Consider the following 44,807-nt stretch of genomic DNA (forward strand, 5'->3'; position numbering starts at 1 on the left):
ATGTCATCGTCCAGCCGCGTCGCTGGCGGCTATTCGGAAACCCGGCTCGCGGCCGACCATTTCCGGGTGACATTCGTCGGCAACAGCTTCACATCGCGCGAGAGGGTCGAGGCATCACTGCTTTACCGCGCCGCCGAACTGACGCTGCAAGAAGGTTACACCTGGTTCCTGATCGAAGACCGCGAGGTCGAACACCAGGTCCAGCGTGATCTGCGCCCCGATCCGCTTTACCGCCCGTGGTTCTACGATAACTACGGCTACTGGCGGCCCTATTGGCGGTACTATGGTCCGGGCATCGGCTGGCGCACATGGGACCCCTATTTCGGCGATCCCTTCTGGGCTGACCGGCTGGACGACCGGACAATCGAACGCTTCGAGGTGTCAGCCGAAATCAGGATGGATCGAGGCCCGCTGCCGACGGGCAACCGCAAAGCTTTCGACGCCCGCGAGGTGATCACGCGGATCGGACCGCAACTCCGGGACGGCGGTTGAGAGCCGGGCAGTTGCCGCGCTGCCTGTTGCAGCGCGCGACTGTGCCTGAATCTGTTGAGGCGAGGTGGGGGCCACAACCAAACCCGCCGGCGAAGTCCGGCGTGCCGCTTGGCTGTGGCTAGCACCATCTTTCCCAAGTCATTGAAAAGATGGTGGGCGCGACAGGGATTGAACCTGTGACCCCACCCGTGTGAAGGGTGGGAAAGCGGACAAATTCGACTTTCCTCGGACAATAAAATCGTGTAAAAACAGTCAATGGCGTTCGATGGTGTCCGCCCATGTTTTTCATACTTTTTTCATAAGTTTTGGAGGTGCCGAAAATGGCCGATCTCAGCCGCATCGGGGAGCGCGAGAAGCTGAAGCCGCGGAGCGGCAATGAACCGCACTGGCACCGCCTGCGGCAAAGAGTCTATCTTGGCTACCGCCCCTCGCGGAAGAAGGCGGGCGGCACGTGGTTTGCCCGGTTCTATGATGCCGAGGGCAACCGCAATGCCCGCAAGCGGCTAGGCGACTATGGCACCCTGTCAGGACATGACGTGTTCAAGCAGGCCAAGGCGGATGCCGAGGCGTGGGCGGAAACGGTCGAAACCGGCGGCGAGCGCGCCCGCGACATGGAAACGGTAAAGGACGCCTGCGAGGCTTATATCAAGGAAAAGCCCGGATCGATTGCCGAGGGAGTTTTCCGGCGGCACGTCTATTCCGATCCAATCGCCAAGGTGAAGCTCGACAAGCTCCGGCGGCACCACCTGAAGGCATGGCGCAAGCGGCTGGAGGATGCGCCAGCTGCGGCGACGCGCACGAAAGACAACGACAAGAAGCGAACGAAGGAGCGCTCAAAGTCGACCGTCAACCGTGACATGGTGCCGCTGCGCGCCGCGCTGGGCATGGTGCTGAAGCCCGGCGCTCCCAACACGGATGCAGCATGGCAGGAGGCGCTACGTCCCATCAAGGGAGCCGACAAGCGCCGGGAGCTGTATCTTGACCGCGATGAGCGCAAGAAGCTGATCGATGCCGCGAGCGATGAGGCGCGCCCCTTCGTCAAAGCCCTTTGCCTCTTGCCCCTGCGCCCCGGCGCGCTGGCAGGACTGACGGTGCGCGACTTCGACAAGCGCACCCGCGCGCTCACGGTCGGCAAGGACAAGAACGGCAACCCGCGGCAGCTCACCATGCCGCAAATGATTGCCGACTTCTTCGAAGCGCAAGTGAAGGACAAACTCCCAACCGCATCGATCTTCGCCCGCACGAGCGGTAAGGCGTGGGACAAGGATGCTTGGAAGCACCCGATCAAGGATGCGGTCAAGGCGGCTGGCCTCCCCGGTGCAACAGCGGCTTACACCTTGCGTCATAGCGTCATCACAGACCTGATCCGCGCGCGCCTGCCAATTCTGACAGTAGCGCAGCTATCCGGCACGAGCGTTGCCATGATCGAGAAGCACTACGGTCACCTTGTCCGTGATGATGCAGAAGAGGCGCTGGCCAGCATTGCAATCTAACGGCCTGCATAGATTATCTGTTCGTGCCTTAGATTGACACTTCGCCTGGCATGATTGATCCTGAAATCACATCAGGAGAAGAGCGACTCGCTCTCGCCAACCTGCCAGTCCGGGCAAGGTGGCTCCCGCAAGGGGATGTGGCTGAAGGCAACGAAACGGGCTTTCCAGCAACATCGGATCACGTCTCTCCTGTGCGCGAAGGAGAAGATTGATGTCTGACGGATGGCAGATCAACGACATGGCCCTGTGCACCAAGCAGGGCTATTGGGAAGACCGGGACAGTGGAGAGCTAGTGACATTTGGCCCGAAGGCTGGCCAATTGCTCACAGTCGCGGCCGTCACGACCGGCTGGACCGATAGATCCCGAGGGCACGTGCTGTTGGGGTTCAAGGAGTTTGGCAGAGACTTCTTCGCCGCGCACCGTTTCATCAAGATCAAGCCGGAAGACCTCGACGAGACCGAAGAGCAGTTGCGGCTCGATCTTGATGTCCGCCTGCCCGCCGAACTGGTCGAGGCGCATTCATGATGGTGGAAGAATATGGGAGGCCAACAGGCCTTGAAGGCCTTCTAGAGTTTTGCGCTTCCGATGGACGAGTTTGTCCGTTGTTCGGTGCCTGGGAGCGATTCTGGCGATCGCTGAAAGTTAGCGCCCGCGAACGTCGCACCACGGGTTATGACATCGCCATGAGCGTGGATGATGATGAGGCTTCATATAGGCTGCGTTTCGAGCCACCGCGTCCGAATATCCTCTCGTCATGGTGGGCGACGTCAGATGTCCAAAAGATGGAGACACTGCGCCAGCAAATCCTCTGGGCTGCACAGCACGATGTCCTTGATGTCGCGGACCGATTTCTCCGCGGCCTTAATGCCGACAAGTGGCACCGTGCGGTGGTGCCGTCGACCTCGTCAGCGTTCGACGACATGGCGCGCGAACAGAAGGAGATGGCCAGCGAAGAGCGCTTGAGGCAAGCCGCGAACCGTCATCGGCGGCTGGCTGCGGCGCAAGCTCACAGAGATCGGAAAGCCTCCATCGATCGCTGCTATGCTTCCAGCTTGGATCAGGACTTGATCCGCGCCTATCGGGCGACTGCCTACACCGTGTTTGCCGAACCGGAGTTTGCCTTGCGGATCAGCGAGCGCAGCGCGAGGCTGGCCAATCTATTCGACCGCACCGGCAACAGCTGCGCCGCCTACATCACGGCATGGAACCCGAAGGGCGCGGCATCTGATCAGGCGTTCAACGCGGCCGCACAAGAGCGTCTTGCAGCCGCGGTCGAAGAGCTGAACCTCGACTACCTCCAAGGCGAAGGGCAAGGCGAGATCGGCGACTGGCCACCAGAGGAGAGCCTGCTGATCCTTGGGTGCACGCGGAGCCGCGCGAAGGCGCTCGGGCACAGGTTCAAGCAGAACGCAGTCGTCTGGGCCGGGGCCGACGCGGTGCCCGAGCTGATCATGCTCATGCCGCTTGGCGTGGTGCAACCCGGAGCGCCGGATGCCGCGTAGTGCATCGCCTGTCCTTTTGCAGGCGCAAGCGACGCTTTTCTGCCGTTGACGACGGGGTCCGTGCGATGACGATCAATTTCAGGCCACTCAAGACTAAGGGGACCTTCGTGCGACCCGCGTCAAGGGGTAGACCAATTTCGACGCCTCTTCCCGGAAGCGAAACGGGGAACGCCGAGTTACTCTCCTCACCAAAAGGACAGCAGCGGCATCGCTAGCCGAGGGGCCAAGCGGCATGAACGCGATTCAAACCTGTTCGAATCTGTTTCAATTGGTCTGCCGCGAAGCGAGGATCATTCCGGTCCCGCACTGCGGAGACAGTCCAATGAGCATCGAAGAGAAGCAGCCCGCCAAGCTGGCCTACAGCATCAAGGAAGCCTGTCAGGCCACCAGCCTCGGCAGGACCACCATTTATGCTCTGATCACTGAAGGGCGTATCATTGCCCGTCGTATCAACGGGCGCACCGTCATTCCTGCCCAGAGCCTTCACACCCTGATTGCGGGGCAGGAAACGCCGAATTGACGCGAAAAGCGCGTGCCTTGGGAGTGAGGGCGCGGAGCATGGCCTGAGCGCCTCAGGCACGATCACAGGAAGACCGTGTTACATGGTCTCGCCTGTGGGAAAATAAAAGCCGCTGAAAATACAGAGGTGTATTCTCCCGAATCTTCGCGAATCGCTACGAAAACATGGCGCTAGGAGATGCGCACCGCACCAATGGTGGGTTATCATTTGGTCAGCAGTTTTGAGATTGGGTCGGGCCGTTATCGTGGCTCACCCCTCGCCAGTGTGGACGGTTAACGGTGGCGCACATGGCGGAATGCACAACCACGGGATCTGACAAAGTGCACGCCTAGTCCGAAAGGTAGAGAGGCGGTCGGTGAGGGCGAGGGAGCCCAAAAGGATAGGAGCTACCAAGTCGTCGGCGTCCCTCTGACCGACGATGCCCGCTAAGCCTCGGCCCGGCTCGGGTGAGCACAGCGTGGACGGACCGTCCCCTGCATCGGGCTTCGCTCCAGAGCAGGGGATGGTCGTCCTATGCCCACAATCCTGACCCTCTCAAATGAGCATTTAGGATTGAGAGATAAGCTTTAGGATTAAGAGTGAGCGAATTGACGTTTTCGAAGGCGATCGTGGCCGAACCGCCAAGATGGCCACTCGTCGAGAAGCGCATTTCGCCAATCAGCCTTTCTAAGATCGTTCGGCGGTCTCTGCCTTCCACGGCAACTTCAGCCCACTCAGTTGGTTGATCGACGATTCAACCTCGGCCCGGTTTGAACGAATGTGGGCCAGAGTGTCCCCCGACAAGCTGAGAGGATTTCCCCAATGCCACGGCTTTCAAAGCGCGATCCAGCTATGGAAGAGGAGCTTCTGTCTCGGCTGGCAGAGGGAGAGCCGCTCAGCGTGATTTGCCGGAGTGATCCCAAGTTTCCTCATCCGACGGTCTGGCGGGACTGGTGCGAGGCCGACGAAGCCCTTGCCATCGCGTATGCGCGTGCGCGCGAGGCTGGCGAAGACGTTATTGCAGAAGAGTGCCTTGCCATTATCGACGAACCCCCTGCGCGACTCATGACGGATCATGGCCCGCGTATTGATCCGGCTGACGTTAACAATCGTCGACTGCGGTTTGAAGGTCGCCTGAAGCTCCTTGCCAAGTGGAACCCGAAGCGGTGGGGCGAGAAGGTCGATGTAACAAGCAGCAGCAATGAGATCACTAGCATCGCGGCGGCGATTGAAGAGGGTAACAGGCGGGTCGAAGAGTCGCGCAACAAAACCTGAGCTTGTGTAGCTGCAATTTGATTAAGCGTATCGGTTCAAGACAAAGTCCCACACTTCCCCCACCTTCGCGTTCCACACCGGCTCTGGGTAGGGCTCCTCAGGCAAGGCGTTGAGCTGCACGCGCAGTTCGGTCCAGACTGCGCCGCGAGTCTCCTGACCGCGCTGCCAGTCCACGGCGTCGATCAGTTCGTGGAGCCGCTCAAGCAACCTCCGCGCCACTGCCTTCACCTCGATCTCCTGCGCCTTGGTGAGCTTGGGCTCTGGCTTGGTGAGTAGGTCGAAGATCGCGAGCTGCTCTTCGTTGTCCAGGCCCTCGCGGGCGAACCGGGCCTCCTCTTCATCGAGCGAGCGGATCAGTGCCTGGAGCGCCTCGAAGTACTCTTCAGTGCCCATAATCGCAGCGTTGTAGGCGGCCACAAGCTGTTCCAACTTCTCGACCAGCGGCTTCCGGGTTGGGTTGCGCGCGGCCATAGCTTTCGCGCGGCCCTCGGCTTCTTCGCGCAGGCGCTCTGCCGTTACCTTGGGACTTTCGGCGAAGAGTTCCCCGAGCTTCTCGAAGTCGATTTCGGAGAGGTCGACCCGACCTTCCTTGCCGTCGCCTTCAACGATGGGGGCCAGGATCGCGACGCCCTCGATCTTTTCGTCGAGCAGCTCAGCGATACGGGCGGAGAGCTTTTCGATGTCTCTTGGGCCGAGCTTCGCCTTCACCGCTTGGGCGACAACATGCAGTACCGCAACGCGCCGGAGGTACGGGGCCGCTCGTTCATCGGGCAGGATTGCCTTGTATGCCTTTGTGACATTGCTGGTGAGCCGCAGGAAATCCCGGCGGCGCTCGTCGGGGGCCACCAGCACCTCGACGGCTTTCCTGATCTGTCCGGCGCGTTCCAACCCTTGCGGCGCTGCGAGGATCGCCGGAAGATCGATTGCCAGCCCCGCTGCAAAACCCTCCGCTTCCTGAAGGGCTGTCTCTAGGGCAGCGACCAGAGCCGCCTTGTCCTTGATCGGAGTTTCGCCGACCTTTGCCCCACTGGCGTAGACCGCGAGAGCCTTCTGGAGGTTATTGAACACGCCGACGTAGTCGACGATCACACCGGACGTCTTGCCGTCGGCGCGCCGGTTGGCGCGGGCGATGGTCTGCATCAGGGTGTGGTTTTTCATCGGCTTGTCGAGATAGACCGTGCCGATGCTGGGAACGTCGAAGCCGGTGATCCACATCGCGCAGACGAAGACTAGCCGGAGCGGGTCGTTGGCGTCCTTGAACTTCCGCTCCAGGTCTTCCTTTTGCATCCGCTCACGGTGCGGGACGATGTCGAGGCCACGCTTCCGCAGATCGTCTACCTCGTTCTGACCCTGGCTCACGACCACCGCCATATCGAGTTCGCGCAGCCACATGAGCCGCTCAGCGATAGCCGCCCCTTCGGCCTCGTGCGCAGTCTTGAGGCGCGCCTCGTCCTCGGCGATCAACCGCTCCACCGCTGCCTTCACGCGGTCGTACATCGCCACCGCCGTGCCTTTGTCGATCGCCACAAACATCGCCTTGCCGCGATAGCCGCGTGCGCTGAAGTGCCGCGCCACATCCTCGGCGATTTTGTCGAGCCGGTCGGGGTTGGTGATCAGGTTGTATTGCCCGACGTCCCGGTTGAGCTTCCGCTCCTGTTCCTCGTCCAGTTCGACCCCGTCGAGCAGCGCATCCAGCTCGGCCTGTAGCGCATCGCGGTCCATCTGCAGCTCGGGCTTGCGAGCCTCGTAGAACAGCGGAACCGTGGCCCCGTCCCGTACGGACTGCGAGAAGTCGTAGATCGAGACGTAGTCGCCGAAGACCTCGCGGGTGCGGCTATCCTCGCCCTTGATCAGCGGGGTGCCGGTGAAGCCGATGAAGGCCGCGTTGGGCAGCGCCGCCCGCATGTTCGCAGCGAGCTGGTCGTACTGGCTGCGGTGCGCCTCGTCGGTCATCACGATGATGTCCGAGCGGTCGGACAGGACCGGCATCGGCTCGCGATCCTCGGTCGAGAACTTCTGGATCAACGTGAAGACGTACCGCTCGTTGCCCGCGAGCAGCTCCCGCAGGTGCGCACGGCTGCCGGCCTGGGCTTGGCGGATGTCCTTGGTCAGCGCGCCAGCCGAGGCGAACTGGCCTGCGATCTGATCGTCCAGCTCGGTCCGGTCGGTGACGATCACGAAGGTGTAGTTCCCCCCGATCCGGCGCAGCACCTTCTCGGCGAACATCACCATCGAGAGGCTCTTGCCCGACCCTTGGGTGTGCCAAAACACGCCCAGCCGCCCATCGTTGGAAGCAACCCGCTGCACCGCTTCGATCGCGCGGTTCACGCCCAGCACCTGGTGGTACTTCCCGATGATCTTGATGAGGCCCTCGCGGCTCTCGTCGAACAGCACGAAGTTCTCGATCAGATCGAGGAAGCGGCTGGGTTCGCAGGTGGCGGCCAGCAGGGTTTCCAGCGTCGGATCGTCCTCCGCCTCCTCGTCCAGCCGTCGCCACGGGGCGAAATATCGGTAAGCCGAGTGGCTCGCGCCGATCAGGTTGTCGATGCCGTTCGACAGGATCACGAAGCCGTTGGGGTGGAAGAGGTGGCCGATCTCGTCCTTGTAGTCGCGCAGGTTGTCCTCGTAGGCATGATGCACCGGCTTGGTCGGGGCCTTCCACTCGGCGAACAGCAGCGGGATGCCGTTGACGAAGCCGACGGTGTCGGGGCGACGCTTTGCGCGCGGGCCTTCGATCCACACCTGATTGGCGGCGAGGAAGTGGTTGGCGCGCGGGTCTTTCCAGTCAATCACCCGCACGGTCACATCTTCGAACTTGCCATCGGGGCGGCGGATTTCGACCCGAACCCCGTCGACGATATGGCGCAGCACCTCGCGGTTGGCGGCGATGGGATCGAGCGCGGAGCGATCGCGAAACAGTTCCTCCTCGGCGCGCTTCAGGGCGTCCGCAGGGAGGGCAGGGTTGAGCCGCGCCAGCGCTGCCCTGAGGTACGCCGGAAGGTAGGCCTGCCGCAGACTGGTGCGCCCCGTCGGGTTGGCCAGCCCCGGCTCCTCATGCAGCAGGTTCGCCCGCTCCCAGCCGAGGCTCGCCAGCAGGTCGAGCGCTGGGGCTTCGACCGTCTTGTCCTCACTGGCGACAATGCTGGTGAGCGAGGGAGCCATCAGTCGACGTCCGGCCCCTCAAGCTCTTCGGGTGCTTCGAAGCCGCCATCGCCGTCCGTAAATGCCAACGCGTAGGGCCGGAAAACATGGTGGAACTGCTCAAGCGTCTTCACCACCCATTCCTGCTGGGCGGGCCAATCGTCCTCATTGGTCGGGTCAGAGTTTTGGCGATACAGCGCGATCCGGCTTTGCTTCTTGCCATCCAGTCGTTGCCAGGAAAGGCCATGTAGCTGCGCATCGATTACGGCCTTGTTAGCCTCAAGCTCTTGGTACCAGACCTTGCCAGGAGGGCCTCGGAAAGCGAACTCGACCGATACATACTTCTTCGACGAGTTTATCGTGGCCGACAGCCATGTGTGCGCACGGCCCAGCGCATAGTCAGCCCAGTGTTGCGGGTGGGCCTTTTGGGGGCGCACCTTGCTCTTCGTCTCAAGCAGACGCGCTCTCACACCCTGCCAGAACCGGCGCTGTTGCTGCTTCAGGTCGGAGACCTCGTTCTCTGCCTTCTGCTTGACCTCGCGGCTCCAGTCATTGGGTTCGGCGATGATGTTGAACATCGGGGCCGGTGCAGAGCCATCAATCTGCCACAGCTCAATCTCCAGCCCGAAGAACTCCAGGTCCTCGCTGGTCACCTCGTTGAGCCAGTCCAGCGCGGCACGGTGCTCTTCGGCGAAGGTCTCGGCGATCCAGACGATGGTCACTGCCTTCAGTCCTGCTGCATAAGTCAGGAGCTGTCCCAGGTGCCTGTGATCGGTGCGCTCAAGCTGGTTCTCGATCAGCACCCAATGGTCGTCGGCGATGTCCGTGCGCTTGGCGAGGATGTCGGCTTTGAAGGGCCCGACGAACTTCTCGGTCGCCTCGACTTCCAGTTCCATTCCGAGTGCATCCTGGAGAAGGTCCATGCCCTCTTCGGATGCCAGCCAGGGGGTGAAGTGGCTGGCCTCGTTGGGCCAGGCGGTCCTCACGTTGACCCGTTGCACTTTGCCGAGCTTGGGGATCATGCGGCGTTCTCCAGTTCGCGCTCGGCAGCCTCGACGGAGAGCTGGCCGGAGATAAGGCGGGGGAGCAATAGGTCCCGGGAGGCGGCGAGGCGAGACGTCTGTCGTCCGATGAGCGAACCACCCTCGTTGAGGCTTTCGAGCAGGGAAAACGCTTCTTCGTTATGCTCCACATCAATGGGCAATCGACATTCCTTCAAGAAGACCTGCGTCTGGAAGTTGGCAATCCCATTCGCGGCCACGGTCTGAAATCTTTCGATTTCACGGGTTCGATGCATGTGGCGGCAGTAGTGATGGACCAGTAGCGCCGTGCGTGGTGACTTAAATTTGAAGACCCTACAAAAACTAGCAGCTATCGCGTCTCCACCCAGTTCCTCCAGCAAACCCGCAGTCACAAGAAGGGTCGTACCAGCAGGTCGGGTTTTTGCGTTTATCGAGTTTTCGAGCACCAAGTCGTGCCTTTGTAGGACCCGTTTTGCAGCGCTTTTCGAGCTGATGAACCTCTCAGGACAGGACGAGTAATCGCCGGTCTGAAGACGCGGGATGTCCGTGCCCCTTACCACTCGGACCTTTACACTGTGCTCGTCGTCAGCTTCTTCGGTACCCCAATCGCCGCCAAGTGAGGCCTCGTATAGTTCGCCGATTGTGGGGCCTTCGATAGGACTGCGCAGTAACTCGTCGAATAGCCCCTGCGCCATCTCCTCCAACACCGCCACCCGCCGCCGGTTGACCTCGATCAGGTCATCATAAGCCCCGAGGATTGCGGCGATGCGCCGTTGGGTTTCGAGGGGCGGGAGATAGACCTCTTGCCGTTTGAGGTCGGCCAGGTTGATTACCTGCTGGACTGAACCCTTGATCACGCTGGCTAGCCTACGCTGTCCTTCGGACGACATGAACCAGTACATCACGTAGCGAGCGTCGACGTCTTGGCGGAGTGCGATGAGCGCCGCCTGTCGGGCCAGGTTCGCACCTGCAAGGTGGTCTGGGACAATCGCTACCGCCCCGGGATTTCCGACTAGGGACATCACCAACTCACCGCCTCGAAGTAGGGTGCGGCGGTACGGTCTAGACACTTCGTCGGTTATCTTCCGCAGTTCGCTGGAAATGCGGCCACCAGAAATGTCGCCACCGCGAATGAGCGTGACCCCGCCAGTCAGCGGCTCGGGACCAGGCTTCACGACGCCGTAGGTGATCGACCGGTCTGGCTCCGTTAGGTCCTCAAGTCTGACCCAGCGCACATCACTCACGCCAGCACCTCAGCCACATTTTGGGCGATGAGTGCCTGCAGTCGCGCAGCCTCGGCGTTCAGACCCTCCAGCTCCTCCTGCAGCGCCTCCAGCCGCTCCCTGAAGTCGGCATCATCGACCTGCTCGCCAGCCGCCACGCCCACATAGCGCCCAGGGTTGAGGCTCCAGTCCTGCGCTGCGATCTCCGCCCGGCTGGTGACCTTGCAGAGCCCAGGGATGTCCTTGTAGCCGTCATCGCCGAAGGTTTCGGTCATCATAGCGGCGCTGCCCTGCTCGACCTCTTCTTCCTCGCCGCGCCACAGCCGCACGATGTTGCCAAGGAACTCGATCTGCTCGGGCGTGTAGTCGCGGAACGCGCGCGTCACTTGGCGGAAGATGTGGCGGGCATCGATAAACAGCACCTCGTCGGCGCGGCTGGTCTTGGTCTTGCCCTTGTCGAGGAACCACAGTGTCACCGGCAGGGTCACGGTGAGAAACATGTTGGGCGAGGTGGTGATGATCACATCGACCATCCCGCTCTCGACCAGCTTGCGGCGCATCTCGCGCTCCGACCCGCTCGCGTCCGATGCAGAGTTCGCCATCACGAAGCCTGCCCGTCCGGTCTCGTTGAGCGCGGCTGCGAACATGCCGATCCACAGGTAGTTGGCGTTGTTGGTGCTCGGGATGCCGAGCGGGAAGCGCGGGCTGACCACGCCCGCCTCATTCACCAGCCGCGAGCGATCGACCTCGGACTGGTTGAAGGGCGGGTTGGCCATGACGAAGTCGAACTGGCCGACCAGCTTGTGCGGGTCTTCATAGTAGGCGTTGGCCACGCGGATGTCGCCCGACACGCCATGCACCGCGAGGTTGAGGCGGCAGAGCTTCTGCGTGTCCTCCATCTTCTCGATGCCGTGGATCGAGATTTCGCGGCTGGGGTTTGCCCCGTGGCGCTTCACGAAGTCCGCCGAGTGGACGAACATGCCGCCCGACCCGCAGGCCGGATCGAGGATGCGCCCGTGGTAGGGCTGGATCACCTCGACGATCAGCTTCACGATCGAGGCGGGGGTGAAGTACTCGCCCCCCTTCTGCATGTAGTTGGCGGCGAACTCGCCCATGAAGTATTCGAAGATCAGCCCATAGGCGTCGCCCTGGATGTCGAGCGGGGCGAGAAGGCGCAGCAGCTCGCGCAGTACGCTGTCGGGCAGCGATCCATAGCCTTGCGGTAGCACTCCCGCGAGATCGGGGTTGTGCTCGGCAATGCCCTTCATCGCGGTGTTGAGCGCCTCGGCGAGGTTCTCATGCTCGGGCAGGCTCAGGAGGAACGAGAAGCGCGCGGTGGTGGGCAGATAGATCGCGCCCTTGCCCTGGTAGTCGCCAGGGGTGGGCTTGAGGCGGCCCGTGAAGGTCTTGGACAACTCCTCGTGCACGAGATCGAACCGCGCCTCCATCTGGCGCAGCGCGATCAGGGCCAGCACCGGCTGGGCATACTGATCGGGCCGCAACGCGGTATTGGTCCAGAGCTGGTTGGCAGTCTGGAACAGGCGCGTGGAAAGCTGCTGTAGATCGACGGCCAAGAATAACCCCCTGATTGGCTGGATTTAGCACGTCGCCAATGGATAGCGCCAACCGTCCTTGAACGCGACAGGTAATGCACAAAGCATTTCTTCAGGCAGGTCGGGCAGGCACATGCTAGGGCGTACTGCTGTCACGAACGTGGGTAGTCAGTCGAAGGCCGATGTTGGCTCAATGGAGCGGTCGTAGCGCCTCAGGAACCCCCAAGCGCTCACGCCCCCTTTTTCATACTTTTTTCATAAGAACCGGCACCATCTTTTCTAAGTCATTGAAAAGATGGTGGGCGCGACAGGGATTGAACCTGTGACCCCACCCGTGTGAAGGGTGTGCTCTACCGCTGAGCTACGCGCCCGTCCGACAAGACCGTTTGGCCCGGACAGGGGCGCGCCATTAAAGCGGGCTGGCGTGCTTGGCAAGTGCCAGCCGTGTCTTGTGCGTGCAATTTGTGCGGCGGTCAGGACGCGGTCAGCCAGGCGAGCCATCCGTCAATGCCGTCGGCGCCGACTTTTCGCGGCTGCGCCGCTCGTGACGTAGCAGGGCATTCGAGGCAAAAAGCCTGCATCCCGCGGGTGCCCAGCAGGCGCTCGGCATCGCGGCGCACCCGCGCCAGCACATTGTCATTGTTACGCGCTGCGATCGCAAAGATGTCGCCACCTTGGGTCGCAGCCGCATGGGGCGCGCGGCTGGTGACCAGCTGGCGGATCAGCGAATCGTAGTTTTCCGTTTCCTGACCGAGATAGACCGCGTGCCACTCACCGTCCTTGGCGCCGGCCTTGGCTGCCGCCCATGCCAGCGCTTCTTCCAGCCCCCCGAACTCATCGACCAGACCCAGCTGGCGCGCCGTGCCGCCATCCCACACGCGCCCACCGGCAATGCCGTCGACTTTCTCGACCGGCTGCTTGCGTGCCTTGGACACCAGCGCGAGAAAATCGCTGTAGGTGCCGCTGATCGAGGCCTGCAGGATCGCCTCCATTTCCGGCGAGAACCCGGCGAGGAAATCGGGCTGGCCCGAAAGCGGTGTCGTGCGGAAACCGTCGGAGGTCACGCCGATTCTCGCAGCGCTTTTCTCGAAAGTGGGCACGACCGCGAAGACGCCGATCGATCCGGTGATCGTTTCCGGCTGCGCGAAAATCCGCTCGCCCGCCATCGACACCCAATAGCCGCCGCTCGCCGCTACGTTGGCGAACGAAACAGCGACCGGGATCTTGCGGTCGCGGTAGCGCTGGATGGCGCGGCGGATTTCTTCCGATGCCGTCACCGAACCACCTGGCGAATCGACCCGCACCACCAATCCGGCCAGATCATCGTCGAGCGCCTCATCCAGCGCATCGGCAATACGCGTGCCGCCGGCAACGCCCGGACCAGCCTCGCCATCGACGATTTCGCCTGCGATCGTGATCACGCCGATGGCCTTGCCCTTGCGGCTGTTGCCCACGTCGGCAAGGAAGGCGTCCATTGTGCTCGCGGCAAAGGCGCCGGGCTTTTTGCTCCACGGATCATCGCCCGCGATTTCGGCCACGCGCGCGCCAAACTGCGCCTTGTCGCCAAGCTTGTCGACCAGTCCGGCCGAAAGCGCGGCCTTGGCCAGATCGCCGCCCGCACCGCTGATCCAGGCGACAGGATCGCCGGTGACACGGGCCAGTGCCAGCTTGGGACGGGCCTTGGCGACATTGGCCTGCCATTCCTCCCACAGCGCGCTGTAGACCCCGCCGACGTTTTCGCGCGCTTCATCCGACATGCCCGAGCGCGAATAGGGTTCGACCGCCGACTTGAATTCGCCCGCACGGAAGATCCGGGCGTTGACGCCAAGCTTCTCGATCAGTCCGGCATAATAGAGATTGCTGCCGCCCGGCCCCGAGATCACGGCCAGCCCCTGCGGGTCGAGCCAGACTTCGTTGGCATGAGCCGCCAGCAGCAGGTGATCGTCGGCATAGCCGAGCGCATAGGTGAGCACCGGCTTCTTGGCCTTGCGCACCCGGTCCATCGCCTCGCCGATTTCAGTGAGATGCACCTGACCTCCGCCGAGGAAGGTCGAAAGGTCGAGCACCACGGCCTTGATCCGGTCATCGGTGGCAGCTTCATCGAGGGCGTTGATGATGTCGCGGGCGCGGTATTCCTGGATCGGGGCTGTGCCTGAAATCAGCGCGGCAAGCGGATCGACAGCGGATTTTTCCTCCACCACGACCCCTTCAAGCGCGATCAAGAGCGCGCCATCGCGGACCTGGCCGGGGCTGGGACGGGCCGAAAGGATGCCGAACAGGGCCACGAAGAACAGCAGCATGAACAACAGGACGAGCCCGTCCTTGATCCCGACGAGGACCTTCCAAACCTTGCTCACGAAACTCATTTCACTGCCCCTTTTGCGCGTCGCATCCGATCTAGGGTGTTTGCACCGCAACTTCTATCGGAAAGCTTACGCCATGGGTTGAGCGGCGGATGCTGCTCGACTAAGGGCATGGCTTTAATGACTGCGACCATTTCCCCCGCGCCTCAGGGCCGCTTTCCGGCCGGGCGGCTGGCTTTTCCCCATCGCGATCTGACCGGTATCGGCCACTTGCAGCGGCACGAGATTCTCTACGTGCTCGATCAGGCCGAACAATGGGTCGAACTCAATCGCCAGCGCACCAAGCATTCCGATCTGCTGGCGGGCCTGACCATCATCAATGCCTTTTTCGAAAACTCCACGCGCACGCTGCTGTCCTTCGAAATCGCGGGCAAGCGGCTGGGGGCGGATGTGGTCAACATGCATGCTGCCACCTCCAGCGTGAAAAAGGGCGAGACGCTGATCGACACCGCGATCACGCTGAATGCCATGCGCGCCGATGCGATCGTGATCCGGCATGGATCGTCGGGGGCGACCGGGCTGATTGCCGACAAGGTCGATTGCCCGGTGCTCAATGCAGGCGACGGGCAGCACGAACATCCGACACAGGCGCTGCTCGATGCGCTGACCCTGCGCCATGCGCTGGCCGGGCGGGGCGAGGGGGCGGAGGACTTTACCGGTCTCACCGTGGTGATCTGCGGCGATATCCTGCACAGCCGGGTGGCACGATCGAACATCCTGTGCCTCACAGCGCTGGGCGCCAAGGTGCGCGTCTGCGCTCCGCCTGCGCTGATGCCTGCAGGGATCGCGGCGATGGGGGTGGAGGTGTTCCACCACTTCGATGCGGCACTGGAAGGGGCTGAAGTGGTGATGATGCTGCGCCTGCAATCCGAGCGGATGAGCGGGCAGTTCGTCCCCTCGGCGCGGGAATACCGCCACCTTTACGGGCTGACGGCAAAGCGGTTGGCACTTGCCGCGCCCGACGCGCTGGTCATGCACCCCGGCCCGATGAACCGCGGGGTCGAGATCGACAGCGAGGTCGCCGACATCGCAGGCCGTTCGCTGATTACCCGTCAGGTCGAAATGGGCGTTGCGATCCGCATGGCCTGCCTCGACATCCTGACCCGCGGCGCGCGTGGGGTGGAGGGCTGGGCATGAAGCAAGCCAGACCTCTCACGATCGCCAATGCACAACTGGTTACCCCTGCCGGCATCATTCATGGCGCGGTGCGCTGTGTTGACGGGGCGATTGCCAGCCTTGGCGCGGATGTCGTCCCCGAGGATTATGACTCGCTTGTCGATGCGCGTGGCAAGCTTGTGGCGCCGGGTCTCGTCGATCTGGGCGTTTTTGCGGTCGACAAGCCCGCCTTTCATTTCGGCGGGATCACCCGTGCGGCGCTGATGCCCGACCAGTCGCCACCGCTCGATCTGCCGAGCCGCGTCGGCTTTATCGCCAAAAGCGGCAAGCCCGATCTGTGGGTTCATCCGCTAGCAGCGGCGACCCGCGGGCTGGAAGGGCGCGAGCTTGCCGAAATCGGGTTGATGAAGGATGCCGGCGCACGCGGGATCGCGACCGGGCGGCGCTGGATCGCCGATTCGGGCGTGATGCTGCGGCTGCTGCAATATGCCGCGATGCTCGATCTGGTCGTGGTCTCCCACGCCGAAGATGGCGGGTTGACGGGTGAGGCAGCTGCGACCGCCGGCGAGATCGCGACCCGGCTGGGCCTGCCGGCCGCCCCTGCCGAGGCCGAGGCGCTGGCCATCGCCCGCGACATCGCGCTTGCCGAACTGGCGGGCGCGCGGCTGCATATCCGGCAGGTCACGACCGCTCGCGGCTTTGATCTGGTGCGCGAAGCCAAGGCACGCGGGCTGCCGGTGACGTGCGGGATCACGCCTGCGCATTTCATGCTGTCCGATCTGGCGACGGCCGACTTCCGCACCTTCACCCGCCTTTCGCCGCCTCTCAGGGCCGAGGCTGACCGGCAGGCAGCCATCGCTGCGATCGGTGAAGGGGTGGTCGATGTTATCGCCAGCGGTCACGATCCCCGCGGACCCGAAGACAAGCGCCTGCCGTTTGCCGATGCGCTACCCGGCATGGCCGGGGCGGAAACCCTGCTGGCCATGGTGCTGACACTGGTGCGCGATGGGGTGATCGACATGGCCCGCGCCTTTGATCTGACCGCCCGCAATCCTGCCCGTCTGCTGGGCGTAGCGGCGGGGCAACTGGCGCCGGGGCTGGAGGCTGATCTGGCGCTGATCGATCCCGATGCGCCGTGGATCATCGACCGCCGCAAGATGGAAGCCACCGCCGACAACACCCCGTTCGACCGGCAGGGTGCGCAGGGCCGGGTGCTGGGCCTGTGGAAGGGCGGCGTCAGGCTGGGGGCATAAGAAAACTCCCGGAAGGCTGGGCCTGTCCGGGAGCAGTCTCGCTGAAAAATTGTTCGGGGGGCGATTACCGCGTGCGCGCAGCCATCTGCACGTCGCGCTTCACCGCGCCTGCCGGAGGGCTGGAGGCGGCATAGGCAAAGCAGCCGCGACCGGCCGACTTGACCGTGCCGCACATGCTCTTGGCGCTTTGCGGGCCAAAGCCATCAGCGGCCACGCGCCAGAAAGTGCGCCCGTTCACCACCGCTTCGGTGATCACGACATTGTGATCCTTGAGCTGCGGGAACTTGCCCTTGAGGGTCGTCCAGCCACGCTCGGCCTCGATCTTGCTGCTGTATGAGCCGAGCTGCACCAGGTGCGAGCCTGCGTTCCTGTCGCTGGCGACCGGCGCGGGCGCTGCTGCGGCAGGTGCCATGCGGCGCTGCGGGGCGGCTGCGGCCATGCGCGGCGCGGAGCGCTCGGCACGGGTCGGCAGCTGCTGGACCACCGGGTTCGACACATAACGCACGCCGCCTGCCGACGGATCGACCGACTGGATCGCCGGGGCAGGGGCCGAGGCAGCGGAGGGGAAGGCCTGCGCAAAGGTGGGCGCGGCAGCCGGCGGCGAGTAGGGTTCCATCACCGGGACCGGGGCGGCGGCATCGGCCTGCGCCACCATGTCCGCAGGTGCCTGTGCGGCGGCTTCGGCAAACATCACGTCCTGCGCGGGGAAATTGGCCAGCGCGAGGCGTTGCGGCTGGCCACCGTCGGCCTTCGGCGTCACATCGAGCAGGGCGGCGACGCGCTGCTGGAACTGTTCGGGTGCCGACATCGCGGCCCACTGGGTCAGGCGGGCATCGAGCTGATCGGCCGGCACATCTTCCGCCGCCATCACCCGCGCCCCGCGCCAGTTGCCCGCCAGCGCATAGGCATAGGCGAGGTTCTGCCGGAGCTTGGGCGAGGCTTCGTCGGTGTCGCGCACGGCATTGGTCAGCACGTGCACGCCGCGTTCCGGCTGACCGGCCAATGCCAGCGCAAGACCGAGGTCGGCAGGATCGATCGCCTGCGCATAGTCATCGAGAACGGCGACTGCGGCAGCGCCTTCGCCCATGGCGATCTTGGCCAGCGCGAAGCTCAACACGGTGCGGGGGTTCTCGTCGCCGAGATCCAGCGCATCGCCGAAGCTGGTCGCCGCCGACTGGAAGCGGCCTGCCTCCATGTAGGCAGCGCCGAGCAGGGCGCGGAAGCCGGGGTTGCGCGGTTCGGCCAGAACGGCGGCTTCGGCATGGGTCACTGCCTTGTCGACCTGACCCTTGGCGAGCGCAGTCTGGGCGCTGGCGAAGGACATGTCGGCACGCGGCGCTGCCGCGGTGGTGCAACCGGCCAGCGCAAGCCCTGCGATCGCGGTCGAGACGGCCAGCGCGAGGCGCGGTGCGTTCCTGAAGCTGCGGTCCATAGTCATTTCCCCCATTGATCCTGCTGGTTCACGTTGTGGTGGTCGGGTGGTGTTGGTGCGCCGGTCAGTGGCGCTTGAGATGGTTGGCGATCACGTCGAGTTCGTCGAACTCGGCGAGCAAGCGGTCGAGCGCCTCGGTCACCAGCGTCTGCGCGCTCTGTCCGCGCATGGTGGCGGCAAGACGCAGCTTGAGGTGACGGTCGGCATCGAGCCGCAGCGTGAATGCCGCGCGCCGGCCCGTGGCAGTGGCGGCGACCGGAGCAGCCGGGCGGCTGCGCGGGGCGACCGGTTCGGGTTGTGCTGCCGGCGCGGCATATTCCGGGGTTGCGGCGTAATCCTCGCCGTAGAAGCTTTCGTCTTCGGCATCGTATTCAGGTTCGCAGTCTTCCGGGCCGGTCATTGCCGCATCGGCGAGCACACGCTCTTCCAGACGGCGCTGCTGGCGGCGCACGATCGGGCCGGGGCCCGGTGCGAAACTGTCTGCCGCAATGTCGGAACTGATCGGCACCACATCGGCGCCGCCCAGCGGTTCATTGTCGCCCATGTCGTTCCAGCCGAGGTCTTCGAGCTGTTCATCGGCAAGCGCGGCGAGTTCCGCCTCGTCCTTGACAAGCGGGGCGATTTGCGGGCGCATGGCGGGCTTGGCGCCGCCCTTGCGGGCCAGCAAGGTCGGTCCGAGCGAAGCAAAGCCGGATTCGGACATAACCCCTGCTCCCTCGCTTACTGCGCGACGCGGCGGCCGAAGCCGCCTGCAGGACGCGGCACGCCGCCCATCTGCTGGCCCACGCCGTTCGGGGCCGGAGCAAACACGGTGCGGCGGAAGTTCTTTTCGAGCCGGTCCGCGATGTAACGCCACAGGGCGGCGATCTCGGCAGCCGAGCGGCTTTCGGGATCGACCTCCATCACCGTGCGGCCGTCGATCATCGAAGCGGCGAAATCGGTGCGGTGGTGGAGCGTGATCGGGGCGACGGTGCCGTGCTGCGACAGGGCGACGGCGGCTTCCGAGGTGATCTTGGCCTTGGGGGTGGCCGCATTGACGACGAACACCAGCGGCTTTCCGGCGCGTTCGCACAGGTCAACAGTCGCACCCACGGCGCGCAGATCATGCGGGGAGGGGCGGGTCGGCACCACGATCAGCTCGGCAACCGAGATCACCGACTGGATCGCCATGGTGATGGCGGGCGGCGTGTCGATCACGGCCAGCTTGAAGCCCTGCTGGCGCAGCACTGCGAGGTCATTGGCGAGGCGGGCGACCGTGGTCTGGGCAAAGGCCGGATATTCCGCCTCGCGTTCGTTCCACCAATCGGCAAGCGAACCTTGCGGGTCGATATCGATCAGCACGACCGGCCCGGCGCCGGCGCGCTGGGCCTGGACGGCGAGATGTCCGGACAGGGTGGTCTTGCCCGATCCACCTTTCTGCGATGCCAAAGCGAGTACACGCAACGCCTGGGTCCCCCTAGGATTGAACCGCTGCACGCCGCCCTATTGCGACGCCTTTCAGCGGGTGGTTGGACACGGGATCGCAGGATACCCCTAATTTAGAGTTAACGCGGGCCGCTCTTATGCAATCGGGCGAAGCGGTTAGTCTGCCCGGGCGCCGCCAGTGCAACCCGGTGGTGCATGGCAAGAGTTTGCTAACCTTGTTTATGCTATGGCCCGGTTCAGCGAATGGTGCAGCATTTGACGAGGCGCAGGGAATGGCAGCGAAGATGGCTTTCAGCATTGCAGGATTTTCAGCGCGTGCCGGGATCGGTGCAGCGGCAATCGCGCTGATCGCCGGCCCGGCGCTCGCCGACGTCAAGGCCGGGGTCGATGCGTGGACGGCAGGCGACTATGCCCGCGCCGTGACCGAATGGCAGGAACCCGCAGCCAAGGGTGATCCCGATGCGCTGTTCAACCTCGCCCAGGCTTATCGCCTCGGACGCGGGGTCGAAGTGGACAACGCGCGCGCCCGCAAGCTTTACGAACAGGCCGCTGCGCTCGGCCATGTGAAGGCCGCGGACAATTTCGGGCTGATGCTGTTTCAGGAAGGCGAGCAGCAGCGCGCCATGCCGATGATCCGTGCCGCGGCCGAACGCGGCGATCCGCGCGCGCAATATGTGCTGGGCCTTTCGCACTTCAATGCCGACTATGCGCCGCGTGACTGGGTGCGCGCCTATGCGCTTATGACCCTGGCGAACGGTTCGGGCCTGCCGCAGGCCCGTGATGCGCTGGCCCAGATGGACCGGTTCATTCCCGCCGCCCAGCGCAGTCAGGCGCAGTCCGTCGCGCGCGAGATCGAGGCCGGGGCCAAGTCGCAGCGCGCCGCCGAGCTTGCTGCGGCCGAGCTGGGCACGGCGCCGACAATGCCCGCTGCCCCTGCGGTTGCGGTCGCGACCCGGCCCGCTCCGAAGCCAGCGCCCCAGCCCGCGCCCCAATCCGCACCAAAGCCTGCTGTCGCAACCCCGGTGGCGGTCGCTGCGCCAGCGGTGGTCACGCCGCCGCGCCCGCAACCGGCCGCTGCTCCCAAGCCGGCGCCCAGGCAGGGCAAATGGCGCGTGCAGCTTGGCGCATTCGGCGTGCCGGGCAATGCTGACCGGCTGTGGAGCCAGCTGTCGGGCAATCCCGCACTCGCCGGAACCACCAAGACACTGGTGCCGAGCGGCAAGGTTACCCGCCTGCTCGCCAGCGGTTTCGCCAGCGAAGCCGAAGCCGCGCGCGCCTGTGCCGCGCTCAAGCGGGAAGGGCAGGCCTGCATTGTGGCCGGACAGAACTGACCCGCCGAACCATCCGCGATAATCGACAAGCGCCGGATTTCCGGACTTTCCCGAGGCGCACGCTCTGCTAGATTGCCCGCCATACACGGCAGGGGGATCGGCCATGAACGAGACGTTGAGTGCACAGGGCGCGGAGGACTTCTCCACGCGGGAGCCTGCCAGCATCGCTCCGGTAGCTGAAAGCCAGCGGATCGAGACGCTCGATTTCATCCGCGGGCTCGCCGTGATGGGCATTCTGGCGGCCAATATCGTCGCCTTCGGCCAGCCGTTCGAGGCTTACATGTATCCGGCAGCCTTCAAGGTGGATCCCGGCGATCCCGGCGGGTGGCTGTGGATTGCACAATTCGTGGCTGTCGATGGCAAGATGCGCGGGCTGTTCACCTTGCTGTTCGGCGCCGGGATGTATCTGTTCATGGAGAAGGCCTGGGCGCGGGGCGCCACGCGCTGGCTTCAGGCATGGCGGCTGATCATCCTGATGGCGTTCGGGATGGCGCACTTCTTCTTCATCTGGCCGGGCGACATCCTGTTCTACTACGCCCTGTTTGGCCTGATCGTGCTCGCCTGTCTCAGGTGGAGCGTGAAGGCGCAGCTGTTTGTCGGGCTGGGCGGCTACATGTTCGGCGTGCTGGTCTATGCCGCGATGTTCACCATGACATGGGCGATTGCCGATACGCCTTTCGGCCAATCCGCGCCCGAACTGGCAGAGCAGCGCACCGCGATGATCGCCGCGATCGACGAGACGCTGGAGCATGGCGCTGTGCCGAATGCCACCACAGCCTCCGGCGATTACGGCGCGCTCGTCTCGCACCGGCTGACCGAACAATGGGCCGAGCCTTTGTCCAATGCGCTGCTGTTCTTCCTCGAAACGATCCCGCTGATGCTGATCGGCATCGCGCTGTACCGGATGGGGTTCTTTTCGGGCGGGTTCAACCGGACGAAGATGGTGCGCTGGGGCTGGATCGGGCTGATTGCGGGCGCGGCGGCACATCTGGCGATCGGGCTGGCGGTGAAGCAGGGCGGGTTCACCTTTTACGGCACGCTTGCCGGTTTCATGGGTTGGAGCCCGCTGCCACGTCTGTGGATGGTGCTTGGGCTGGCTGCGCTACTGGTGGTCTATGCGCCGCAAGCAACCGGCTGGCTGGGCGAGCGGGTGCGGGCAGCGGGGCGTGCGGCCTTCACCAATTACCTCGGCACATCGGTGCTGATGATGTTTGTGTTCCACGGCTGGGCGCTGGGGCTGTTCGGGCAACTGAACCGTCCGCTGCTGTATGTCGTTGTGGCGCTCGCCTGGGTGGCGATGCTGGCATGGTCGAAGCCCTGGCTCGACCGCTATCGCTACGGCCCGCTGGAGTGGTTGTGGCGCTGCCTGACATACCGGACGGTGTTTCCGTTGAAGCGGTAACTTTCCCTCTTGTTATTGAGAGTAGTTCGCATATCTTGGCTCCTGCAAACGCTTCGCAGGAAAGATTCGCGCGCTTATGTACATCTGCATCTGCAATGCCATTCGTGAGAATGATTTGCGCAAAGCCGCGCTCACTTGCGACGGGGACGCAGAGGCGACCTATGCCTGCCTCGGCAAGCGCCCCAATTGCGGCCAGTGCCTTGATGAAGCGCAGGAAATTATCGACGCCGAACGGGCGGCCGCCAGGTGCGACATATTCGCAGTAGAAGCCGCCTGACCCGCGATTGCGAACGGATCGCAAGTAACTGATTCACAAAGAAATTTAATCGCCCACCCCTTGCAGACAAGCCCCGGCAGCGTCTAGAATGGGCGCAATGCCGCCAACCGGCTTTGACATTTCGCAAAGGACTGATCCCATGAAGGGCGACCCCAAGGTCATCGACTATCTCAACCAGTGCCTCACCAACGAGCTGACCGCGATCAACCAGTACTGGTTGCATTACCGCGTGCTCGACAACTGGGGCATGAAGAAGCTGGCAGCCTATGAACGCCACGAATCGATCGAGGAAATGGAGCACGCCGACAAGCTGGCCGAACGCATCCTTTTCCTCGAAGCGCTCCCGAACTTTCAGGCGATCCACAAGCTGAAGGTGGGCGAGACGGTCGAGGAGATCCTCAAGGCCGACCTCGCGCTGGAGCACGAGGCGATTCCGTTGCTCAAGGATGCCGCCGAATATGCCCGCAGCGTCAAGGATATGACGTCTGCCGCGCTGTTCGAAGACATCCTCAAGAACGAGGAAGAGCATGTCGATTTCCTCGAAACGCAGTTCGAGATGATCGAACGGATGGGCCTGCACAACTATTGCCAGCTGCAAAGCCAGGCAGCGGGCGAGGGATAAGCCTCAACAATCCTCTCGTCGCCCCGTGTCAGGCACGGGGCGGCGATCTGGGGCGTTAGTCCCCCGGTGCCTGCGCTCCGATTGCGGCCAGCCGGGTTTCCAGCAGGAAAAACCCGAGACCCGTCACCAGCAGCACCATCGTCAGCACCCACAGCGCGGCGATCACGGTGCCGATCTGCGCGGTGATATAGGCTGAAATGAACAGCAGCATGATTACCGCGCTGATCATCACTGCCGCTGCGGTCGAAAACAGGATCGCGCCCTGCGCCAGCTTGCGCCGCCGCATCAGCCAGCCATGTTCGCGCACCTGTTTGGGCGAGCGTTCCTCTTCCAGCTTGTCCTCTATCTTCTCGACCCGCTGCGCGATCCAGATCATGCGGCTCATGATGACGTTCATGATCGCGCCGATACCCGACAGCAGGAAGGCAGGCGCAAGGCTCAACTGCACCACCTGCTGCACCCGCGGGGTGGAGGCGGTGCGTTCGATAATCTCGAAGGCGAACGGCGTCTTGGCCGTTTCGGTCGCGGCGGCGAGCAGTTCGAGCAGCATCACCCGTCCTTGGCGTAGGGGTTCTTGTTGGCCTTGAGCGTGACGCGCACGGGCACCGCATCGAAGCCCAGCTTGGCGCGGATGCCGTTCACCAGATAACGCTCGTAACTTTTGGGCAGCAGGTCGAGCCGCGTGCCGAAGATCACGAAGCGCGGCGGGCGGGTGCCGGCCTGCGTGATGTAGCGCAGTTTGATCCGCTTGCCGCCCGGCGCGGGCGGGGGGTTGGCTTCCATCGCATCGTCGAACCAGCGGTTGAGCGCCGAGGTGGGCACGCGCTTCGACCATGCCTCGCGCAGTTCGAAGGCGCCGGCGAGCATCTGGTCCAGCCCCTTGCCGGTCTTGGCGGAGACCGCGAACAGCGGCAGGCCGCGCACCTGCGCAAGGCCATCGTCCAGAGCGGCGCGGATGCCGTTGAACAGCTTGCTCGCGTCTTCGGCCACGTCCCACTTGTTGATCGCGATCATCAGCGCCCGGCCTTCTTCAAGCACGAGGCTGGCGATCTTGAGGTCCTGATGTTCGAGGCCCTGTGTCGCATCGAGCAGCAGCACCACGACCTCGGCAAAATCCACCGCCCGGCGCGCATCGGCCACCGAGAGCTTTTCGAGCTTTTCGGTGACGTTCTTCTTCTTGCGCATTCCTGCAGTGTCAATCAGGCGGATATCCCGCACTTCGCCGGTCTTGGGATCGGTCCACTGCCAGTCGATCGCGATCGAATCGCGGGTGATCCCGGCTTCGGGGCCAGTCAGCAACCGGTCTTCGCCCAGCAGACGGTTGATGAGCGTGGATTTGCCCGCATTGGGCCGGCCCACGATAGCGAGCTTGAGCGGGCCGGAGGGGCGATCATCTTCTTCCATCGCTGCGATTTCGGCGCGGGCGATTTCGTTGGCCTCTTCCCACTCCTCGGCCTTGGCGCCGATGATCGGCCACAAGCCGCCGAACAGATCAGCGATGCCTTCGCCATGCTCGGCCGACATGGCGAGCGGCTCGCCGAGGCCGAGCGCATAGGCTTCCATTGCGCCGCTTTCGCCCGCTGCGCCCTCGGCCTTGTTGGCGACCAGCACCACCGGCACTTCCTGTTCGCGCAGGTAACGGGCGATTTCCTCGTCAAGCGGGGTGAGGCCCGCACGCGCGTCGATCACGAACAGCGCCGCATCCGCGCCGGCAAGGCTGGCTTCTGTCTGCTTGCGCATCCGGCCAGGCAGGCTGAGTTCGTCCTCGTCCTCCCACCCGGCGGTGTCGACGATGGCAAAGTGCAGCCCTGCAATCACCGCGTCGCCCATGCGCCGGTCGCGGGTTACGCCGGGCTGATCATCAACGAGGGCGAGTTTCTTGCCCACTAGCCGGTTGAACAGCGTGGACTTGCCGACATTGGGGCGGCCGATGATGACGACTTCGGGCTTCTTGGGGAGGGACATATCCCGCGCCAAGTGGGCTTAAATCGTGTTTTTGGCAAGCGATGAGGCCAAAGGCCCCTTAACGTCAGCCCTTTTTGGCGACCGGCGGGTTCTCGCCGAGGTCTTCATACCAGGCTTCGACCGGGCCGGTCAGCTTGATCGTCAGCGGCTGGCCCTTGCGATCGACGCTCTTGCCCGCCTGCACCCGCACCCAGCCTTCGGAGATCGAATACTCCTCGATATCGGTGCGCACGCGGTCCTTGAACCGGATGCCCACGCCGCGCTGGAGCTTTTCCGCGTCGAAGAACGGGCTGCGCGGATTGACCGACAGGTGATCGGGCGGAACGTCGGCGCCGCTGGTCGTGGCGGTCGGGGTGATTTCAGGGGTTTCTTCGGTCATGGCCGCGCCCTTAATCGGCAAAGTCCCGCCCTTCAAGCGTGTTGCGCTTGCCCTTTTGGTTCGGGGGGGATAAGGGCGCTCGCTAATACGCGCGGGAAGCTATCCGGCTTTCCGCGCTGCTTCGTTCGGGCATGCGGGCGTGGCGAAATTGGTAGACGCACCAGATTTAGGTTCTGGCATCGCAAGATGTGGGGGTTCGAGTCCCTTCGCCCGCACCAAGTTCGTCCCGAAACGCATGCGTTACGGATGGGGCCGCACCCACGGAATTATTGGCAAAAAGGCTTCAGAACAGTCCCCATGCAGACCAAGCAGACCGTCAACGAAGGGCTCAAGCGCGCCTATCAGATCACGATCACCGCAGCCGATCTCGAAGCGAAGATCGATGCCGAGATCAAGAAGGTGGCGCCGCAGGTGCGTATGCCCGGCTTCCGCCCCGGCAAGGTGCCCGCCAACCTTGTCAAGAAGATGCACGGCGAAGCCATGCACGGTCAGGTGGTGAACGACACCATCCGCGAATCGGTCGACAAGCTGCTGCGCGACGAAGCGCTGCGTCCGGCGATGCAGCCCGAAATCGGCCTCAACGACGATTATGCGCAGGGCAAGGACGCCGTGATCAGCGTTGCCCTGGAAGTGCTGCCGACCATCGAAGCGCCCAGCACCGAAGGCCTGAAGCTCGAAAAGCTGGTCGTTCCGGTCACCGATGCGCAGGTTGACGAAGCGCTGGGCAACATTGCCTCGCAGAACAAGAGCTACAAGGACGCGGCCAAGACCAAGAAGGCAGCGGACGGCGACCAGCTGATCATCGATTTCGTCGGCAAGCTCGACGGCGTCGAGTTCGACGGCGGCAAGGCCGAAGACGCGGCGCTGGTGCTGGGTTCGGGCACTTTCATCCCCGGCTTCGAAGACCAGCTGGTGGGCGTGAAGGCAGGGCAGGAAAAGACCATCACCGTCACCTTCCCGGCCGAATATCAGGCTGCGCACCTTGCGGGCAAGGAAGCGACCTTCGACATCACCGTGAAGGCGGTGAAGGTCGAAACCGAAACCCTGATCGACGAGGACTTCGCCAAGAGCCTCGGCCTCGACAGCCTCGACAAGCTGCGCGAGATCATGAAGGCCCAGCTGGAGCAGCAGACCGCTGGCCTGACCCGCACCCAAATGAAGCGCGCGCTGCTCGACCAGCTGGCCGCGGGCCACAGCTTCGAAGTGCCTTCGACCATGGTCGAAGCCGAGTTCCAGCAGATCTGGGCGCAGCTTCAGCAGGAAGCCGCCAATGACGCCGATCCCGCTGCCGCTCTCAAGCAGATCGACGACGAGAAGGACGAGTACAAGGCCATCGCCGAGCGCCGCGTGCGTCTGGGCTTGCTGCTGTCGGAAATCGGTCAGGCCAATGGCGTCGAAGTGACGAGCCAAGAAATGTCGATGCTGATCCAGCAGGCTGCGATGCAGTACCGCGCCGAGGATCGCGAGCGCTTCGTGCAGTACATCCAGTCGGAACCGATGGCCGCTGCCCAGCTGCGCGCCCCGCTTTACGAAGACAAGGTCGTCGACTTCCTGTTCGACAAGGCCGAAGTCACCGAGCGTGAAGTGACCGTCGAGGAGCTTCAGGCCGCGATCGAGGCGGACGAAACCGCCGAAGCTGCTCCGGCCCCGAAGAAGGCTGCTGCCAAGAAGAAGGCTCCGGCCAAGAAGGAAGCGGCCGAGGACGCTCCGGCTGCGGAAGAGAAGCCCGCCAAGAAGGCGCCGGCCAAGAAGGCGGCTGCGAAGGCTGATGCCGACGCCGAAGCCAAGCCTGCGGCCAAGAAGCCCGCAGCAAAGAAGGCCCCGGCCAAGAAGTGATCAGCGCGGGCGGGGAGCAGTTCCCCGCCGGACGCCACCGACGAAAAGCAAGCGCGGGCAGCCAGGCTGTCCGCGCTTTTTCGTTTCGGGCGCGGCTGACAGCGCGTTTAACTCCCTTGCCCCGACTGTATCATTTCAGGACCCGGTCCGGGCGGTCGATTGAACTGCCTCGCGATATGCAGAAAGTCTCATGCTTGAACCTTTGCGGGGCTGTTCCCGCGACTTTCAACCGTGAGGCCGCATGCTTACCGCACCCGCACCCGCAGCGCGCAAACATTACCACGATATTGACGGGGCGCGTTCGGTCCTGATGTTCCTTTCGGTCGCCCTGCATGCCGGGACCGTCTATGCCCCGGCGCGGCCATGGATCACCGCCAATGTCGACCGGCACGCCTTTTTCGACTGGCTGATCTTCGGCTTTCACCTGTTTATCACGCCGACATTCTTCTTCGTCGGCGGGTTTTTTGCGGTGCTGCTGCTGTCGCGCCGGACGGTCGGCGATTTCATGTGGAACCGCTTTTTGCGGACGGCAGTGCCGCTGATTGTGATCGCGCTCACATTCAACATGATCGAGAGCTATCTGCGCTGGCGCGACGCGGGTGGTTCAGGGTCGATGCCCGAGTGGATTGCCAGCCCTGCCTTCGGGCAGCTGTGGGCTTCGGGCGACTGGCAATTGCATCTGTGGTTTCTCGTCAGCCTGATGCCGATGTTTGCCCTGGCGGCGCTGGTGCAGGCGATCGTCCCCGCCAATGCAGCAATCCGCGCACACGTGGTGGCCCTGATTGACCGTTCGGCACGATGGATCGCCGGCAGTCTGCCCTTTGCACTGGCGCTGATTGCGCTTGGCCTTGCCAACACCGCCAATTTCGCCGTCGCCATGGTTGTGCCGGGGGGCTACGAGCTGATTGCGCCGGGTTTCCAAAGCTACAACAAGCTGATTTCGGAATTCCCCTTCTTCGTCATCGGTGTGATGGCTGCGTTGAGCCCCCGTTTTCTGGCAGCACTGCTGGAATGGCGCTGGTGGATGCCGATGGCGGCGGCGGCTGCCCTGTTCTTCCAGCCCTATTCCGAGATCGAGCATGGCCCGGTGATGGGGCAGGTTACGCTGTTCCTGAACCAGCTGGCGATCTGGACGCTGGTGCTGTTCATCCTCCAGTTCTTCCATCGCTATTTCGCAAAGGGCGGCCCGCGCACGCAATGGCTCGCCGATTGCGCGCTGTCGATGTATCTGTTCCACCACTGCTTCGTTTACATCTTCGGTCAGGCGATGACGCACGTGGCATGGCCCGTCTGGGTGGAGTTTGCGGTGCTGACGGTGTTGGCGGCGGCCTCTGTCATTGCGATCCACGAATTGCTTGTGCGCAGGTATGCGATCATCCGCCTGCTGTTCAACGGCAAGACCGACATCGAAGAGGTGCGCCAAGCCCCGAGCCTGTTTGCGGTGTTTGCCCGTGCGGACAAACGCGCCAAGGCTCCGCGGGCCGAGCAGGCAATCGCGCCGCGTTGACGATCCGGCGCAAGCCTCGCGCTATTGCGCAGCCGGTTTCCATGGACGGAAAGAGGGCGCGGGCAGCTTGGCTGTCCGCGCCTTTTCGTAGGCGGCGCCTGCCTTCAGCACGGCATGGTCCTCCCACTGGCCGCCCATGATGCTGAGTCCTACCGGCAAGCCCTCGATCGCGCCCATCGGCACGGTCAGGTGCGGATAGCCGGCAATCGCCGCAAGATAGCCCGCGCCGATCCCGCCGCTGAAATTGTCGCCATTGACCAGATCGGTGGTCCATGCCGGGCCCGTGGTAGGGGCGACAAGGAAGCTGACCTTGTTGTCGGCCAGCAGCTTGTCGATCCCCTCGGCCCGCGTCAGTCGGCGCAGCGTGGCAAGGTTCGTGGCATAGGCCTCGGCATCATCGGTATCGAGCGCCTGCAAGAACAGCTCCTGCCCGAACCAGCGCATCTCCTTGTCTTCATTCGCGATGTTGAAGCTGACCACATCGGCGAGGCTGCGGGGGCCACCGGTCCCCGGACGGCCTGACAGATATTTGTCCATCTCCACCCGCAGTTCGTAAAGCAGCACGGGGAGCGAGGCCTGCCACAGTTCGGCTGGCGGGGCATATTCGACATCGACCAGCACCGCGCCCGCGCGCGTCAGATCGGCGAGCGCATCCTCGAACAGCGCGCTCAGCCCCGGGCGGCTCCCGACCGCGCTGCGCAGAACCCCGATGCGCACACCGTCGAGCGAATAGGTGTCGAGCCCCGCGGTGTAATCCTTCACCCGCTTCGCCTTCAGGGTTGCGGGATCGGCCTTGTCCTCGCCCGCGATGGCGGTCAGCAGCAAAGCGGCATCGTAAACCGTGCGGGTCATCGGCCCGGCCGTGTCCTGCGTGGACGAAATCGGCACGACATGGGTGCGGCTGACGATCCCGACGCTCGGCTTGAAGCCGACAATGCCGTTGATCGAGGCCGGGCAGGCGATCGATCCGTTGGTCTCGGTGCCGATTGCGCCCCATGCAAACCCTGCTGCCACCGCGGCACCGCTTCCGGAGGATGATCCGCAGGTGTTGCGATCGATTGCGTGAGGATTGCGGGTCAGCCCGCCCACCGCGCTCCACCCGCTGGTGGAGCCATCGGAGCGGATGTTGGCCCATTCGCTGAGGTTGGTCTTGCCCAGCACCACGCCGCCGTTCTTGCGCATCAGCGCGATCAGCGGGGCATCGCGCCCGGTCATGTTGTCTTCGAGCGCGAGGCTGCCCGCAGTGGTCGGAAATTCGCGGGTTTCGATATTGTCCTTCACCAGCACCGTGCGTCCGGCGAGCGGGCCGGTGCCCAGCAACTGCCGCGCCTTGACCGAAGCGGCCGGATCATAATCGATCACCGCGTTCAGCATCGGCCCGTTATCGTCGAGCGCCTGGATGCGCAGGATGTATTCGTCGACCAGCAGCAGCTCGTTCATCGCCGCGCGGTCGGTCGTGGTGGCGGCGGGCGGACTGACGCCTTGCGCCATGGCAGCGCTGGCAGAGGTGGCGAGCAGAAGGGCGAGGGCCGGGCGGGCAAGGGCGGTTGTGTTCATCACCAGCAGGTTTGCCACGCATTGGCGCAGGCTCAAGCGGAAAACGTCCCGATTCCTGCCGCCAATTCACAGGGACAAGGTAAACGCCCTTGAAATTGCCCCCCAGCCTCCGACATAGCCGTATCGAAACCCATCAAGGACACACACATCCCATGATCGATCTGTTCGGCAACGCTGGCGAAACCTACGGCACCCAGGGGCAATTCACCCGCGACCCGCTGACCGGCGCGCTGGTGCCGGTGGTGGTCGAGCAGACCAGCCGCGGCGAACGCAGCTTCGACATCTTCAGCCGCCTGCTGCGCGAACGCATCGTGTTCGTCACCGGTCAGGTCGAAGACGGCATGGCCTCGCTGATCGTGGCCCAGCTCCTGTTCCTCGAAAGCGAAAACCCTTCGAAGCCGATCTCGATGTACATCAACTCGCCGGGCGGGGTGGTGACGGCGGGCCTCGCGATCTTCGACACCATGCAATACATCAAGCCGCGCGTGTCGACGGTATGCATCGGGCAGGCCGCTTCGATGGGCAGCTTCCTGCTGGCAGCGGGCGAGCCGGGGATGCGCATCGCGCTCCCCAATGCGCGCATCATGATCCACCAGCCTTCGGGCGGGGCGCGCGGGATGGCGTCGGACATCGAGATCCAGGCCCGCGAAATCCTGCGCATCCGCAGCCGCATGAACGATCTCTACGTCAAGTTCACCGGCCGCAGCCTTGATGAAATCGAAAAGGCGATGGACCGCGACACCTTCCTCGAGGCGGAAGAGGCCAAGGCCTTCGGTCTGGTCGACAAGGTGTTCGAGACCCGTCCCGACACCGAGGAAACCGGCCTTGAGGAAGGGTCGGGCGGCGCGCCTGAGTAAGCCCTTCGCCCCGCACTGCACCGGGTCGGGACAGGGAGATATGCGGCCTGTCTTTTCCGCCACTTCGCGGACGCGGATGGCATGGTAACAACACGAAATCGCCCGCCATGTGTTGATTCATGTCGGCAGGGCGATACACTTGACGAATCCGCCGGGGGTGTCCCGATGCCTTCACTCGCGGATTCGAGGACACAGGAATGACCAAATTGAGCGGATCCGATAGCAAGAGCACCCTCTACTGCAGCTTCTGCGGGAAGTCGCAGCACGAGGTGCGCAAGCTGATCGCCGGGCCGACCGTGTTCATCTGCGATGAATGCGTCGAGCTGTGCAACGACATCATCCGCGAGGAAACCAAGGCAGGGATCGCCGGCAAGAAAGACGGCGAAATCCCCACGCCGATGGACATCTTCACGACGCTCAATGACTATGTGATCGGTCAGGACCGCGCCAAGCGCGTGCTCGCGGTGGCGGTTCACAACCACTACAAGCGCCTGAAGCATTCCGGCAAGGCAGGCGACGTCGAACTGGCGAAATCGAACATCCTGCTCGTCGGCCCCACGGGTTCGGGCAAGACCCTGCTGGCGCAGACGCTGGCGCGCACCTTCGATGTGCCCTTCACCATGGCTGATGCCACCACGCTGACCGAAGCCGGCTACGTGGGCGAGGATGTCGAGAACATCATCCTCAAGCTGCTTCAGGCGTCCGACTACAATGTCGAGAAGGCGCAGCACGGGATCGTCTACATCGACGAGATCGACAAGATCACCCGCAAGGCGGAAAACCCCTCGATCACCCGCGACGTTTCGGGTGAGGGCGTGCAGCAGGCTCTGCTCAAGCTGATGGAAGGCACCACCGCCAGCGTTCCGCCGCAGGGCGGGCGCAAGCATCCGCAGCAGGAATTCCTGCAGGTCGACACCACCAACATCCTGTTCATCTGCGGCGGGGCCTTCGCGGGTCTCGACAAGATCATTGCCGACCGCCTGCAGAAGCGTTCGATCGGCTTCGGCGCGCATGTTGCCGATCCCGACAAGCGCCGCGTGGGCGAATTGCTGGAAAAGTCCGAGCCGGAAGACCTCCTCAAGTTCGGTCTCATCCCCGAATTTGTCGGTCGTCTGCCGGTGATCGCGACGCTGCACGATCTCGACGTGCCAGCGCTGGTGACGATCCTCAAGGAACCCAAGAACGCGCTGGTGAAGCAGTATCGCAAGCTGTTCGAGCTTGAGGATGTGGAACTGACCTTCACCGACGATGCGCTTCAGGCAATCGCCGAGCGTGCAATCAAGCGTAAGACCGGCGCGCGCGGCCTTCGTTCCATCGTCGAAGGCCTGCTGCTCGACACCATGTTCGATCTGCCCGACATGGAAGGCGTGACCGAAATCGTGATCGACGCCGATGTGGTTGCGGGCAAGAAGGAACCGATCCGCGTGATCGGGGAAGCGAAGAAGGAAGAGGCGGCCTGATTAGGGCCTTTTGAGCATGTGCGGCCCCTGGCCGCACCCATCGGTACGCAAAAGCCCCTCCTGATCGGGAGGGGCTTTTTTGCGCATCGCACCCGTCAAAAACCCCGCCCGGCCATGGAGGAGAGGCCGGACGGGGTCGGGAGAAGCGCTGCCCCGGGGTGGGAGGGGTGGGGAACGTGGGGCCAGCGCCAACTGTTGAACCGCTTGCGATCAGGCGGGGAGGAACACCCCGTCGGTGACGTGGATCACGCCGTTCGATGTCATCACGTCGGCGGTGGTGACCGCGGTGGTGCCGCCCTTGGCATCGGTGATCACGATCTTGTCGCCGGAAAGGCGGGCGGTCAGCTTGCCGCCCGAAACCGTGGTGATGGTGGCCTTGCCACCGCCTGCGTTGATCAGCTTCACCAGATCACCCGACGTCACCTTGCCGGCCACCGCGTGGTAGGTGAGAATGGTGGTCAGCGTGCCCTTGTTTTCCGGCTTCACCAGCGTTGCAACCGTGCCATCGGGCAGCTTGGCGAAGGCGGTGTCGGTCGGGGCGAAGACAGTGAACGGACCGGGGCTGGCGAGCGTATCGACAAGGCCTGCTGCCTGAACGGCGGCCACAAGGGTCTTGTGCACGCCGGTGCTCACCGCGGTTTCGACGATGTTCGGCGCAGCCTTGGCATGGTGGCCGTGCTGATGCGCCACAGCGGGCAGCGCGGCGAGGCCGGTGGTCGCGGCCAGAGCAGCAGCGGCGATGGCGGTCAGGGTCTTCTTGGGGGTCACAGTGGGGAACTCCTTTCAGGGGGTGTCACGTCTGCAAGCCCCTCCCGCTTGCCGTAAAGCTACGCGGGGTGCGTTCACGCGGATGCGCGGAAATTGGCGATGGGGACGAATTGCCGCCTGTGTGCGGCGAGCCGCAATGCGGATCAGACGCGGGAGAAAGTGCCTTTGGCCACCACCGGCCCTGCGTCCACGCCGTCGGGCTTGCCGCCCAGCGGTTCGCGGGTGAGCACAAGGCCGGCCCCGTCACCCAGCTTTGCGGTCATCGTATCGGGCAAGGTCATGCTGCGCACCTCGCCCGGAACCACCACGCCCAGCGATTGCACCGCACCGCCATCGGCGGGAACCAGCCACAGCTCGTGATCATGCACCCCGTCGGCCGTCAGCCCGATGGCCGCGACCAGCATTTGCTCGCTTTCGGGGATATAGGTGACATCGAGCCTTAGGCCGGTCTCGCCGATCGGCACCGTTGCCACCATAGGCGCGGCGGCGGCGATGGTCGCGGGCGCTTCGACCGGCGAGCGGCCCGGCGCAAAGGCAAACAGCGCCAGCGCCACCGCAGCGGCAAGCGAGGTCAGCCCCGCCACCCACTGCCAGCGCCGCACCTGCGCTTCGAGCGCCACCACATTGACCGCCGGAGCCTCTGGCGCCGAAGTCGCCGCAGCCGCCTGCTGCGCGGCAATACGCGCCGCGATCCCCTGCCATACCGCATCACCCGGCTCTGCACCGGGGATGGCGTCTGTCAGCGGAGCGAACCAGTCGTCCCACCATTCCTTGCGCCATGCGAAAGCCGGATCGGTCGCATATTTGCCGCGCGCCGCGAGCAGTTCTTCGCCCTCCAGCAGGCCCAGCGCCCATTCGGCAGCGATCATCGGATCGTCGCGGATCACGTCGTTTTCCGGGGTCTTGTCCGTGCCGCTCATGCCGCTTCGCTCGCTTCGAGACAGGCGCGCAGACGTTGCAGCCCGCGGCGGATCCAGCTTTTCATCGTTCCCAGCGGCACATCGGCTTGTTCGGCCAGCTGCGCATAGGTCTTGCCCTCGAAAAAGGCGGCGCGGATGTGGCCCTGTGTGCGGTCATCCAGCGCGCCGAGGCACTTGTGGATCTGCGCGGCCTGCTGTGCATCGACCAGCAGGGCATCGGCCAGCGGAGCCTCGTCGGGCAGGGGGGCGGCTTCCTCCACCGGCACCGCCCCGCCGCGCACCTTGCCGGTGCGCAGACGGTCAATCGCCCGGTTGCGGGCAAACGCCGCCAGCCACGCGATCGGGCTCGCGCGGGTCGGGTCATAGCGGTCGGCCCGCTGCCAGAGATTGACATAGACGTCCTGCAAGGCGTCCTCGGCTTCCTTAGGGTCGCCCAAGATACGCAGGGTGATGCCGAACAGCTTCACCCGCGTCATGCGATAGATTTCCTCCAGCGCGGCGGCATCGCCATCGGCCAGCCGCGCCATGGCATCGCGCAGCGCCTCGCGTGCTTCATCGGTGGTGGGGCGCGGGCGCGCGGCCATCAGCTGCACCCCTGCCCGCAGGGGTCTTCGCCGCTTTCGATCTGGATGGTCGAATGATCGACGCCGAAGCGGTCGGCAAGCGAGGCGGCAATCTCGCGCAGCAGGCTGTCAGGCGCGGGCCTGCCGGGCATCAGCAGGTGCGCCGTCAGCGCGGTTTCGGTGGTGGACATCGGCCAGACGTGAAGATCATGCACCGCTGCCACCCCGTCAAAGCTGGCGAGATGCGCCCTGACCTCGGCCAGATCGATCCCCGCAGGCGCGGCGAGCAGTCCCATCGACAGGCTGTCGCGCGCCAGGCCCCATGTGCCCCAACCGATCACCGCGACGATCACCAGCGTGAACAGCGGGTCGATCCACCATGCGCCGGAAACGATGATCGCCAGCCCCGCCACCACCACGCCCAGCGATACCAGCGCGTCGGCGGCCATGTGGAGATAGGCGCCCCTGATGTTGATATCGTCCTGACCGCGCATGAACAGCATGGCGGTCAACGCGTTGATCGCCACTCCGATCCCGGCGACGATCACCATCACCATGCCTTCGGGCTGCTGCGGTTCCATCACGCGGTGCGCTGTCTCGATCAGGATCGCTCCGATCGCGAAGGCCAGCAGCAGCGCATTGGCGAGCGCGGCGAGGATGGTCGAGCTCTTGTAGCCATAGGTGAACCGGCCCGAAGGCGGCTGCTTGGCCGCGACACTGGCAAGCCAGGCGAGGATCAGCGCCAGCACATCGGACAGATTGTGCCCGGCATCGGCCACCAGCGCCATCGAATTGTAGACGAGGCCCGCACCCGCTTCGATCACCACGAAGGCGCTGTTCAGGCCGATCCCGATGATGAAGGCGCGTCCGAAATCCTTCGGCGCGTGATGATGCCCGTGCCCGTGCGCATGGCCGTGCGCATGGCCATGATGCCCGTGGTCATGGCCGTGTCCATGATGGTGGTGATGGGCGTGCGCGTGAGCCATTGCCGAGCGTTGTAGCGGCAAGCACTGGCCGCGTCACGCGCGACGATGACAGGGCTCTAATTGCAGGAAAAGCCCCCGCCGTCGTTGATCGTGAGATAATAGCTCGCACGGAAATTCATCAGCGCATTGGCATATTCGGCCGGGCACTCGCGCGCGTTGAGACGGCTGCCTGCGCTGTCGATCGCGATGCAGCCGTTCTGGATATCGTATTGGCCCGGTGGCGATCCGAAGGCCCCGGCGCGGATCCACACTTCAACCGAGGTCTGCGCCTTGCGAAATTCGCTGGTGGCCTTGGCGACACCCTCGTCAACGATTGCACGGCATTCGGCATCGAGCCGCGCCAGGTCCCGGCTGGCCTGTTCGCGTTGCTCCTGCTCGCGGGCGAGTTGCGCTTGTGCGGCTTCGGCGCGCTCTGCGGCGCGGGTGGCCGTGAAGGCGGCGAAGGGCCCCTCGCCGATGATATCGGGGCGGCTCAGCGTGAAGCGGGCCGGGCCTTCATCGTCGCGCAGCGTGCTGGCGCAGCTATCCGCCAGCGCTCTGATCTCCGCGATCTGGAGATGGTGGAACATCAGGTAGACCCGGTCGGTGAATACCTCGATCGGCTCGGCGTCGATCACGTCATTGAAGGCATGGAAATCGGCGAGGTAACGTGCCTTGATCTCGCCGATGTTGAAGTCCTGCATCAGTGCCGACGCACCGTTGCACATGCGCAATTCGTGATCGGTGAAGCGTTCGACATGCCGCGCCCCGCCGCCGCTGTCCTGCGCCGTTGCCGCGCCCACCATGCCTGTCAGCGCCGCCACAAGCGCGGCTGCGACCAGCCGTGTTCCGATTTGCCCGGTCATTCCCGCCCCTCGCAACAGGCAACCCCGGTTGCGGGATAAGGCCACGGGCGCGCCCTGTGCAAGTCTGCTTTAGTCGTAAACGCAGGCGTCCAATCCATCGCGCCGGACGATGCCGATCCGCCGTTCGATGCGGTTGCCGTGGCGTGCGAGCCACCCGCCGGGGTTCTTGACGGCGCGCTTCTTGGGGCTGGGCAGGGCGGCGGCCATGCGGCTGGCCTCGTCGGCGGAAAGGCGGGCGGCGGAATGGCCGAAATAGCGCTGCGATCCGGCCTCTGCGCCATAGGTGCCGATCCCGGTTTCCGCGACGTTGAGGTACACCTCCATGATCCGCCGCTTGCCCCACACCAGCTCGATCCAGAAGGTGAACCACGCTTCGAGGCCCTTGCGGAAATAGCCGCCGCCCTGCCACAGGAAGACGTTCTTCGCGGTCTGTTGGCTGATCGTCGATCCGCCGCGAATCCGCCCGCCCTCCATGTTTTCCTTCATCGCCTGTTCGATCGCTTCGGCATCGAAACCGAAATGTTCGCAGAACCGCGAATCCTCTGCCGCGATCACCGCCGAGACCAGATTGCGGTCGATATTGTCGAGGCTTTCCCAGTCCTTGGTGATGCCGTTCTCGTCCATCAGCATGGTCGCGGTGACCGGCACGGGGACGAATTTGAACATCACCACCAGCACCACGGTGAGAGCCACGAACCCGGCGATGGCCTTGGCGATGAAGCGGGCGACGGTAGCGATCATGCCCCTGCCTTAGCCGCCTTCGGGGGAGCGGGGAAGTATCGGCGCTTGCAGGCGGGGGCCTCGCATGGCTACCTGTCGCCAAAGCTTCAGGGAGATCACCATGCGCCTGTTCCATACTGCCGCCGCCAGCGCGCTTGCGCTTGGCCTTGCCGCCCAGCCGGCGCTGGCCGAAGACCCGGCGACGAGGGCTGCGATCGAGGCGGAGTACGACAATTACCTCGCCCCCTTGTTCGTTGATTTCCATGCCAATCCCGAACTGTCCTTCCTCGAAAACCGCACCGCGGCAAAGATGGCGACCGAGCTGAAAGCCGCCGGGCTGGAGGTCACCACCGGGGTCGGCAAGACCGGCGTGGTCGGCATCCTGAAGAACGGCAAGGGCCCGCTGATCCTGCTGCGCGCCGATATGGATGGCCTGCCGGTCGAGGAGAAATCGGGTCTCGCCTATGCCTCCAAGGCAATGCAGGTGGGCGAGGATGGCAAGGAATATCCGGTGATGCACGCCTGCGGGCATGATGTGCACATCACCTCGCTGGTGGGCACGGCGCGGCGGCTGGTGGCGATGAAGGACCAGTGGCAGGGCACGATCATGTTCATCGTCCAGCCCGCCGAGGAAGGCGTGCGCGGGGCCAAGGCGATGATGGCGGACGGGCTGTACGACCGCTTCGGCAAGCCCGATTATGCGCTGGCCTTCCACGTTGCGGCCGACCTTGAAACGGGCAAGGTTTCCGCGTCCGAGGGGATCCAGTATTCGTCCTCGGATTCGCTCGATATCCGCGTGCCGGGCATCGGCACCCACGGGGCCGCGCCGCATCTGGGGCGCGATCCGGTCTATATCGCGGCGCAGGTGGTGACCGCGCTGCAATCCATTGATTCACGCGAGATTTCGCCGACCAAGCCGGTGGTGGTGACCGTCGGCAGCTTCCACGCCGGGTCCAAGCACAATATCATCTCGGACGAGGCGAAGTTGCAGGTCACCGTGCGCGCCAATGACGAGGAGACCCGCGAACAGGTGATTGCCACGATCGAACGGATCGCGGTCAATATCGGCAAGGCGCACGGCCTGCCCGACAACATGCCGGTCGAGGTCAAGCGCCTGTCGGGCACGCCCACCACCAATAACGACCCGGCGCTCGCCCGCCGGCTCAACGCGATGATGCAGCGCGAACTGGGGGCGGACGCCTTCGTGCCCTTCGTGCAGCAGAACATGGGGGCCGAGGATTTCACCTATTTCGTCAGCCCCGATACCGGCGTTCCGGGCTATTACTTCGCGGTCGGCGGCACCACGCCCGAACGGATCGCGGCGGCGAAAAACGGCGGGCCGCCGATTGCCGGACACCACTCCCCCCTGTTCCAGGTCGCCCCGCGCGAAAGCGTGGTGCTGGGCACGCGGGCGATGGTCGCAGCCGTGCTGGAGCTTGCGCCGAGGAAGTGATGTTCGTGCAATGTTTCACGTGAAACATTGTGGCGGGTGTGAACAGCAAAACGGGCGCTGCGAGGGGGCTTGCGGCGCCCGCTTCTGTTGGGTTTGCCGATTGCCAAACCCCTCGTCCGTTCGTCCTGAGGCTGTCGAAGGACTGCTTTTGCTTCAATAGGTTATGCGCATTAAGTGAAGCGAAATGCAGCCCTTAGACAGGCTCAGGGCGAACGGTGGAACGGGCTGCGATCCTACACCCCGGCAAGGCCACACCGGGGCGAGCCAAGGCGGGGCAAAAACAGCCTAAAAGGGGTCTAGAGGGGGTCTAGACGGGGCAAGCCGCAAGCTGGACGGCTCCAACATTCCCGATTTTATCCCCCCGTCACCGGCGTCCAGTCAATCGCCGCGAACAGCTGTTCGGCAAGCGCGGCTGCCTTTGCTTGATCGGCGGCATCGAAGGTTCCGCGATATTTCACCACCCAGTCACTTCCCGCAGCGCAGCCGACCCACAGATAGGACGCCAGCGGCGGGTGGTCGTATCCGCTGCTGTTGGCCGCGATGCTGTAGCCGGTCGAATATTGTTGGGGCTCGCTTGCGGGCAGCAGTCGCAACGCTGCCGCACCCGCTTCGCGCGATACCCCGTCCCGTTCCATCACGGCGCGGTCTGCGTCTTCGAACCAGAAGTCGCACGGCTTGCCCAGCGAGGGATAGACATAGACCGTCAGCGCGCCCGGCATAGCCTGCGGGTGGTAGCCGACGCTGGCATCAGCGCCTTGTTCGTCATATTCGAAAACCCGCCCACGGTTGAAGCCGGGAAGCGCTTCGGGGAAGCGGACACCGGCCACCCTGTGAACATAGGGATCGGGGGCATCCTTCACCTCGGTCTGGGCCTGTGCGGGCACGGCCAAAATCAATGCCGCAAGCAGCGCGGCGGCAAGGTGACGGATCAATTGACGCATGAAAAACCCTCCGGTCGCGAAGGTTAGGGCGACCGGAGGGCTATGGATAGTCGAAATTGGACGCTTGAGGCCAACCCCGGTTCGCGCCAGCGAACCGCAAGGCCAAGCGGCCGCCGCGCCTTATGGCGCGGAAGCCTGAGGGGCCGGATGGCCCTGCCGGCGCTTGAGGCAAAAAAATCGGTGCGCGCCAGCGAACCGCAAGGCCGACCGGCCGCCGCGCCTTATGGCGCGGAAGCCTGAGGGGCCGGATGGCCCCGCCGGCGCTTGAGGCAAAAAAGACTACGCGATCCCCGGCAGCAGCCGTTCGCCCGCGATCCGCTGCATTGCCTTCTGGAGCTTTTCGAAGGCGCGCACTTCGATCTGGCGGATGCGTTCGCGGCTGACGTCGTAGGCCTGGCTCAGCTCTTCGAGCGTCTGCGGCTTTTCGGTCAGGCGGCGTTCGGTCAGGATGTGGCGTTCGCGCTCGTTGAGGCTGTTCATCGCCTCGGCGAGCATTTCCATCCGCATCTGGCTTTCTTCCGCCTCGGCAACGGTTTCGTCCTGCAACGGGCGGTCATCCGCCAGCCAGTCCTGCCATTCGCCCGAGCCTTCCTCGCCGTTCCGCATCGGCGTGTTCAATGAGCCGTCGCCGCCCATCATCATGCGCCGGTTCATGTTCACGACTTCCTGCTCGGGCACGCCGAGGTCGGTCGCGATCTTGGTCACGTCTTCGGGGCTGAGGTCGGAATCCTCGTAGGCTTCCAGCTGTTTTTTCATGCGGCGCAGGTTGAAGAACAGCTTCTTCTGTGCAGCGGTGGTGCCCATCTTCACGAGGCTCCACGAACGCAGGATAAATTCCTGCATCGAAGCCTTGATCCACCACATCGCGTAGGTCGCGAGGCGGAAACCGCGATCGGGTTCGAACTTCTTGACGCCCTGCATCAGGCCGACATTGCCTTCGGAAATCAGGTCCGCCACGGGCAGGCCATAGCCGCGGTAACCCATCGCGATCTTCGCGACGAGCCGCAGGTGGCTGGACACCAGCTGCGCGGCAGCTTCGGGGTCTTCGTGTTCCTGATAACGCTTGGCGAGCATGTATTCCTGCTCGGCCGTGAGAACCGGAAACTTGCGGATCTCGGCGAGGTAGCGATTGAGGCTCTGCTCACCGCTCAGGGCCGGAACCGAAGTGGTTTTTGTCTTGGTCACTCTTTGCCTAACCTTTCTTGTGTCGACCGCTTGTGCGGGACCCCTGATGGGCATCCCGCTGGTGGGCCACGGGTCTATATATACGCCGGAATCGTGTGACTGTATGCGCTTTTCATCGATCACAATGCCGCAGTTGGTCGATCAGTTCCGCCATGTCGGCGGGCAAATCGCTGCGGAAACGGATGTTTTCGCCGGTGAGGGGGTGGACGAAGCCAAGCTCGGCGGCGTGCAGGGCCTGCCGGACGAAACCGAGTCGCTCCAGAACCGGGCGCAAGGGTTTGGGGGTGCGGCCATAGGCTGGGTCTCCCAGTAGAGGATGGCCGATTGACGCACAGTGAACGCGCACCTGGTGGGTTCGCCCCGTTTCCAGCCGGCACTCGATCACGGCGGACGTCTGCAGCCGTTCGAGCGTGGTGTAATGGGTGATCGCCGATTTCCCGCGTGAGGAATTGTTGGGCAGCACCGTCATTTTCTTTCGGTCCGCATCCGAGCGCCCGACGCGGGCGTTGATCGTGCCTTGTGCAGGGGAGGGGTGGCCTGCGCAGACCGCGATGTAGCGGCGGTGGACGGTGTGCGCGGCGAACTGCACGGCGAGGCCTTCGTGCGCGGCATCGGACTTGGCGATGACCAGCAGCCCCGAGGTATCCTTGTCGATCCGGTGGACGATCCCGGGCCGCGCCACGCCGTTGATGCCGCTGAGGTTCCCCCGGCAATGGTGCAGCAGCGCGTTGACCAGCGTGCCGGTGACATTCCCTACCGCCGGATGGACGACCATGCCCGCAGGCTTGTCGACCACGATCAGGTGCTGGTCCTCGTAAGCAATGGCGAGGGGGATATCCTCCGGCAGCGCCTCGGCCGGCATGGCGGCGGCAAGGATGATGCGGAACGGCGTGCCTTCGGCGACCTTCATCGCGGCGGAGGCGGCCGTCTTGCCCGCCACATCGACGCGGGCCTCGTTGATCAACCCCTGAATGCGCGCCCGGCTGAACCCCGTGGCTTCCGCCAGCGCCTTGTCGAGGCGGGCGGGGGCAAGGGTGGTGCCGGTGATGATTTCGGGTTCGGACATGCTATGGCCATGCGCGATGCAGGTTCACGTGACAAGCAAAGCCCTTGCCCAGATGCGCGCCCATGCCGCAGCCGCGCACCCGCACGAGGCCTGCGGGCTGTTGCTGGGAGAGGCAGGCCGGATCACCGCGGCGCGCGCGGCCCGCAATGTCCACCCCGCGCCCGCCACCCGTTTCGAGATTGATCCGCAGGCGCTGATCGATGCGCACCGCGCCGCACGCTCGGGAGGGCCGCAGGTGATCGGCTATTATCACTCGCACCCGCAGGGCGAGGCCGTGCCGTCTGCCACCGATCGTGCCGCGGCCGCGGGCGACGGGCGGGTGTGGGCGATCATAGCGGGGGACGACGTGCGGTTCTGGAAGGACGGGGAACAGGGGTTTGTCGCACTTCCCTTTACCTCTCCCGATGGTTAGAACCGCGCCATGATTTCCCAGACCGATCTCGCCGCGATGCTGTGCTCGCGCCTGTGCCACGATATGCTCTCGCCCGTCGGCGCGCTTGCCAACGGGCTGGAACTGCTCGCTGACGAGCAGGACGCCAAGATGCGCGCGCAGGTGATCGAGCTGCTCGAACAATCGGCGAAGATCAGCACCGACAAGCTCAAGTTCTTCCGCCTCGCCTTCGGTGCGGCGGGCGGGTTTGGCGAAGCGATCCCGGTGGACGAGGCGAAAAGCGTGATCGATGCGCTCGCCTCCGATGCCAAGCGGGTCGAGATCAACTGGGCGATTGCCGAGCCGAGCCTGCCCAAGCCTGCGGTCAAGGTGCTGCTCAACCTCGCGCAGATCGCGCTCGATTCGCTGGTGCGCGGCGGATCGCTCGATATCGGGGCGGAACGGCGCGACGGGGCGGTGGAGATCGTGGCGCGGGCGCGGGGTGACCGGATTGCCTTCGACGAAACCATCGGCCGCGCGCTTCAGGGCGATCTGGACGAAGGCGAAATCACCAGCCGCACCGCCGCCGCGCACATGATCGCGGTGCTCGCCGAGGAGATGGAGGGCGGCCTCCAGTACAAGCTCGGCGATGGCGCGCTGGTGCTGGGCGCGGTGCTGCCGGAGCCCGAAGGCATGATCGGGTAAAGCCGGTTCGATGTCGGGGGGCGACGAACTGGTTCACCGCGAGGTTCCCTCGCCCAACCACGGCGAGCGCACGCTGCCGGTCAGCATGGTGGTGCTGCACTACACCGAGATGAAGCCGGTCGAGACCGCGCTGGCGCGGATGTGCGATCCCGAAGCCAGCGTCAGTGCGCATTACTGCATCACCGAGGAAGGCGAGGTCATCCGCCTGGTGCCCGAACACCGCCGTGCCTGGCACGCGGGGGCGAGTTACTGGCGCGGCATTCCCGATGTGAACTCGGCGAGCATCGGGATCGAGCTGGATCACCCCGGCCACGGTCTCGGCTATCGCCCTTTCGCCGATGCACAGATCGACGCGCTGATCCCGCTGCTGGCGCGGATCGTGAAGCAATATGACATCCCCCGCGCCAACGTGGTCGGGCACAGCGATGTCGCGCCGATGCGCAAGACCGATCCGGGCGAGCTGTTCCCGTGGGAGCGGCTGGCCGAATACCGCCTGTGCCTGCCGCGCCCGCAGAGCCTTGCGGCGGGCAATCCGTTCCACAACGAGGGCAGCTTCTTCCTCGCGCTGGAACGCTTCGGCTATGACATCACCGATCAGGCCAAGGCGGTCGAGGCCTTCGAACGCCGCTGGCGCCCCCACCGCATCACCGGCGTGCCCGATGGCGAGGTGGCGGCGATCTTGTGGCAACTGCTGATCGACCGCGACGCGGGGCGGACGCGCTAGGCAACATCAGACCCGTTCGTGTCGAGCGAAGTCGAGACACCTGCCCGCGGCCTCTCGACTTCGCTCGTGGCGAACGGGGGTTTTGCTATTCCGCCGCCCAGCGACTATATCCCGCCCCGTCAGGGGGCCTGAGGCAGCCGCGTGTCCTTTCGGATGCGAGGAAAGTCCGGGCTCCACGAAACAAGGGTGGCGGGTAACGCCCGCCGGTTCCGCCTTCGGGCGGGGCAAGGGAAAGTGCCACAGAGAGCAAACCGCCGATGGCCCCGGAAACGGGGGACAGGCAAGGGTGAAAGGGTGCGGTAAAAGCGCACCGGGGGGCTGGCAACAGCCACCGCATGGCAAACCCCACCCGGAGCAAGGCCGAATAGGGGTCCCGCGCCTCCCGCAAGGGGGGCAAGCGTGTTTCGCGCCGGAGGACCCGGGTTGGCTGCTAGAGCCGTCGAGCAATCGCCGGCCCAGATGAATGGCTGCCACCGCAGGCCCGTCCCGCAAGGGATACAGCCTGAGGAGACAGAACCCGGCTTATGATGGCCCCCTGATATGAAGATCACCCCGCCCCGGACTTGATCCGGGGCCCC

41 protein-coding genes, 2 tRNA genes, 1 other RNA gene and 1 riboswitch (1 of these 45 cut by a window edge) are annotated in these 44,807 nt (G+C 64.2%); of the genes, 22 read left to right on the forward strand and 22 right to left on the reverse strand.

Annotated features, from left to right (window positions below; translation table 11 throughout):
- The 6 genes from ACU0AG_RS11920 to ACU0AG_RS11945 form a co-directional block, all read left to right on the forward strand.
- Nucleotides 1-492: the 3' portion of a CC0125/CC1285 family lipoprotein gene (locus ACU0AG_RS11920; protein ID WP_482782501.1), read on the forward strand. The gene continues 87 nt to the left of window position 1, outside the view; 492 of the gene's 579 nt are visible here — the last part of the coding sequence; its start codon lies beyond the left edge, outside the window; its stop codon occupies nucleotides 490-492.
- A 320-nt stretch (nucleotides 493-812) separates the two neighbouring features.
- A complete protein-coding gene (locus tag ACU0AG_RS11925; protein ID WP_482782502.1) occupies nucleotides 813-1,985 on the forward strand; it encodes a tyrosine-type recombinase/integrase in 1,173 nt (390 codons plus the stop codon).
- A 63-nt stretch (nucleotides 1,986-2,048) separates the two neighbouring features.
- Nucleotides 2,049-2,150, forward strand: a riboswitch (SAM-I-IV-variant riboswitch).
- A gap of 46 nt (nucleotides 2,151-2,196) precedes the next feature.
- Entirely contained in the window at nucleotides 2,197-2,511 is a 315-nt protein-coding gene (locus ACU0AG_RS11930) for a hypothetical protein (RefSeq protein ID WP_482782503.1), read from the forward strand.
- Nucleotides 2,508-3,488 carry a DUF3293 domain-containing protein gene (locus tag ACU0AG_RS11935; RefSeq protein WP_482782504.1) on the forward strand — a complete coding sequence of 327 codons (981 nt, stop codon included), beginning with the start codon at nucleotides 2,508-2,510 and terminating at the stop codon, nucleotides 3,486-3,488. The genes ACU0AG_RS11930 and ACU0AG_RS11935 overlap by 4 nt, the downstream gene beginning before the upstream one ends.
- 232 nt (nucleotides 3,489-3,720) lie before the next feature.
- Nucleotides 3,721-4,008, forward strand: a complete 288-nt coding sequence (locus ACU0AG_RS11940; protein WP_482782505.1) for a helix-turn-helix domain-containing protein — start codon at nucleotides 3,721-3,723, stop codon at nucleotides 4,006-4,008.
- 831 nt (nucleotides 4,009-4,839) lie between these two features.
- A complete protein-coding gene (locus ACU0AG_RS11945; RefSeq protein WP_482782506.1) occupies nucleotides 4,840-5,262 on the forward strand; it encodes a terminase small subunit-like protein in 423 nt (140 codons plus the stop codon).
- 21 nt (nucleotides 5,263-5,283) lie between these two features.
- On the opposite strand, the gene ACU0AG_RS11950 is transcribed toward ACU0AG_RS11945, so the two are convergent.
- The 6 genes from ACU0AG_RS11950 to sppA form a co-directional block, all read right to left on the reverse strand.
- A complete protein-coding gene (locus ACU0AG_RS11950; protein WP_482782507.1) occupies nucleotides 5,284-8,424 on the reverse strand; it encodes a type I restriction endonuclease subunit R in 3,141 nt (1,046 codons plus the stop codon).
- Nucleotides 8,424-9,425, reverse strand: coding sequence for a DUF4268 domain-containing protein (locus ACU0AG_RS11955; protein ID WP_482782508.1), 1,002 nt, complete (start codon nucleotides 9,423-9,425; stop codon nucleotides 8,424-8,426). Before ACU0AG_RS11955 ends, ACU0AG_RS11950 begins: the two co-directional genes overlap by 1 nt.
- Nucleotides 9,422-10,669 carry a restriction endonuclease subunit S gene (locus tag ACU0AG_RS11960; RefSeq protein WP_482782509.1) on the reverse strand — a complete coding sequence of 416 codons (1,248 nt, stop codon included), beginning with the start codon at nucleotides 10,667-10,669 and terminating at the stop codon, nucleotides 9,422-9,424. Before ACU0AG_RS11960 ends, ACU0AG_RS11955 begins: the two co-directional genes overlap by 4 nt.
- Nucleotides 10,666-12,222 (reverse strand): type I restriction-modification system subunit M, encoded by a 1,557-nt coding sequence (locus ACU0AG_RS11965; RefSeq protein WP_482782510.1) that lies wholly within the window; start codon nucleotides 12,220-12,222, stop codon nucleotides 10,666-10,668. The genes ACU0AG_RS11960 and ACU0AG_RS11965 overlap by 4 nt, the downstream gene beginning before the upstream one ends.
- A 275-nt stretch (nucleotides 12,223-12,497) precedes the next feature.
- Nucleotides 12,498-12,572, reverse strand: a tRNA-Val gene (locus tag ACU0AG_RS11970).
- A gap of 102 nt (nucleotides 12,573-12,674) precedes the next feature.
- On the reverse strand, nucleotides 12,675-14,567 hold the full coding sequence (sppA, locus tag ACU0AG_RS11975) for a signal peptide peptidase SppA (RefSeq protein WP_482782511.1): 1,893 nt from the start codon (nucleotides 14,565-14,567) through the stop codon (nucleotides 12,675-12,677).
- Between the two features lie 117 nt (nucleotides 14,568-14,684).
- On the opposite strand from sppA, the gene ACU0AG_RS11980 reads away from it, so the two are divergent.
- Both ACU0AG_RS11980 and ACU0AG_RS11985 read left to right on the forward strand, forming a co-directional pair.
- Nucleotides 14,685-15,701, forward strand: coding sequence for an aspartate carbamoyltransferase catalytic subunit (locus ACU0AG_RS11980; RefSeq protein ID WP_482782512.1), 1,017 nt, complete (start codon nucleotides 14,685-14,687; stop codon nucleotides 15,699-15,701).
- The gene (locus ACU0AG_RS11985) at nucleotides 15,698-16,933 is read left to right on the forward strand and encodes a dihydroorotase (protein WP_482782513.1); all 1,236 of its coding nucleotides are present in this window, start codon (nucleotides 15,698-15,700) and stop codon (nucleotides 16,931-16,933) included. Before ACU0AG_RS11980 ends, ACU0AG_RS11985 begins: the two co-directional genes overlap by 4 nt.
- 64 nt (nucleotides 16,934-16,997) lie before the next feature.
- Here ACU0AG_RS11985 and ACU0AG_RS11990 read toward each other — a convergent pair whose 3' ends face one another.
- The 3 genes from ACU0AG_RS11990 to ACU0AG_RS12000 are packed head-to-tail and all read right to left on the reverse strand — an operon-like array spanning nucleotide 16,998 to nucleotide 19,808.
- A complete protein-coding gene (locus ACU0AG_RS11990) occupies nucleotides 16,998-18,371 on the reverse strand; it encodes a tetratricopeptide repeat protein (protein WP_482782514.1) in 1,374 nt (457 codons plus the stop codon).
- Between the two features lie 58 nt (nucleotides 18,372-18,429).
- A complete protein-coding gene (locus ACU0AG_RS11995) occupies nucleotides 18,430-19,068 on the reverse strand; it encodes a hypothetical protein (protein WP_482782515.1) in 639 nt (212 codons plus the stop codon).
- Between the two features lie 17 nt (nucleotides 19,069-19,085).
- The gene (locus ACU0AG_RS12000; protein ID WP_482782516.1) at nucleotides 19,086-19,808 is read right to left on the reverse strand and encodes an AAA family ATPase; all 723 of its coding nucleotides are present in this window, start codon (nucleotides 19,806-19,808) and stop codon (nucleotides 19,086-19,088) included.
- Between the two features lie 254 nt (nucleotides 19,809-20,062).
- Between ACU0AG_RS12000 and ACU0AG_RS12005 the strand changes: the two genes are divergently transcribed.
- From ACU0AG_RS12005 to bfr, 4 genes are all read left to right on the forward strand, one after another.
- Nucleotides 20,063-21,121, forward strand: coding sequence for an SPOR domain-containing protein (locus ACU0AG_RS12005; RefSeq protein WP_482782517.1), 1,059 nt, complete (start codon nucleotides 20,063-20,065; stop codon nucleotides 21,119-21,121).
- 103 nt (nucleotides 21,122-21,224) lie between these two features.
- Nucleotides 21,225-22,523: a DUF418 domain-containing protein gene (locus tag ACU0AG_RS12010; protein WP_482782518.1), complete on the forward strand. Its 1,299-nt coding sequence runs from the start codon at nucleotides 21,225-21,227 to the stop codon at nucleotides 22,521-22,523.
- A 76-nt stretch (nucleotides 22,524-22,599) separates the two neighbouring features.
- A complete protein-coding gene (locus tag ACU0AG_RS12015) occupies nucleotides 22,600-22,800 on the forward strand; it encodes a (2Fe-2S)-binding protein (protein ID WP_482782519.1) in 201 nt (66 codons plus the stop codon).
- A gap of 139 nt (nucleotides 22,801-22,939) precedes the next feature.
- Nucleotides 22,940-23,422 carry a bacterioferritin gene (gene bfr, locus ACU0AG_RS12020; protein WP_482782520.1) on the forward strand — a complete coding sequence of 161 codons (483 nt, stop codon included), beginning with the start codon at nucleotides 22,940-22,942 and terminating at the stop codon, nucleotides 23,420-23,422.
- Between the two features lie 55 nt (nucleotides 23,423-23,477).
- On the opposite strand, the gene ACU0AG_RS12025 is transcribed toward bfr, so the two are convergent.
- The 3 genes from ACU0AG_RS12025 to ACU0AG_RS12035 all read right to left on the reverse strand — a co-directional run bounded on the left by ACU0AG_RS12025 (nucleotide 23,478) and on the right by ACU0AG_RS12035 (nucleotide 25,766).
- Entirely contained in the window at nucleotides 23,478-23,972 is a 495-nt protein-coding gene (locus ACU0AG_RS12025; protein WP_482782521.1) for a DUF2721 domain-containing protein, read from the reverse strand.
- The gene (gene der, locus ACU0AG_RS12030) at nucleotides 23,972-25,387 is read right to left on the reverse strand and encodes a ribosome biogenesis GTPase Der (protein WP_482782522.1); all 1,416 of its coding nucleotides are present in this window, start codon (nucleotides 25,385-25,387) and stop codon (nucleotides 23,972-23,974) included. Before der ends, ACU0AG_RS12025 begins: the two co-directional genes overlap by 1 nt.
- 64 nt (nucleotides 25,388-25,451) lie before the next feature.
- Nucleotides 25,452-25,766: a DUF3297 family protein gene (locus tag ACU0AG_RS12035; RefSeq protein ID WP_482782523.1), complete on the reverse strand. Its 315-nt coding sequence runs from the start codon at nucleotides 25,764-25,766 to the stop codon at nucleotides 25,452-25,454.
- A 133-nt stretch (nucleotides 25,767-25,899) separates the two neighbouring features.
- On the opposite strand from ACU0AG_RS12035, the gene ACU0AG_RS12040 reads away from it, so the two are divergent.
- From ACU0AG_RS12040 to ACU0AG_RS12050, 3 genes are all read left to right on the forward strand, one after another.
- Nucleotides 25,900-25,984: transfer RNA gene (locus tag ACU0AG_RS12040), tRNA-Leu, on the forward strand.
- A 79-nt stretch (nucleotides 25,985-26,063) separates the two neighbouring features.
- The gene (gene tig / locus ACU0AG_RS12045) at nucleotides 26,064-27,602 is read left to right on the forward strand and encodes a trigger factor (RefSeq protein WP_482782524.1); all 1,539 of its coding nucleotides are present in this window, start codon (nucleotides 26,064-26,066) and stop codon (nucleotides 27,600-27,602) included.
- A 241-nt stretch (nucleotides 27,603-27,843) separates the two neighbouring features.
- The gene (locus ACU0AG_RS12050; protein ID WP_482782525.1) at nucleotides 27,844-29,109 is read left to right on the forward strand and encodes an acyltransferase family protein; all 1,266 of its coding nucleotides are present in this window, start codon (nucleotides 27,844-27,846) and stop codon (nucleotides 29,107-29,109) included.
- A gap of 21 nt (nucleotides 29,110-29,130) precedes the next feature.
- Here the strand turns inward: ACU0AG_RS12050 and ACU0AG_RS12055 are convergent, their stop codons facing one another.
- Complete coding sequence (locus tag ACU0AG_RS12055; RefSeq protein WP_482782526.1) at nucleotides 29,131-30,666, reverse strand: amidase; 1,536 nt, start codon at nucleotides 30,664-30,666, stop codon at nucleotides 29,131-29,133.
- A 152-nt stretch (nucleotides 30,667-30,818) separates the two neighbouring features.
- Between ACU0AG_RS12055 and ACU0AG_RS12060 the strand changes: the two genes are divergently transcribed.
- Nucleotides 30,819-31,523, forward strand: a complete 705-nt coding sequence (locus ACU0AG_RS12060) for an ATP-dependent Clp protease proteolytic subunit (RefSeq protein ID WP_482782527.1) — start codon at nucleotides 30,819-30,821, stop codon at nucleotides 31,521-31,523.
- A 197-nt stretch (nucleotides 31,524-31,720) separates the two neighbouring features.
- On the forward strand, nucleotides 31,721-32,983 hold the full coding sequence (clpX, locus tag ACU0AG_RS12065) for an ATP-dependent Clp protease ATP-binding subunit ClpX (RefSeq protein ID WP_482782528.1): 1,263 nt from the start codon (nucleotides 31,721-31,723) through the stop codon (nucleotides 32,981-32,983).
- Nucleotides 32,984-33,193: 210 nt separating this feature from the next.
- Here clpX and ACU0AG_RS12070 read toward each other — a convergent pair whose 3' ends face one another.
- From ACU0AG_RS12070 to mtgA, 6 genes are all read right to left on the reverse strand, one after another.
- The gene (locus ACU0AG_RS12070; protein ID WP_482782529.1) at nucleotides 33,194-33,751 is read right to left on the reverse strand and encodes a fasciclin domain-containing protein; all 558 of its coding nucleotides are present in this window, start codon (nucleotides 33,749-33,751) and stop codon (nucleotides 33,194-33,196) included.
- 143 nt (nucleotides 33,752-33,894) lie between these two features.
- Nucleotides 33,895-34,671 (reverse strand): anti-sigma factor, encoded by a 777-nt coding sequence (locus ACU0AG_RS12075; RefSeq protein WP_482782530.1) that lies wholly within the window; start codon nucleotides 34,669-34,671, stop codon nucleotides 33,895-33,897.
- Nucleotides 34,668-35,255, reverse strand: a complete 588-nt coding sequence (locus ACU0AG_RS12080; RefSeq protein WP_482782531.1) for a sigma-70 family RNA polymerase sigma factor — start codon at nucleotides 35,253-35,255, stop codon at nucleotides 34,668-34,670. Before ACU0AG_RS12080 ends, ACU0AG_RS12075 begins: the two co-directional genes overlap by 4 nt.
- Nucleotides 35,255-36,220, reverse strand: a complete 966-nt coding sequence (locus ACU0AG_RS12085; RefSeq protein ID WP_482782532.1) for a cation diffusion facilitator family transporter — start codon at nucleotides 36,218-36,220, stop codon at nucleotides 35,255-35,257. The genes ACU0AG_RS12080 and ACU0AG_RS12085 overlap by 1 nt, the downstream gene beginning before the upstream one ends.
- Before the next feature lie 56 nt (nucleotides 36,221-36,276).
- A complete protein-coding gene (locus ACU0AG_RS12090; protein WP_482782533.1) occupies nucleotides 36,277-37,065 on the reverse strand; it encodes a hypothetical protein in 789 nt (262 codons plus the stop codon).
- Between the two features lie 69 nt (nucleotides 37,066-37,134).
- Nucleotides 37,135-37,806, reverse strand: a complete 672-nt coding sequence (gene mtgA / locus ACU0AG_RS12095) for a monofunctional biosynthetic peptidoglycan transglycosylase (protein WP_482782534.1) — start codon at nucleotides 37,804-37,806, stop codon at nucleotides 37,135-37,137.
- Nucleotides 37,807-37,870: 64 nt separating this feature from the next.
- Here mtgA and ACU0AG_RS12100 point away from each other — a divergent pair, with 64 nt between their 5' ends.
- Complete coding sequence (locus ACU0AG_RS12100) at nucleotides 37,871-39,238, forward strand: amidohydrolase (protein ID WP_482782535.1); 1,368 nt, start codon at nucleotides 37,871-37,873, stop codon at nucleotides 39,236-39,238.
- A 353-nt stretch (nucleotides 39,239-39,591) separates the two neighbouring features.
- Here ACU0AG_RS12100 and ACU0AG_RS12105 read toward each other — a convergent pair whose 3' ends face one another.
- From ACU0AG_RS12105 to ACU0AG_RS12115, 3 genes are all read right to left on the reverse strand, one after another.
- Nucleotides 39,592-40,179: a hypothetical protein gene (locus ACU0AG_RS12105; RefSeq protein ID WP_482782536.1), complete on the reverse strand. Its 588-nt coding sequence runs from the start codon at nucleotides 40,177-40,179 to the stop codon at nucleotides 39,592-39,594.
- A gap of 279 nt (nucleotides 40,180-40,458) precedes the next feature.
- A complete protein-coding gene (gene rpoH / locus ACU0AG_RS12110; RefSeq protein WP_482782537.1) occupies nucleotides 40,459-41,418 on the reverse strand; it encodes an RNA polymerase sigma factor RpoH in 960 nt (319 codons plus the stop codon).
- A gap of 58 nt (nucleotides 41,419-41,476) precedes the next feature.
- A complete protein-coding gene (locus ACU0AG_RS12115; protein WP_482782538.1) occupies nucleotides 41,477-42,430 on the reverse strand; it encodes an RluA family pseudouridine synthase in 954 nt (317 codons plus the stop codon).
- A 28-nt stretch (nucleotides 42,431-42,458) separates the two neighbouring features.
- Here ACU0AG_RS12115 and ACU0AG_RS12120 point away from each other — a divergent pair, with 28 nt between their 5' ends.
- The 4 genes from ACU0AG_RS12120 (at nucleotide 42,459) to rnpB (ending at nucleotide 44,770) form a co-directional block, all read left to right on the forward strand.
- Nucleotides 42,459-42,842, forward strand: a complete 384-nt coding sequence (locus tag ACU0AG_RS12120; protein WP_482782539.1) for a M67 family metallopeptidase — start codon at nucleotides 42,459-42,461, stop codon at nucleotides 42,840-42,842.
- A gap of 9 nt (nucleotides 42,843-42,851) precedes the next feature.
- On the forward strand, nucleotides 42,852-43,505 hold the full coding sequence (locus tag ACU0AG_RS12125) for a histidine phosphotransferase family protein (protein WP_482782540.1): 654 nt from the start codon (nucleotides 42,852-42,854) through the stop codon (nucleotides 43,503-43,505).
- Between the two features lie 10 nt (nucleotides 43,506-43,515).
- Nucleotides 43,516-44,229 carry an N-acetylmuramoyl-L-alanine amidase gene (locus tag ACU0AG_RS12130; protein WP_482782541.1) on the forward strand — a complete coding sequence of 238 codons (714 nt, stop codon included), beginning with the start codon at nucleotides 43,516-43,518 and terminating at the stop codon, nucleotides 44,227-44,229.
- Nucleotides 44,230-44,350: 121 nt separating this feature from the next.
- Nucleotides 44,351-44,770, forward strand: an RNA gene (gene rnpB, locus ACU0AG_RS12135) — RNase P RNA component class A.
- The last annotated feature ends 37 nt before the right edge of the window (nucleotides 44,771-44,807 follow it).

It is taken from the genome of Erythrobacter sp. RANMB8 (assembly GCF_056848235.1).

What these genes read in the sequence shown, in the direction of transcription:
- ACU0AG_RS11925 (WP_482782502.1), top strand. Translation starts at nt 813, where the DNA reads ATGGCCGATCTCAGCCGCATCGGGGAGCGCGAGAAGCTGAAGCCGCGG.
- ACU0AG_RS11930 (WP_482782503.1), top strand. Translation starts at nt 2,197, where the DNA reads ATGTCTGACGGATGGCAGATCAACGACATGGCCCTGTGCACCAAGCAG.
- ACU0AG_RS11935 (WP_482782504.1), top strand. Translation starts at nt 2,508, where the DNA reads ATGATGGTGGAAGAATATGGGAGGCCAACAGGCCTTGAAGGCCTTCTA.
- ACU0AG_RS11940 (WP_482782505.1), top strand. Translation starts at nt 3,721, where the DNA reads ATGAACGCGATTCAAACCTGTTCGAATCTGTTTCAATTGGTCTGCCGC.
- ACU0AG_RS11945 (WP_482782506.1), top strand. Translation starts at nt 4,840, where the DNA reads ATGGAAGAGGAGCTTCTGTCTCGGCTGGCAGAGGGAGAGCCGCTCAGC.
- ACU0AG_RS11950 (WP_482782507.1), bottom strand. Translation starts at nt 8,424, where the DNA reads ATGGCTCCCTCGCTCACCAGCATTGTCGCCAGTGAGGACAAGACGGTC.
- ACU0AG_RS11955 (WP_482782508.1), bottom strand. Translation starts at nt 9,425, where the DNA reads ATGATCCCCAAGCTCGGCAAAGTGCAACGGGTCAACGTGAGGACCGCC.
- sppA (WP_482782511.1), bottom strand. Translation starts at nt 14,567, where the DNA reads ATGAGTTTCGTGAGCAAGGTTTGGAAGGTCCTCGTCGGGATCAAGGAC.
- ACU0AG_RS11980 (WP_482782512.1), top strand. Translation starts at nt 14,685, where the DNA reads ATGACTGCGACCATTTCCCCCGCGCCTCAGGGCCGCTTTCCGGCCGGG.
- ACU0AG_RS11985 (WP_482782513.1), top strand. Translation starts at nt 15,698, where the DNA reads ATGAAGCAAGCCAGACCTCTCACGATCGCCAATGCACAACTGGTTACC.
- ACU0AG_RS11990 (WP_482782514.1), bottom strand. Translation starts at nt 18,371, where the DNA reads ATGACTATGGACCGCAGCTTCAGGAACGCACCGCGCCTCGCGCTGGCC.
- ACU0AG_RS11995 (WP_482782515.1), bottom strand. Translation starts at nt 19,068, where the DNA reads ATGTCCGAATCCGGCTTTGCTTCGCTCGGACCGACCTTGCTGGCCCGC.
- ACU0AG_RS12005 (WP_482782517.1), top strand. Translation starts at nt 20,063, where the DNA reads ATGGCAGCGAAGATGGCTTTCAGCATTGCAGGATTTTCAGCGCGTGCC.
- ACU0AG_RS12010 (WP_482782518.1), top strand. Translation starts at nt 21,225, where the DNA reads ATGAACGAGACGTTGAGTGCACAGGGCGCGGAGGACTTCTCCACGCGG.
- ACU0AG_RS12015 (WP_482782519.1), top strand. Translation starts at nt 22,600, where the DNA reads ATGTACATCTGCATCTGCAATGCCATTCGTGAGAATGATTTGCGCAAA.
- bfr (WP_482782520.1), top strand. Translation starts at nt 22,940, where the DNA reads ATGAAGGGCGACCCCAAGGTCATCGACTATCTCAACCAGTGCCTCACC.
- ACU0AG_RS12025 (WP_482782521.1), bottom strand. Translation starts at nt 23,972, where the DNA reads ATGCTGCTCGAACTGCTCGCCGCCGCGACCGAAACGGCCAAGACGCCG.
- der (WP_482782522.1), bottom strand. Translation starts at nt 25,387, where the DNA reads ATGTCCCTCCCCAAGAAGCCCGAAGTCGTCATCATCGGCCGCCCCAAT.
- ACU0AG_RS12035 (WP_482782523.1), bottom strand. Translation starts at nt 25,766, where the DNA reads ATGACCGAAGAAACCCCTGAAATCACCCCGACCGCCACGACCAGCGGC.
- tig (WP_482782524.1), top strand. Translation starts at nt 26,064, where the DNA reads ATGCAGACCAAGCAGACCGTCAACGAAGGGCTCAAGCGCGCCTATCAG.
- ACU0AG_RS12050 (WP_482782525.1), top strand. Translation starts at nt 27,844, where the DNA reads ATGCTTACCGCACCCGCACCCGCAGCGCGCAAACATTACCACGATATT.
- ACU0AG_RS12055 (WP_482782526.1), bottom strand. Translation starts at nt 30,666, where the DNA reads ATGAACACAACCGCCCTTGCCCGCCCGGCCCTCGCCCTTCTGCTCGCC.
- ACU0AG_RS12060 (WP_482782527.1), top strand. Translation starts at nt 30,819, where the DNA reads ATGATCGATCTGTTCGGCAACGCTGGCGAAACCTACGGCACCCAGGGG.
- clpX (WP_482782528.1), top strand. Translation starts at nt 31,721, where the DNA reads ATGACCAAATTGAGCGGATCCGATAGCAAGAGCACCCTCTACTGCAGC.
- ACU0AG_RS12075 (WP_482782530.1), bottom strand. Translation starts at nt 34,671, where the DNA reads ATGAGCGGCACGGACAAGACCCCGGAAAACGACGTGATCCGCGACGAT.
- ACU0AG_RS12080 (WP_482782531.1), bottom strand. Translation starts at nt 35,255, where the DNA reads ATGGCCGCGCGCCCGCGCCCCACCACCGATGAAGCACGCGAGGCGCTG.
- ACU0AG_RS12085 (WP_482782532.1), bottom strand. Translation starts at nt 36,220, where the DNA reads ATGGCTCACGCGCACGCCCATCACCACCATCATGGACACGGCCATGAC.
- ACU0AG_RS12090 (WP_482782533.1), bottom strand. Translation starts at nt 37,065, where the DNA reads ATGACCGGGCAAATCGGAACACGGCTGGTCGCAGCCGCGCTTGTGGCG.
- mtgA (WP_482782534.1), bottom strand. Translation starts at nt 37,806, where the DNA reads ATGATCGCTACCGTCGCCCGCTTCATCGCCAAGGCCATCGCCGGGTTC.
- ACU0AG_RS12100 (WP_482782535.1), top strand. Translation starts at nt 37,871, where the DNA reads ATGGCTACCTGTCGCCAAAGCTTCAGGGAGATCACCATGCGCCTGTTC.
- ACU0AG_RS12105 (WP_482782536.1), bottom strand. Translation starts at nt 40,179, where the DNA reads ATGCGTCAATTGATCCGTCACCTTGCCGCCGCGCTGCTTGCGGCATTG.
- rpoH (WP_482782537.1), bottom strand. Translation starts at nt 41,418, where the DNA reads ATGCCCATCAGGGGTCCCGCACAAGCGGTCGACACAAGAAAGGTTAGG.
- ACU0AG_RS12115 (WP_482782538.1), bottom strand. Translation starts at nt 42,430, where the DNA reads ATGTCCGAACCCGAAATCATCACCGGCACCACCCTTGCCCCCGCCCGC.
- ACU0AG_RS12125 (WP_482782540.1), top strand. Translation starts at nt 42,852, where the DNA reads ATGATTTCCCAGACCGATCTCGCCGCGATGCTGTGCTCGCGCCTGTGC.
- ACU0AG_RS12130 (WP_482782541.1), top strand. Translation starts at nt 43,516, where the DNA reads ATGTCGGGGGGCGACGAACTGGTTCACCGCGAGGTTCCCTCGCCCAAC.